The sequence below is a fragment of the Pseudomonas sp. GG8 genome, assembly GCF_052976945.1.
On the sequence record NZ_JBRIIP010000001.1, the window covers coordinates 5,285,016 to 5,340,599 of the forward strand.

The 55,584-nt window shown below is 59.1% G+C and carries 54 protein-coding genes and 1 pseudogene (1 of these 55 cut by a window edge); 27 read left to right on the forward strand and 28 right to left on the reverse strand.

Features of this window, described 5'->3' with window-relative positions; translation table 11 throughout:
* The first annotated feature begins 36 nt into the window (after positions 1–36).
* The 3 genes from ACVBEG_RS24855 to ACVBEG_RS24865 all read left to right on the forward strand — a co-directional run bounded on the left by ACVBEG_RS24855 (position 37) and on the right by ACVBEG_RS24865 (position 2,272).
* Entirely contained in the window at positions 37–1,185 is a 1,149-nt protein-coding gene (locus ACVBEG_RS24855) for an NAD(P)/FAD-dependent oxidoreductase (protein WP_447108386.1), read from the forward strand.
* A 189-nt stretch (positions 1,186–1,374) separates the two neighbouring features.
* Entirely contained in the window at positions 1,375–1,650 is a 276-nt protein-coding gene (locus ACVBEG_RS24860; RefSeq protein WP_219063073.1) for an HU family DNA-binding protein, read from the forward strand.
* A gap of 244 nt (positions 1,651–1,894) precedes the next feature.
* Positions 1,895–2,272, forward strand: coding sequence for a helicase (locus ACVBEG_RS24865; RefSeq protein WP_322177016.1), 378 nt, complete (start codon positions 1,895–1,897; stop codon positions 2,270–2,272).
* A 64-nt stretch (positions 2,273–2,336) separates the two neighbouring features.
* On the opposite strand, the gene ACVBEG_RS24870 is transcribed toward ACVBEG_RS24865, so the two are convergent.
* Positions 2,337–3,224: a LysR family transcriptional regulator gene (locus ACVBEG_RS24870; RefSeq protein ID WP_322182944.1), complete on the reverse strand. Its 888-nt coding sequence runs from the start codon at positions 3,222–3,224 to the stop codon at positions 2,337–2,339.
* 94 nt (positions 3,225–3,318) lie between these two features.
* Between ACVBEG_RS24870 and ACVBEG_RS24875 the strand changes: the two genes are divergently transcribed.
* The gene (locus ACVBEG_RS24875; protein ID WP_322177015.1) at positions 3,319–4,296 is read left to right on the forward strand and encodes an NAD-dependent epimerase/dehydratase family protein; all 978 of its coding nucleotides are present in this window, start codon (positions 3,319–3,321) and stop codon (positions 4,294–4,296) included.
* 72 nt (positions 4,297–4,368) lie between these two features.
* Here the strand turns inward: ACVBEG_RS24875 and ACVBEG_RS24880 are convergent, their stop codons facing one another.
* The 6 genes from ACVBEG_RS24880 to exbB all read right to left on the reverse strand — a co-directional run bounded on the left by ACVBEG_RS24880 (position 4,369) and on the right by exbB (position 11,072).
* On the reverse strand, positions 4,369–5,766 hold the full coding sequence (locus ACVBEG_RS24880) for an aminoacyl-tRNA deacylase and HDOD domain-containing protein (protein ID WP_322177014.1): 1,398 nt from the start codon (positions 5,764–5,766) through the stop codon (positions 4,369–4,371).
* 76 nt (positions 5,767–5,842) lie between these two features.
* The gene (gene recG, locus ACVBEG_RS24885; protein WP_447108387.1) at positions 5,843–7,918 is read right to left on the reverse strand and encodes an ATP-dependent DNA helicase RecG; all 2,076 of its coding nucleotides are present in this window, start codon (positions 7,916–7,918) and stop codon (positions 5,843–5,845) included.
* Positions 7,919–7,926: 8 nt separating this feature from the next.
* On the reverse strand, positions 7,927–8,850 hold the full coding sequence (locus ACVBEG_RS24890; protein ID WP_322177012.1) for a hydrogen peroxide-inducible genes activator: 924 nt from the start codon (positions 8,848–8,850) through the stop codon (positions 7,927–7,929).
* A gap of 93 nt (positions 8,851–8,943) precedes the next feature.
* Complete coding sequence (locus ACVBEG_RS24895) at positions 8,944–9,687, reverse strand: TonB family protein (protein WP_447108388.1); 744 nt, start codon at positions 9,685–9,687, stop codon at positions 8,944–8,946.
* The gene (exbD, locus tag ACVBEG_RS24900; protein ID WP_322177010.1) at positions 9,684–10,112 is read right to left on the reverse strand and encodes a TonB system transport protein ExbD; all 429 of its coding nucleotides are present in this window, start codon (positions 10,110–10,112) and stop codon (positions 9,684–9,686) included. Before exbD ends, ACVBEG_RS24895 begins: the two co-directional genes overlap by 4 nt.
* A 3-nt stretch (positions 10,113–10,115) precedes the next feature.
* Positions 10,116–11,072 (reverse strand): tonB-system energizer ExbB, encoded by a 957-nt coding sequence (gene exbB / locus ACVBEG_RS24905; protein ID WP_323566379.1) that lies wholly within the window; start codon positions 11,070–11,072, stop codon positions 10,116–10,118.
* A 227-nt stretch (positions 11,073–11,299) separates the two neighbouring features.
* On the opposite strand from exbB, the gene ACVBEG_RS24910 reads away from it, so the two are divergent.
* Entirely contained in the window at positions 11,300–12,157 is an 858-nt protein-coding gene (locus tag ACVBEG_RS24910) for an SDR family oxidoreductase (RefSeq protein WP_323567080.1), read from the forward strand.
* 90 nt (positions 12,158–12,247) lie between these two features.
* Here the strand turns inward: ACVBEG_RS24910 and ACVBEG_RS24915 are convergent, their stop codons facing one another.
* The 6 genes from ACVBEG_RS24915 to ACVBEG_RS24940 all read right to left on the reverse strand — a co-directional run bounded on the left by ACVBEG_RS24915 (position 12,248) and on the right by ACVBEG_RS24940 (position 17,532).
* Positions 12,248–12,985, reverse strand: a complete 738-nt coding sequence (locus tag ACVBEG_RS24915) for a hypothetical protein (protein ID WP_322177007.1) — start codon at positions 12,983–12,985, stop codon at positions 12,248–12,250.
* 56 nt (positions 12,986–13,041) lie between these two features.
* Complete coding sequence (locus ACVBEG_RS24920; protein WP_003229509.1) at positions 13,042–13,422, reverse strand: RidA family protein; 381 nt, start codon at positions 13,420–13,422, stop codon at positions 13,042–13,044.
* A gap of 25 nt (positions 13,423–13,447) precedes the next feature.
* The gene (gene spoT, locus ACVBEG_RS24925; protein WP_219063063.1) at positions 13,448–15,556 is read right to left on the reverse strand and encodes a bifunctional GTP diphosphokinase/guanosine-3',5'-bis pyrophosphate 3'-pyrophosphohydrolase; all 2,109 of its coding nucleotides are present in this window, start codon (positions 15,554–15,556) and stop codon (positions 13,448–13,450) included.
* 60 nt (positions 15,557–15,616) lie between these two features.
* Positions 15,617–15,880, reverse strand: a complete 264-nt coding sequence (gene rpoZ / locus ACVBEG_RS24930) for a DNA-directed RNA polymerase subunit omega (protein WP_322177006.1) — start codon at positions 15,878–15,880, stop codon at positions 15,617–15,619.
* A gap of 155 nt (positions 15,881–16,035) precedes the next feature.
* Positions 16,036–16,656 carry a guanylate kinase gene (gmk, locus tag ACVBEG_RS24935; RefSeq protein ID WP_322177005.1) on the reverse strand — a complete coding sequence of 207 codons (621 nt, stop codon included), beginning with the start codon at positions 16,654–16,656 and terminating at the stop codon, positions 16,036–16,038.
* A gap of 12 nt (positions 16,657–16,668) precedes the next feature.
* Complete coding sequence (locus ACVBEG_RS24940) at positions 16,669–17,532, reverse strand: YicC/YloC family endoribonuclease (protein WP_447108389.1); 864 nt, start codon at positions 17,530–17,532, stop codon at positions 16,669–16,671.
* Between the two features lie 289 nt (positions 17,533–17,821).
* Between ACVBEG_RS24940 and rph the strand changes: the two genes are divergently transcribed.
* Both rph and ACVBEG_RS24950 read left to right on the forward strand, forming a co-directional pair.
* The gene (rph, locus tag ACVBEG_RS24945; RefSeq protein WP_322177003.1) at positions 17,822–18,544 is read left to right on the forward strand and encodes a ribonuclease PH; all 723 of its coding nucleotides are present in this window, start codon (positions 17,822–17,824) and stop codon (positions 18,542–18,544) included.
* Between the two features lie 48 nt (positions 18,545–18,592).
* Positions 18,593–18,961: a DUF4870 domain-containing protein gene (locus ACVBEG_RS24950; RefSeq protein ID WP_322177002.1), complete on the forward strand. Its 369-nt coding sequence runs from the start codon at positions 18,593–18,595 to the stop codon at positions 18,959–18,961.
* Positions 18,962–19,023: 62 nt separating this feature from the next.
* Here the strand turns inward: ACVBEG_RS24950 and ACVBEG_RS24955 are convergent, their stop codons facing one another.
* Positions 19,024–19,803, reverse strand: coding sequence for an exodeoxyribonuclease III (locus ACVBEG_RS24955; RefSeq protein ID WP_322177001.1), 780 nt, complete (start codon positions 19,801–19,803; stop codon positions 19,024–19,026).
* Between the two features lie 82 nt (positions 19,804–19,885).
* Here ACVBEG_RS24955 and pyrE point away from each other — a divergent pair, with 82 nt between their 5' ends.
* Positions 19,886–20,527: an orotate phosphoribosyltransferase gene (gene pyrE / locus ACVBEG_RS24960; RefSeq protein ID WP_322177000.1), complete on the forward strand. Its 642-nt coding sequence runs from the start codon at positions 19,886–19,888 to the stop codon at positions 20,525–20,527.
* A gap of 13 nt (positions 20,528–20,540) precedes the next feature.
* Positions 20,541–21,131, forward strand: coding sequence for a DUF4124 domain-containing protein (locus ACVBEG_RS24965; RefSeq protein ID WP_322176999.1), 591 nt, complete (start codon positions 20,541–20,543; stop codon positions 21,129–21,131).
* 75 nt (positions 21,132–21,206) lie between these two features.
* Here ACVBEG_RS24965 and argB read toward each other — a convergent pair whose 3' ends face one another.
* From argB to coaBC, 4 genes are all read right to left on the reverse strand, one after another.
* Entirely contained in the window at positions 21,207–22,112 is a 906-nt protein-coding gene (argB, locus tag ACVBEG_RS24970) for an acetylglutamate kinase (protein WP_219063054.1), read from the reverse strand.
* A gap of 29 nt (positions 22,113–22,141) precedes the next feature.
* The gene (locus ACVBEG_RS24975; protein WP_447108390.1) at positions 22,142–24,733 is read right to left on the reverse strand and encodes a phosphomannomutase/phosphoglucomutase; all 2,592 of its coding nucleotides are present in this window, start codon (positions 24,731–24,733) and stop codon (positions 22,142–22,144) included.
* A 115-nt stretch (positions 24,734–24,848) separates the two neighbouring features.
* A complete protein-coding gene (gene dut, locus ACVBEG_RS24980; protein ID WP_322176998.1) occupies positions 24,849–25,304 on the reverse strand; it encodes a dUTP diphosphatase in 456 nt (151 codons plus the stop codon).
* A 6-nt stretch (positions 25,305–25,310) separates the two neighbouring features.
* Complete coding sequence (coaBC, locus tag ACVBEG_RS24985; protein ID WP_322176997.1) at positions 25,311–26,519, reverse strand: bifunctional phosphopantothenoylcysteine decarboxylase/phosphopantothenate--cysteine ligase CoaBC; 1,209 nt, start codon at positions 26,517–26,519, stop codon at positions 25,311–25,313.
* Positions 26,520–26,651: 132 nt separating this feature from the next.
* On the opposite strand from coaBC, the gene radC reads away from it, so the two are divergent.
* Entirely contained in the window at positions 26,652–27,326 is a 675-nt protein-coding gene (gene radC / locus ACVBEG_RS24990; protein ID WP_322176996.1) for a RadC family protein, read from the forward strand.
* 79 nt (positions 27,327–27,405) lie between these two features.
* Here the strand turns inward: radC and ACVBEG_RS24995 are convergent, their stop codons facing one another.
* Entirely contained in the window at positions 27,406–29,004 is a 1,599-nt protein-coding gene (locus tag ACVBEG_RS24995) for an ABC transporter substrate-binding protein (protein ID WP_322176995.1), read from the reverse strand.
* A 364-nt stretch (positions 29,005–29,368) separates the two neighbouring features.
* Here ACVBEG_RS24995 and rpmB point away from each other — a divergent pair, with 364 nt between their 5' ends.
* Positions 29,369–29,605 carry a 50S ribosomal protein L28 gene (rpmB, locus tag ACVBEG_RS25000; protein WP_219063049.1) on the forward strand — a complete coding sequence of 79 codons (237 nt, stop codon included), beginning with the start codon at positions 29,369–29,371 and terminating at the stop codon, positions 29,603–29,605.
* A gap of 11 nt (positions 29,606–29,616) precedes the next feature.
* Positions 29,617–29,772: a 50S ribosomal protein L33 gene (rpmG, locus tag ACVBEG_RS25005; RefSeq protein ID WP_219063048.1), complete on the forward strand. Its 156-nt coding sequence runs from the start codon at positions 29,617–29,619 to the stop codon at positions 29,770–29,772.
* 80 nt (positions 29,773–29,852) lie between these two features.
* Here the strand turns inward: rpmG and ACVBEG_RS25010 are convergent, their stop codons facing one another.
* Positions 29,853–30,215: a cupin domain-containing protein gene (locus tag ACVBEG_RS25010; protein WP_447108391.1), complete on the reverse strand. Its 363-nt coding sequence runs from the start codon at positions 30,213–30,215 to the stop codon at positions 29,853–29,855.
* Between the two features lie 169 nt (positions 30,216–30,384).
* Here ACVBEG_RS25010 and ACVBEG_RS25015 point away from each other — a divergent pair, with 169 nt between their 5' ends.
* A complete protein-coding gene (locus ACVBEG_RS25015; protein WP_330200923.1) occupies positions 30,385–31,878 on the forward strand; it encodes an aldehyde dehydrogenase in 1,494 nt (497 codons plus the stop codon).
* Between the two features lie 174 nt (positions 31,879–32,052).
* Entirely contained in the window at positions 32,053–33,198 is a 1,146-nt protein-coding gene (locus ACVBEG_RS25020) for an MFS transporter (RefSeq protein ID WP_219063045.1), read from the forward strand.
* Between the two features lie 38 nt (positions 33,199–33,236).
* On the opposite strand, the gene ACVBEG_RS25025 is transcribed toward ACVBEG_RS25020, so the two are convergent.
* Positions 33,237–34,670, reverse strand: coding sequence for an aminotransferase-like domain-containing protein (locus ACVBEG_RS25025; protein ID WP_322176992.1), 1,434 nt, complete (start codon positions 34,668–34,670; stop codon positions 33,237–33,239).
* 177 nt (positions 34,671–34,847) lie between these two features.
* Between ACVBEG_RS25025 and ACVBEG_RS25030 the strand changes: the two genes are divergently transcribed.
* Positions 34,848–35,081: a DUF1127 domain-containing protein gene (locus tag ACVBEG_RS25030; RefSeq protein WP_322176991.1), complete on the forward strand. Its 234-nt coding sequence runs from the start codon at positions 34,848–34,850 to the stop codon at positions 35,079–35,081.
* Between the two features lie 14 nt (positions 35,082–35,095).
* On the opposite strand, the gene ACVBEG_RS25035 is transcribed toward ACVBEG_RS25030, so the two are convergent.
* A complete protein-coding gene (locus ACVBEG_RS25035; protein ID WP_322176990.1) occupies positions 35,096–36,409 on the reverse strand; it encodes an NAD(P)/FAD-dependent oxidoreductase in 1,314 nt (437 codons plus the stop codon).
* Between the two features lie 149 nt (positions 36,410–36,558).
* Between ACVBEG_RS25035 and ACVBEG_RS25040 the strand changes: the two genes are divergently transcribed.
* Positions 36,559–36,912, forward strand: a complete 354-nt coding sequence (locus ACVBEG_RS25040; RefSeq protein WP_219063041.1) for a YkgJ family cysteine cluster protein — start codon at positions 36,559–36,561, stop codon at positions 36,910–36,912.
* Between the two features lie 3 nt (positions 36,913–36,915).
* On the opposite strand, the gene dadR is transcribed toward ACVBEG_RS25040, so the two are convergent.
* Positions 36,916–37,404: a transcriptional regulator DadR gene (dadR, locus tag ACVBEG_RS25045; RefSeq protein ID WP_219063040.1), complete on the reverse strand. Its 489-nt coding sequence runs from the start codon at positions 37,402–37,404 to the stop codon at positions 36,916–36,918.
* Between the two features lie 156 nt (positions 37,405–37,560).
* On the opposite strand from dadR, the gene dadA reads away from it, so the two are divergent.
* From dadA to ACVBEG_RS25075, 6 genes are all read left to right on the forward strand, one after another.
* Positions 37,561–38,862 (forward strand): D-amino acid dehydrogenase, encoded by a 1,302-nt coding sequence (dadA, locus tag ACVBEG_RS25050; protein WP_219063039.1) that lies wholly within the window; start codon positions 37,561–37,563, stop codon positions 38,860–38,862.
* Positions 38,834–39,187, forward strand: coding sequence for a RidA family protein (locus ACVBEG_RS25055; protein ID WP_219063038.1), 354 nt, complete (start codon positions 38,834–38,836; stop codon positions 39,185–39,187). The genes dadA and ACVBEG_RS25055 overlap by 29 nt, the downstream gene beginning before the upstream one ends.
* A 78-nt stretch (positions 39,188–39,265) precedes the next feature.
* Entirely contained in the window at positions 39,266–40,339 is a 1,074-nt protein-coding gene (gene alr, locus ACVBEG_RS25060; protein WP_447108392.1) for an alanine racemase, read from the forward strand.
* A gap of 160 nt (positions 40,340–40,499) precedes the next feature.
* Positions 40,500–41,048 (forward strand): cupin domain-containing protein, encoded by a 549-nt coding sequence (locus ACVBEG_RS25065; RefSeq protein WP_447108393.1) that lies wholly within the window; start codon positions 40,500–40,502, stop codon positions 41,046–41,048.
* Positions 41,049–41,237: 189 nt separating this feature from the next.
* Positions 41,238–41,666, forward strand: coding sequence for a c-type cytochrome (locus ACVBEG_RS25070; protein ID WP_322176988.1), 429 nt, complete (start codon positions 41,238–41,240; stop codon positions 41,664–41,666).
* Positions 41,667–41,799: 133 nt separating this feature from the next.
* Positions 41,800–43,731, forward strand: coding sequence for an acetyl-CoA hydrolase/transferase C-terminal domain-containing protein (locus ACVBEG_RS25075; RefSeq protein ID WP_330200921.1), 1,932 nt, complete (start codon positions 41,800–41,802; stop codon positions 43,729–43,731).
* A gap of 20 nt (positions 43,732–43,751) precedes the next feature.
* Here the strand turns inward: ACVBEG_RS25075 and ACVBEG_RS25080 are convergent, their stop codons facing one another.
* Positions 43,752–44,324 carry a xanthine phosphoribosyltransferase gene (locus tag ACVBEG_RS25080; protein ID WP_219063034.1) on the reverse strand — a complete coding sequence of 191 codons (573 nt, stop codon included), beginning with the start codon at positions 44,322–44,324 and terminating at the stop codon, positions 43,752–43,754.
* Between the two features lie 44 nt (positions 44,325–44,368).
* Complete coding sequence (rep, locus tag ACVBEG_RS25085) at positions 44,369–46,378, reverse strand: DNA helicase Rep (protein ID WP_322176986.1); 2,010 nt, start codon at positions 46,376–46,378, stop codon at positions 44,369–44,371.
* A 203-nt stretch (positions 46,379–46,581) separates the two neighbouring features.
* Here rep and ACVBEG_RS25090 point away from each other — a divergent pair, with 203 nt between their 5' ends.
* Entirely contained in the window at positions 46,582–48,255 is a 1,674-nt protein-coding gene (locus ACVBEG_RS25090; RefSeq protein WP_322176985.1) for a putative bifunctional diguanylate cyclase/phosphodiesterase, read from the forward strand.
* Between the two features lie 18 nt (positions 48,256–48,273).
* Here ACVBEG_RS25090 and ACVBEG_RS25095 read toward each other — a convergent pair whose 3' ends face one another.
* Complete coding sequence (locus ACVBEG_RS25095) at positions 48,274–49,656, reverse strand: NorM family multidrug efflux MATE transporter (RefSeq protein WP_322278478.1); 1,383 nt, start codon at positions 49,654–49,656, stop codon at positions 48,274–48,276.
* A 180-nt stretch (positions 49,657–49,836) separates the two neighbouring features.
* Between ACVBEG_RS25095 and ACVBEG_RS25100 the strand changes: the two genes are divergently transcribed.
* The 3 genes and pseudogenes from ACVBEG_RS25100 (at position 49,837) to ACVBEG_RS25110 (ending at position 52,925) form a co-directional block, all read left to right on the forward strand.
* Complete coding sequence (locus ACVBEG_RS25100) at positions 49,837–50,757, forward strand: LysR substrate-binding domain-containing protein (protein ID WP_322176984.1); 921 nt, start codon at positions 49,837–49,839, stop codon at positions 50,755–50,757.
* 191 nt (positions 50,758–50,948) lie between these two features.
* Positions 50,949–52,070: pseudogene (locus tag ACVBEG_RS25105) on the forward strand (Cache 3/Cache 2 fusion domain-containing protein); the annotation flags it as partial.
* A 132-nt stretch (positions 52,071–52,202) separates the two neighbouring features.
* The gene (locus ACVBEG_RS25110) at positions 52,203–52,925 is read left to right on the forward strand and encodes a methyl-accepting chemotaxis protein (protein ID WP_443691059.1); all 723 of its coding nucleotides are present in this window, start codon (positions 52,203–52,205) and stop codon (positions 52,923–52,925) included.
* Between the two features lie 188 nt (positions 52,926–53,113).
* On the opposite strand, the gene ACVBEG_RS25115 is transcribed toward ACVBEG_RS25110, so the two are convergent.
* Together ACVBEG_RS25115 and ACVBEG_RS25120 are read right to left on the reverse strand one after the other, a co-directional pair.
* Positions 53,114–54,607: a YifB family Mg chelatase-like AAA ATPase gene (locus tag ACVBEG_RS25115; protein WP_322176982.1), complete on the reverse strand. Its 1,494-nt coding sequence runs from the start codon at positions 54,605–54,607 to the stop codon at positions 53,114–53,116.
* 184 nt (positions 54,608–54,791) lie between these two features.
* Positions 54,792–55,052, reverse strand: a complete 261-nt coding sequence (locus ACVBEG_RS25120; protein ID WP_322176981.1) for an accessory factor UbiK family protein — start codon at positions 55,050–55,052, stop codon at positions 54,792–54,794.
* 419 nt (positions 55,053–55,471) lie between these two features.
* Between ACVBEG_RS25120 and glnK the strand changes: the two genes are divergently transcribed.
* Positions 55,472–55,584, forward strand: partial view of a P-II family nitrogen regulator gene (glnK, locus tag ACVBEG_RS25125; RefSeq protein WP_002555808.1) — the 5' portion only. 226 nt of this gene lie beyond the right edge of the window; 113 of the gene's 339 nt are visible here — the first part of the coding sequence; it begins with the start codon at positions 55,472–55,474; its stop codon lies off the right edge, out of view.

Consider the following 55,584-nt stretch of genomic DNA (forward strand, 5'->3'; position numbering starts at 1 on the left):
CCGTTCGACCTTTTACACCTCAATCAGGAGAACCGAATGAACGCACCTGTCGTGATCGTGGGCACTGGCCTGGCGGGCTACAATCTCGCCCGGGAATTTCGCAAGCTCGATGGCGAAACGCCGCTGCTGCTGATTACTGCGGATGACGGGCGTTCCTACTCAAAACCAATGCTCTCCACCGGTTTTGGGAAGAACAAGGAAGCCGATGGCTTGAGCATGGCCGAACCCGGCGCCATGGCTGAGCAATTGAAAGCAGAAGTGCGCACCCATACGCGTATCAGCGGCATCGATCCGGGACACAAGCGCCTGTGGATCGGCGAAGAGGTCGTGTACTACCGCGACCTGATCCTCGCCTGGGGCGCTGAAACCGTGCGTGTTCCTGTAGAAGGTGATGCCAGTGACGCGATATTTCCGATCAACGATCTTGAGGATTACGCGCGGTTTCGCGCTGCGGCCGCAGGTAAACATCGGGTATTGCTGCTGGGCGCCGGTTTGATTGGCTGTGAGTTTGCCAACGACCTGATCCTCGGTGGTTATGAAGTGGACCTGGTCGCACCTTGCGAGCAAGTCATGCCCACCTTGCTTCACCCGGTAGCCGCTGCTGCGGTGCAAGCGGGGTTGGAAGGGCTTGGGGCTCGCTTCCATCTAGGGCCGGTGATGACGCGCCTGCTACGCACCGAGCATGGGCTTGAGGCCCATCTTTCCGATGGAGAAGTGCTTTCGTGTGACGTGGTTGTGTCGGCCATTGGGTTGCGTCCACGTGTCGATCTGGCTGCTGCGGCAGGTTTGCAGACCGTTCGCGGGATTGTGGTTGATCGTCATTTGCAGACATCCCATGCCAATATTTTCGCCCTGGGCGACTGCGCGGAAGTTGATGGCTTGAATCTGCTCTACGTCATGCCGTTGATGAGCTGCGCGCGCGCACTGGCGCAAACCCTTGCCGGCAACCCGACCGCTGTCAGTTATGGCCCTATGCCGATCACCGTCAAAACGCCGGTGTGTCCGTTGGTGGTTTCGCCAGTACCGCGCGGCATGGAAGGGGTGTGGACCGTTGAAGGGCAGGGTGCCGATATCAAAGCCCTGTGTCGGGACGCCAACGGTAACCTGCTGGGTTACGCCCTGACCGGCACCGCTGTTATGGAAAAAATGGCACTGAACAAAGGCTTGCCGCCCCTCTTGGCGTAAATACAGGTCGTTCTGTCGGATAAGCCCCATTTTTGTTTCTACAAACGTCGCGCACAGGCTGGCGCGGGCCCCGATGGCATGCCATCCTCATTCTCGTCTGCCGCATAGTAGAGCTGTTGCGGCGCCTTGGTCGCTGTTCGGGAAGAACAGCACGGACATAACAACAAAAAAACGTCAAAGAGGCTTTATATGCGTAAACCAGAACTCGCAGCCGCCATTGCTGAAAAAGCGGATCTCACCAAAGAACAAGCCAACAAGGTACTCAACGCGGTGCTTGAAGAGATCACTGGCGCACTGCATCGTAAAGACAGCGTCACCCTGGTGGGATTCGGCACCTTCTTGCAGCGTCACCGCGGTGCCCGCACCGGCAAAAACCCGCAAACTGGTGAGCCAGTCAAAATCAAGGCGAGTAACACCGTAGCCTTCAAACCTGGCAAATTTTTGAAAGACAGCGTTAACCCTTAATCTGCTTGAGGTTTCAGCGGGAAGCGAACAGCAGCAAAAATGGGCATTCCAATCAGGTTGGATGCCCTTTTTTTGGCTTTGAAAAATGTGTGGTGCGCAGACGTTTAATTGTCGAACAATCCGACTTCTGTAGCGATCCTCGCCGATCAAGTAACATTTCACTACTGTTGTCGGGGCGGCAAACCGCTACACTGCACCGCTGGCCGCTTTTGACCTGAGCGGCGCCCCTGTTGAGGCTGTGTGCATGAAATTTCGTTTTCTCCTGTGGATGCTTGGCCGAATGATGGCCAAAGCCAGCCGCAACAATCCCGCTTTTCAGAATCAATTGGCCGGTAAGGAATTGACCTTCCAGCTGCAGACATTCGACGGCACGGTCGCGCGCCATTTCGTCGTGAGCGGCCAGCGTCTCACCAGCCGTCCAGGCGTGGTCGCCGAGCCAGCGTTCTCGATTTCGTTCAAGGATGCTGGGTTCGGTTTCGCCACGATGCGGGCTAAAAACAAGCAATTGGCATTTATGCAGGGGATTCAGGACAAGGACATCCAGATCACGGGTAATCCGGGCCTGGTGATCTGGTTTCAGGGCTTGACCAAGTTCCTCAAGCCGAAGAAGAAAGTGGCCTGATCAGAAAACCCCTGCAGGCAAGCGGCGGATCGTGCTGAAAGCCTGGCGCCGTATAAGGGTTTCCCTAGGACATGTGTTGCTGAAGCCCCTGCAGAAGCGCATCAAACGTAACTTTGCAGCGTGGGCTGTTGCGTAAATCCTCGTGCATGGTCAGCCATGTTTCCAGCCTGACCCCAAATTGTTGCGCAAGCACGCGGACCAATGCCGGGTCGCGCTTGGCTAGCGCTACTTGGCACACACCAATACCCGCGCCCGCGCGGATCATCGCCAGTTGCGCGAGATCGCTATCGCTTCTCAGTGTGAAGTTGTCTCGTTGCCATTCTGGTAGCGCTTGTCTAGCAGCGCGCAAAAATGGTGTTTCCTCGTCGAAACCGATCAGCGCGTGCTGCGAGAGGTCGACCAAGGTGCTGGGCGTGCCACGAGCTTGCAGATAGCGCTCATGTGCATGCAAACCGATCTCGATCTCTCCAACGCGTCGCGCAATGAGCGAGTCTTGCTTAGGCTGTGCCATACGAACTGCAATATCGGCCTCTCGATGAAGCAGGTCTTGCACCCGGTTGGTCAAAACGAGTTCGACTTTCAACGCTGGGTAATTGCTCTGCAGTCGCGCTATGACGGGTGGCAGGACTTCTGCACCGATGACTTCGCTCGCAGTGATGCGCACCGTTCCCTTGACTCCGTCCCCAAGACTTTCAGCTGCTCGTTTCAAGGCCGTGGCATGTGCCCTCATCGAATCGGCATAGGGCTTCAGCGCTAATGCTGCTTCGGTAGGCAATAGGCCTCGTTGAGAGCGGGTGAAGAGGGTCACGCCGAGCTGCTTTTCGAGCGCCGCAATGTGCCGGCCTACCGTCGGTTGCGCCACACTCATTGCACGTGCCGCACCGGACAATGATCCTTCTTGCAGCACGCTTAAATAGGAGCGGTAAAGTTCCCAGCTAATGTCGTAGTCCATACATAAATGTATAGCAGCAGCCTCATCTTGAACAATTCTATTCGGGTGTAATCCGGCCCAGACTTTCTCCATTCCAACGCAGCGGAGATTCAACATGGCGGGCAACAACACGGTGCTGGTTCTCGGCGCCACCGGTGGCATTGGTGGCGAAATGGCGCGGCAGCTGTGCGATAGCGGGTGGGATGTGCGCGCACTCCGGCGAGGAGAGCAGCACGCCGCAGGGAAACGGGACGGCATTACCTGGATCGTCGGTGATGCGATGAATCGCAACGATGTCATGGTAGCAGCACTTGGCTGCTCGGTGATTGTGCATGCAGTGAACCCGCCGGGATATCGCCGTTGGGGCGAGCTTGTGCTGCCTATGCTCGACAACACCCTTGCAGCGGCGAGCGCGCAAGGTGCCACTGTCGTACTGCCCGGCACTGTGTACAACTTTGGTCCGAGCGCCTTTCCAGTGCTTCATGAAGATTCACCGCAGCAACCGAAAACCCGCAAGGGTGCCATTCGTGTGGAACTGGAGCGTCGCCTGGCGTCTGCAACGACTCAGGGATGCCGGGTGATTATCGTACGGGCCGGCGACTTCTTCGGGCCGAAGTCTGGCAGTAGTTGGTTTTCGCAAGGTTTGGTTAAGCCGGGCCAGCCGGTGGCGACCATAAATCTTCCCAACCTGGCCGGCGTGGGTCATCAATGGTCCTATATTCCCGATGCGGCACGCACGATGGTGCAATTGCTAGAGCGTCGCGATGCCTTGGCGCCGTTTGCGGTATTTCACATGGCTGGCCATTGGGACGCCAACGGAATGCAAATGGCTGAAGCGATCTGCCGCGTCGTAACAGGGCGTGGTGGTAGGCAGCCGAAGCTACGTGCTTTTCCTTGGTGGCTGGTTAAGCTGGTTTCACCTTTTGTGGCGACGTTTCGCGAACTACTTGAGATGCGATACCTGTGGTACACGCCGGTTCGGATGAGCAGCGCGCACGTGCAAGCCACACTCGGCCAAGAACCGCACACTCCGCTGGACGAGGCGGTGGAGGCCACGCTGGAGGGCATGGGTTGTCTTCCCTCGATGACCTGAACACCGACCGGCATCACCAGTCTCCCGCTGGGCGGTGGTTGCCGCCGGGGGTTCCTATCGCAGACGCCCTCACTACGTCGCGAATTGCGACGCCAGTTCGCGCAGCAGCACTTCGGCGTCCAGTACCTTTTTCACGGACTCTTCGGCTTTTTCGCGTGGCAGGCCCAGGCGTTCGAACAGTTCATCCGGGATGTCCTCTTCCGGCCCTGAACCGATGCCGTTTTTACGCAGCAAGCGTACCGACAGGCACACCAGATTCGCGTACTCGCAATGAGCGCCAGCGTAGGACGGATCGTGCTGGAAGCGCAGCGCCGTGGCCAGCTCTTCAGGCATATCCCAGTAGCGCATCAACCAGGCACCGATCTGTTCGCGGCTGATGCCGAGCAGATGTTGCTCGACGTAGCTGTGGCACAGGTGTGGGTTGACCTCCAGATGGCGGCAGATCAGCGAGAAGTGCGGCGGGAAGACGTGGGCCAGCAGCAGGTAACCGAAGTTGTGCAGCAAACCGGCGAGGTACGTCAGACCGGCTTCCGGGCGTTGCGCGCGAGGCATGGCGCGGGTCAGGCCTTCGATCACGGCCGCAGTGTAGATCGACTGCTGCCAGTAAGGCGTGGTGTGTTGCGGATGGTCCTTGGGCAGGCTCAGGGTTTTGCCCAGTGCGAGGCCCAAGGCCAGGTTGATCACCAGGTCGAAGCCAAGCACGCGGACGATGGCATCTTCCACCGAGCGGATTTTGCCGGGCGATGCGTAGTAAGGCGAAGCAGCCCAGCTGACCACTTGTGCCGCCAACGCGGGGTCGGTCTCGACTACGCCGGTGATGTCGTCAATCGTGGCGTTGGGATCGACCCGCAACTTGATGATTTTTTGCGCGGTCTCGGCCAGCGGTGGAATTTCCAGCGTCTCTTCCAGGCGTTGCTGAATGCGACGGGCGGTGAAGGCATGCATCGCCTTGATGATTTCCTCGCGGTCATCGTCTGGCCGGTCAAGGTTGGGCCGGATCAAGCTCAGTGGTTCGCCGAAAGTTGCCGCGCTGGCTTTGCTCATCATACCTTTGAAGGCCTCGCTGGAAATTTCCAGCAACAGGCCCGGCTCGCCGGAATTGATCAGTAGCGTCGGCTCTTGTAGCAAGCGCTCTTCATACAGGCACGGTGAGCCGTTCAGCGCAGGTAAGCCAGGCAGCATGCTCTGGTTGTGTTTACCGAGCATGTGATCAAGACGTTCCTGGGGAATGGCGGTCAGCGTGCGTCCGGTCAACTCGGCGAGGCGGTTGAGGTCCAGTAAATGACTCTGCGGGAACAGAACCAGCAGCGTGCCAATGGCGTCGCCGAGGAGGATGGGCTGGACTCTCTGCGAGGCAGGAAGGCTCGTGTCATCCATGACTTCCCGGTAGCTGACGGCTAATTTGCCGAACAGCGCCCGAATGACAGACGGAGCGGGCGGGGTTGCATCGGCGAAGGCAACTTCTGTCATGACGTGTATCCAGATTGTTACAGTTTAGGGAGTATAACCAGCTTAGTTATCCGGCGTCGTTATCGACGCACTCTCTTCATACCTGTCCATATTGCTGGCCATGGCGTAACCAGCGCTCCAACAGTGGGCTTACATGTTGGGGCCAGCGTTCGAGCAAGGCTTGTGCAGCGTCTCGAACGGCCGGCAACAGGTCTGCGTCACGCATCAGGTCGGCGACCTTGAATTGCAGCAGGCCAGTCTGTCGGGTGCCGAGCATTTCGCCCGGACCGCGCAGTTCTAAATCTTTTTCAGCGATGACGAAACCATCATTGGTCTCGCGCATGATGCCCAGTCGTTGCCGCCCAATCTGCGACAGGGGGGGATGATAGAGCAATACACAATGACTCGCGGCGCTGCCCCGACCGACGCGCCCGCGTAACTGGTGCAGTTGCGCCAGGCCCAGGCGTTCGGGATTTTCGATAATCATCAGGCTGGCATTGGGCACGTCGACGCCGACTTCGATGACGGTGGTTGCCACCAACAGTTGCAGGGCGCCTTGTTTGAACTCGGCCATGACGGCCGCTTTTTCCGCAGGTTTCATGCGCCCATGGATCAAGCCCACGCGCAATTCGCCCAAGCCGCTGGTCAGCTCTTCGAATGAGGTTTCGGCGGCTTGGCAGGTGAGCTCTTCGGATTCTTCGATCAGGGTGCAGACCCAATAGGCCTGACGCCCTTCGGCGCAGGCCGCGCGAACGCGTTCGACGACTTCAACCCGGCGACTGTCGACCACCAATACGGTATTGACCGGTGTACGTCCTGGCGGCAGCTCGTCGAGGATCGAGGTGTCGAGGTCGGCATAGGCACTCATGGCCAGGGTGCGCGGGATGGGCGTCGCGGTCATGATCAGCTGATGCGGACACATCAGGCCACCGACGCCCTTTTTGCGCAGGGCCAGGCGCTGTTGCACGCCGAAGCGGTGTTGTTCATCGATGATCACCAGCGCCAGATTCTTGAACTGCACTTCATCCTGGAACAGCGCATGGGTGCCCACGACCATGGGCGTGCCGCTGGCAATCTGCTCCAGCGAGGCGGCCCGGGCTTTGCCCTTGAGCTTGCCTGCCAGCCACGCGACATCAATACCCAGGGGTTCGAGCCAGCGTTTGAAGTTGACGTAATGCTGTTCAGCCAGAATTTCGGTCGGCGCCATCAGCGCCACCTGATAACCCGCCTCCAGTGCCTGCAAGGCCGCCAGAGCAGCGACCACGGTTTTGCCCGCGCCGACGTCGCCCTGAATCAGGCGCAGCATGGGTTCTGGCTGACTCAGGTCATAAGCGACTTCGTTGCCGACCCGTTGCTGCGCGCCAGTGGGCGCAAAACCAAGGTTGGCGAGGAACTGTGGTGGCAGCTTTGTGGCTTTGGGCAATGCCGGGGCGCGCTGCGAGCGCAAGCTTTCACGCAGGCGTTGTTGCGACAGTTGATGGGTCAGTAACTCTTCGAATGCCAGGCGGTGCTGGGCCCAGTGATGGCCGAGGGCAAGCTCTTCCAGGTCGGCGTTCGCGGGTGGATGGTGCAAATAACGAATGGCTTCATCCAGCGGCGCCAGTTGATAGTCGCGCGCCAGCTCTTCAGGCAGCCAGTCGGGCAGGCTTTTGGGGCCCAGCAGCGCCAGGCTTTGCTGGCACAGCTGGCGCAAACGCTGCTGGGTCAGGCCTTCGGTGGTTGGATAAATGGGCGTGAGGGTTTGTTCAACCGGGATGTGCTCATCGTCGGTCAGTGCGCGGTATTCCGGGTGATAAATTTCCAGCCCGGACGCGCCGGGCCTGGCTTCACCGTAGCAGCGCAGGTGGGTACCGCGTTTCATGCCCTCTTTTTGCGCATTGCTGAAGTGATAAAAGCGCAGGCTGAGCGTGCCTGTACCGTCGCCCAGGCGCACCAGCAGGCTGCGGCGCTTGCCCATGACCACATCGGCGCCGCTGACCACCCCTTCTATCACCGCGTCCTGGCCCGGACGCAATGCGCCGATGGGCACGACACGGGTCCGGTCCTGATAGCGCAGGGGCAGGTGGAACAGGACGTCCTGAAGATTCTCGAGGCCTACTTTGGCCAGTTTCTCGGCCATGGCCGCGCCGACGCCTTTAAGCGCCGTGACGGAGACGTGGGACAACTCGCTCATGTTGCGACTTAGCTCGCTTCTACTTTAGGCCGGGTCACCGAGCACAGGCGCACGGAGTCGGCGAGAATCTCGATCGCCTTGGGCCGAGGGAAGCTCGCGCGCCATGCGATCGCCACGGTGCGGAACGGCGCGGGCGGGGTCAGCGGACGCACTTCGATGATGCCAGGTGCATAGTGATGGCTGTCGACGGCTGACATCGGCAGGATTGAGATGCCCAGTCCTGAGGCAACCATGTGCCGAATGGTTTCCAGCGAACTGGATTCGACGGTGGTGTGCTTGACGCCTTCGCTGCCTTTGGCCAGTGTCGGGCACGCTTCGAGCACCTGATCACGGAAACAGTGACCTTCGCCGAGCAGCAACAGGCTCTTGTCGTTCAGCGCAGCGGCATCGATGGACTCTTTCTGGGTCCATGGGTGGTCCGCAGGCATCAGTACGTAGAACGGCTCGTCGTACAGCGGCAGGGTCAGTACATCGGCTTCATTGAATGGCAGCGCAATGATAATCGCGTCCAACTCACCGTTGCGCAGTTTGTCGCGCAGGATATGGGTGAAGTTTTCTTCGATGTACAACGGCATTTGCGGGGCGACCCGGTGCAGTTGCGGGATCAGGTGCGGGAACAGGTACGGGCCAACGGTGTAGATCGCGCCGACTTTGAGCGGTGCGGTCAGCTGGTTCTTGCCAGCCTGAGCCAGTTCGCGGATGCCTTGAGCCTGTTCGAGCACTTTTTGAGCTTGAGCGACAATCCCTTCGCCGACCGGGGTCAGGCGAACGGCACTCTTGCTGCGCTCGAAAATCAGCACGCCAAGTTCATCTTCCAGCTTTTTCACGCCCACCGAGAGGGTCGGCTGGCTGACGTGGCAGCGCTCGGCGGCGTGTCCGAAATGTTGTTCCTGGGCGAGCGTAACGATGTAGCGCAATTCTGTAAGGGTCATAGCGTGCGTCCATGAGGTAGCGACCCCAGCATAGCGGCTGCAATCGATAGACGCACGTTATCAGCTGTACTCCAGTCAATCAAAATTACGATTTCAGCGTTTATCCAGGGAATAAACGAAAGGGGCGAGTATTTCCACTGCGCCATTAGTCAGTGCTTCAGCGGGCGGCTTGGGCAACGGTTGCGCACGTCGGATCATTTCAAGAGTGGCTCGATCCAACGCGGTGCTGCCGGAGTTGCCCGCCAGCGAGAAGGACAGGACCCTGCCGTCGGCATCGACGACAAAGCGCAGACTGACCGTCCCCTGGGTGCCGCGACGGCGCGCATCTTCGGGGTAGCGTTTGTACTTGGCCAGATGCTGCTGCAAATCGGATTGCCAGTTGCGCTTCGCATGACTGTCCGACGGTGTGCTGGATGGCTGCGGCGCCGCGGCGGCTTTTTCAGGCTTGGCGTCGGTCGGCGGCGTATCCACTGGTTTCTCCTCGGCCGGCTTTTCTTGCGGCGGCTCCGGTTTCTTCTGCGGTTTGGGCGGCTGTGGTTTGGCTTTTGGCTTGATAACCGGCTTTGGAATGGCAATTTCCGGCTTTAGCGCTTCAGTGAGTTTCGGCAACGGCAGGGTTTCCACCGGCGTCGGTGGTTGCGGCGGCTGCACGACCTTGGGCGGCGGTGGCGCGGGTGCTGGCAACGGCGCCAGTTCGACCATCATCGCAGCAGGAGGCAGTTCGATTGCCTGGGGTGCCGACCAGCGCATCGCGACGATAATCGCGATGGCGTGCACGGCGAGCACCAACAACAAACTACCGCTATAGCGCGTCAGTTTTTGGCGCAGAGTCGTCATTTCTTGCCAACCGTCTCGAGGCCCACGAGGCCGACTTTCAGGTAACCGGCACCGCGCAAGGCGTTCATCACCTCCATCAGGTCGCCGTAGTCCACGCCCTTGTCGGCCTGGAAGAAAATCGTCGTGTCCTTCTTGCCCCTGGTCTTGGCATCGAGCACTTGGCCAAGCTGTTCACGACTGATTTTTTCTTCGCCGAGGAATAGGCTCTGATCAGTCTTGACGCTGAGAAACAGCGGTTTCTCGGGCCGAGCAACAGGCTTGGCGGTGGAGGCGGGGAGGTCGACTTTGATATCGACCGTCGCCAACGGGGCGGCCACCATGAAAATGATCAGCAGCACCAACATGACGTCGATAAACGGCGTGACGTTGATTTCGTGGTTCTCGACGAGATCGTCGCCACTGTTTTCGTTCAGATGCAGGCCCATGGTTTACCCCACTTTAACCACGTGAGGCTGCTGGCTACGCTCGGCCGGCAGGTGATCGAGGTCACGACTGACCAGCAGCAGAACGTGTGCCGAGGCATCGGAAACCTGGGCTTTGTAACCCGCGATGGAGCGGGCGAAAACGTTGTAGATCACCACGGCCGGAATCGCGGCAACCAGCCCAAGCGCGGTAGCCAGCAAGGCTTCGGCAATACCGGGGGCCACCACGGCAAGGTTGGTGGTCTGGGTTTTGGCGATGCCGATGAAGCTGTTCATGATGCCCCATACGGTGCCAAAGAGGCCGACGAAGGGCGCGGTGGAACCGATGGTCGCGAGCACGCCGGTGCCGTTGCTCATGTTGCGGCCACAGGCTGCAACCAGACGTTCCAGGCGGAAGCTGACCCGCTCCTTGATGCCTTCGCGCTCGCGGCTGTTGGCCGACAGGCGCATTTCTTCGAGGGCGTCATGCACTAACAGGTGGCCCAGCGTCCCTTCTTTACTGGCGCTGTCGCTGGCTTCCTTGAGGGTACGGGCCTTTTTCAGGTTGACGATTTCGCCGCGCAGGCGCCGCTTGGCGCCCAACAACTCAACGCCTTTGGCGATCCAGATTGTCCAGGTGATGATCGAGGCGATGGCGAGACCAATCAGGACGACTTTCACGATGATGTCGGCATGCTGGTACATGCCCCAAGGCGACAGGTCGTTGGCCATACCGAGGCTGTTGTCATCGACAACGGCTGCGTCTTCACGTTGCTCTACAACCGGGGCGGCGGCAGGGTCGACAATGCCATTGGCGGGTGCGGCAGCGACAGCCTGGACGGAGGGCGAAGCAGCAGCGACCGGTTCATTGGCAAACGCGCTGGGAGCCAGCATCAGGCTGAGCATCAACGCAGCAATACCGCGCCATGCGCGCGGCAGGCTGGCAAGCTTGGTGGGCGAAGCGAGGGATTGGATACGTGTCATGCTGGCCTGACCTGAGAGGAAAAAGGGGGCTTCGTTCTGCCACTTCGCGCTAGGCATATGACCGGAAGGGCAGAGCAAACGGTTCCCGATTATTGCAAATAATTCTTGTTAACAACAAGTGGTGCGGTATCTTTCCCTATAAACCGTAGGTTTCTGATTAAATTCAAACGTCATTTTCGGCTGTTTACCGCGCCGTTGTCGCACGTTTTTTATTGTGGAGCTCCGACATGTCTGCCCCGTCTGTTTTGATTGCTGGTTGTGGTGATGTTGGAGGCCGTCTCGCCAGCCAACTGCTTGCTCAGGGCTGGACCGTGTCTGGTTTGCGCCGGTCTGTTGCGCGCTTGCCTGCCGGGGTAACAGGCATCGCAGGTGACCTGTTCGATGCTGACTGCCCAAGCGCCTGGCCAACCTCGCCGATTGATTACCTGGTCTACAGCGCTGCTGCGACCGATCATGACGAGGCCGGTTACCGGGCAGCGTATGTGGATGGCCTGCGCAATGTATTGAGCTGGCTCAAGCAACACGGGCAGAAGCCCAGGCGTCTGGTGTTCGTGTCCAGCAGTAGTGTGTATGGGCAACAGCAGGGAGAGTGGGTCGATGAGTCATCGGCTACCCAGGCGACGGGGTATTCCAGTCGCCTGATGCTTGAGGCCGAGCACTTGGCATTGCACAGCGGCATCCCCGCCAGCGTGGTGCGCCTGACGGGCATCTATGGGCCGGGCCGCGAGTGGTTGCTGACGCAAGTTCGTCAAGGTTATCGCGTCGTGGCCGAGCCGCCGTTATATGGCAATCGCATTCATGTCGACGATGCCGCAGGGCTATTGGCGTACCTGCTACAGGCGGATGCCCGTGGCGTTGCGCTGGATGAGTGCTATATCGGTGTCGATGATGCGCCCGCGCCCTTGGCTGAGGTGGTTGCGTGGCTGCGTGAGTATCTGGGGGTTACCGAGTGGTCGGCTGAGGCCAGCGTGCGCCGCGCCGGCAGCAAGCGCTGCAGCAATGCCCGGGCCCGGGCCTTGGGCTGGGTGCCGCGTTATGCGAGTTATCGCGAGGGCTACGCTGCGGTGCTTGAAGGGCAGAAATAGGGGTCTGAACCCTGCATCGCCGACAGGCCTGTATCGCCAATAAATTCGCTCCCACGGGGGGTGTGGGAGCGAAGGGCAGACCGTGCGGCTTCAGTTCCGCTCGAGCAACCAGTGACGTGCACCAGGACGCAGGTCCGGCATTTCGTCGGCCTTGGCCTGATTGACGGCCTGGAGTATTTCCATCTGCTTGTCTTTGCGGACAAAGATCCAGGCATTGCCTTTTTGGGCTTTTTCCAGCCAGAGGCTGTCGTGTTCGCCGCTCATGGCTGCGCAATCACCGGCCAGGCATAGGGCGTAACGATCATTGCCCGGCAAGCCGATAATGCTGCCGTCAGGCTGGAACTGAACGACGCCGCCAGCGCCTTCGCCGTCGACAATTTTCCATTGACCGCCCATATAGGCGCTATACAGGGCTTTCTCGAAACTGCTGCCCGGCGGTGCGTCGGCAGGCGCGGGATTTTCAGGCTGCACGAAGCGTTGTTCCGGGCTCGAGTCGCTGACGCCTTGAACCAGTTCGTCGCCTTTGAGGCTCAGGTCTTCGAAGAAGTTACCGTAGAAATCGACGTGCCATTTGCCATCGGCGGCACTGACGATTTTTCCTTCACTCAGCTCGAAGCCATTAGAGAAGGCGGCCTGCCTGGCTTTTGTGTCGACGTGCCATTCCAGGTTAGGCCCGTTGGCAAGCAGCGCCTGGCGCAGATTTCCACCTTTGGAGGCGGCATCGATAGCGGTCTGGTTGATCCAGATGCCGTCAGGGTTACGGTCGGCGTGGCTGGCACAGCCGCTCAATAGCGTGGCGAGCAGCGAGAGGGCAAGCGCAAAGCGCATAGCGGAGTCCTTCCTTTGCAGGGTGGGCGGAACGGCCAGCGCTCCGTCGGGGGAGGTTATTCAATAACGAGGATGGCGTCCATTTCGACCTGCGAGCCTTTTGGCAGCGCAGCAACACCAATGGCGGCGCGGGCCGGGTAAGGCTGGTCGAAGTATTTGCCCATGATCTCGTTGACCTTGGCGAAGTGGCTCAGGTCAGTCAGGAAGATGTTCAGTTTGACGATGTCCTTGAACGAACCTCCGGCTGCTTCAGCCACGGCTTTCAGGTTCTCGAACACCTGAACGGTCTGGGCTTCGAAGCCTTCGACCAGTTCCATGGTTTTCGGGTCCAGCGGGATCTGCCCGGACATGTAGACGGTATTGCCAGCTTTGATCGCCTGAGAGTAAGTGCCGATGGCTGCAGGTGCTTTGTCGCTGGTGATAACGGTCTTGGTCATGAAGAACTCCTGATGAAGTGGTTGGCTACGCGCGCATGCGGGTGATGCGAATGACCCCTGTCAGGGCGCGCAGTTTTCTGATCACGCGGGCCAGGTGCACGCGGTCGTGCACGCTGACTACCAGTTGGACCACGCTGATGCGACCATCGCGCTCGTCCATGCTGATTTTTTCGATATTGCCGTCCGCGGCATTCACGCTACTGGCCAGCAGGGCGATAAGGCCGCGCTGATGTTCCAGTTCGACGCGCAGTTCGACGTTGAATTCGCCCGTCACATCCTTGGCCCAGGACAGCTGGATGCATTTTTCCGGATTGTGGCGGATTTCACTGATGTTTCGGCAGTTGTCCAGGTGCACAACCATGCCCTTGCCTGCGGACAGATGGCCGACAATCGGGTCGCCCGGGATCGGCGTGCAGCACTTGGCGTAGCTGAGGACTAACCCTTCGGTGCCGCGAATCGCCAATGGACCTTCGGAGCTTGGCAGTTGCTCGGCTTCGCTGGTCAGCAAGCGGCGGGCGACGACATAGGCCATGCGGTTGCCCAGGCCAATGTCTTCGAGCAGGTCTTCGATGACCTCCACGCGGTACTCGGTAAGGATCATTTGCACGCGGTCGGCTGGAATCTTCTCCAGGGTGCTATTGAAGCCGTTGAGCACCTTGTTCAGCAGGCGTTCGCCCAGGCTGATGGATTCAGAGCGGCGTTGCAGCTTGAGGGCGTGGCGAATGTGCGTGCGAGCTTTACCGGTGACCACGAAATTCAGCCACGCCGGGTTCGGACGCGCACCTGGCGCGCTGACGATTTCAACCGTCGAGCCACTTTGCAGCGGCTCGGAGAGCGGTGCCAGGCGACGATTGATCCGACAGGCTATGCAGCTGTTGCCGACATCGGTGTGGACTGCGTAAGCGAAATCGACCGCCGTGGAGCCTTTGGGCAGCTCCATGATCCGGCCTTTGGGCGTGAACACGTAGACCTCGTCCGGGAACAGGTCGATCTTCACGCTTTCGATGAATTCCAGCGAGTTGCCGGCACGCTGCTGCATTTCCAGCACGCCTTTGACCCACTGACGAGCGCGGGCATGCGTGCCTTGTTGCTGCTCGTCGCCATTGGATTTGTACAGCCAATGCGCCGCGATCCCGTTGTTCGCCATCTCTTCCATTTCACGGGTGCGGATCTGGATTTCGATAGGCACGCCATGCATACCGAACAGCGTCGTATGCAGGGACTGGTAGCCGTTGGCCTTGGGAATCGCGATGTAATCCTTGAAGCGCCCGGGCAGCGGTTTGTACAAATTATGCACAGCACCCAGCACGCGGTAGCAGGTGTCGACTTTGTCGACGATGATGCGGAACGCGTAAACGTCCATGATTTCGTTGAAGGCCCGGCGTTTGCCGCGCATCTTCTTGTAGATGCCGTACAGGTGTTTCTGCCGACCGCTGACTTCGCCTTCGATACCGTCCACGGCCAGGCAATGGCTCAGGGACTCCTCGATCTTGTTGACCAGCTCTTTGCGATTGCCCCGTGCCCGTTTGACCGCTTGGCCAATACGTGAGGAGCGCATTGGGTACATGGCCTTGAACCCGAGGTCTTCGAACTCAATGCGAATGCTGTGCATGCCCAGGCGATTGGCGATGGGCGCATAGATTTCCAGGGTTTCCTTGGCGATCCGCCGGCGCTTTTCTCCGGACAGGACTTCCAGCGTGCGCATGTTGTGCAGCCGGTCAGCCAGCTTGACCAGGATCACGCGGATATCGCGCGCCATGGCCATGGCCATTTTCTGGAAGTTTTCAGCTTGCGCCTCGGCCTTGGTCTCGAAGTTCATCTGAGTCAGCTTGCTGACCCCATCGACCAATTCGGCCACGGTTTCGCCGAACTGCGCACAGAGCGCTTCCTTGGCAATTCCGGTGTCTTCAATCACGTCATGCAGCATGGCCGCCATCAGGCTTTGATGGTCCATGTGCATGTCGGCAAGGATATTCGCGACCGCTAGAGGGTGCGTGACGTAGGCTTCACCGCTACGACGGCGTTGGCCATCGTGGGCTTGTTCGGCATAGAAATACGCTCGGCGGACCAGATTGACCTGGTCTTTACCGAGGTAGGCCGACAGACGATCGGCGAGGGCGTCTATGCTCGGCAAGGTGTTACCCCCTGCCGATGGCTTTTGCCCTGTGCCGTACTACGTCGACCAGGCATAGACTTAGACGGCCTCGTTGGACTCGTCCTCGAAGTTACCGAACAACGGCTCATCTTCAACGATTTCAGCTTCTGCAATGACTGCGTAATTCATCAGGCCCGCTGCGATTTCACGCAGAGCCATAACGGTAGGCTTGTCATTTTCCCAAGGCAGTTTCGGTTCTTTACCGCCGGTCGCCAATTGACGGGCACGCTTGGTAGAGAGCATGACCAGCTCAAAGCGATTAACGACGTGGTCTAGGCAGTCTTCAACGGTCACGCGGGCCATGGGTATTCCTCGTAGCAAATGCAGTATGCGCGGTGCCCGGATGGGCGAGCGGACTGAACAGTTTAAAAAAACACCAGCGTTTAGGGAAGCGCTGATTTTTCAGGGGCACCCCAATACGTTGCTTACGCACGTTTAAAATGCCCGAAAGCGGTATTTCAAGCCAGCAGTTGACGAAGCAAATCGCTGAAACGCTGCTGTTGTGGTTTCTGCTTTAACTGGTTGGCGCGGAAGATCGCTTTAAGGTCTTCCAGGGCGGTGGCGAAGTCATCGTTGATCACAATGAAATCGTATTCCACATAATGGCTCATCTCGCTGACGGCTTCACGCATGCGTCCTTCGATGATCTCGTCGCTGTCCTGGCCGCGGTTGGTCAGGCGTTGACGCAACGCTTGCTGGGTCGGTGGCAGGATGAAAATCGAGCGTGCGTCCGGCAGCAATTTGCGGACTTGTTCAGCCCCTTGCCAGTCGATTTCCAGAATCAGGTCATGGCCTTCATCAAGCGTTTGCTGCAGGCGGCTCTGCGAGGTGCCGTACATATTGCCGAAGACTTCGGCCTGTTCGAGAAAATCGCCGTGCTCGATCATCCGCACGAACTCGGCGCGGTCGACAAAGTGATAGTTCACCCCGTCGACTTCGCCCGGACGTATGGCGCGCGTGGTGTGCGAGACCGAGACACGGATCTGCGGCTGGGCGTCGATCAGGGCCTTTACCAAGCTGGTTTTGCCCGCGCCAGAAGGTGCAGAAACGATATAAAGGGTGCCGGTACTGTGGGTCATGTTGGGGTAGCCTTACTCAATATTCTGCACTTGTTCACGCATCTGCTCGATCAACACCTTGAGGTTGACCGCCGCTTGAGTGCTGCGCGGGTCGAAGGCTTTGGAGCCCAATGTATTGGCTTCGCGGTTGAGTTCCTGCATCAGGAAGTCCAGGCGCCGACCTGCTTGTCCGCCCGTCTTGAGGACGCGACGCACCTCGGTAACGTGGGTGCTGAGACGGTCCAGTTCTTCGGCGACGTCACTTTTCTGTGCGAGCAGGACCATTTCCTGTTCCAGGCGCTGAGGATCAAGCTCGGCCTTCATGTCGGCAAAGCGATCCATTACCTTTTGGCGCTGGGTCGCAAGCATCTGCGGCACCAGCGTACGCAGGGTTGCGACTTCTTCGTTTATCGAGACTAGCCGTTCGTCTAGAAGTTTGGCCAGGTCGGCACCTTCACGGCCGCGACCGGCTTTCAGTTCGCTCAACGCCTCGCTGAACAGGGCCAGTGCATCGTTATTGAGCGCCTGCGGATCGCTGGCATCGGCCACCAATACGCCGGGCCAGGCAAGTACTTCCAGCGGATTCAGAGGGGCCGGTTGCTTGATCAGGCTGGCTACGGTCTCTGCTGCGGCGACCAATTGTGCGGCGCGCTCGAGATCAACCTGCAGCGGTTTGCCAGCGGTTTCTTCGGTGAAGCGCAACGTGCATTCCACCTTGCCGCGCGACAAGCCCTGACGCAGAGCTTCGCGGGCCGCGCCTTCCAGGTCGCGAAAGGACTCCGGCAGGCGCAGGTGCGGCTCAAGATAACGATGATTGACCGAGCGCAGTTCCCAGCTCAGCGTGCCTTGGGTGCCGGCCCGTTCTACTCGGGCGAAGGCCGTCATGCTGTGCACCATGGGAAATACCTCGTGGGTTCAGTCGGTGAGAAGACTGTCGTGGGCGCAGGACTGCCCGAATAAATGTCACAAATAGCCGACAGGCTTCGAAGGCGCAGGATTGTAGCGCAGTGCGGTGCATGCTCCCAAACTGGCGACGCCATAAGGCGTTACCGAGCGTCGCTCTTGTGCAGGCTGCAATGCTGTTGGCAGCTCCGAATCGGCCCGGCAACTTTATTAGAGGTGCCCAGCTCGGGTTGTGACCTCTATAATGCCCGGCAGTTTTCCGTCTCAGTACAGGTATTCCCAAATGAAACGTCCAAGTGGCCGCGCTGCCGATCAGCTCCGCTCGATCCGCATCACCCGCAACTACACCAAACACGCCGAGGGTTCTGTACTGGTCGAGTTTGGTGACACCAAAGTGATTTGCACGGTCAGCGTCGAGAGCGGCGTGCCGCGCTTCCTTAAAGGTCAGGGCCAAGGCTGGTTGACGGCTGAGTACGGCATGCTGCCGCGCGCCACTGGTGATCGTAACCAGCGTGAAGCGAGCCGTGGCAAGCAAGGCGGGCGTACCCTGGAGATTCAACGTTTGATCGGTCGTTCCCTGCGATCAGCGTTGGACATGTCCAAGCTGGGCGAAGTGACGCTGTATGTCGATTGCGATGTGATCCAGGCCGATGGCGGTACGCGTACCGCGTCCATTACCGGTGCCATGGTTGCGTTGGTCGATGCCTTGAAAGTCATCAAGAAGCGCGGCGGCCTCAAAGGTGGCGATCCACTCAAGCAGATGATTGCTGCGGTGTCGGTGGGTATGTATCAGGGTGAGCCAGTACTTGACCTCGACTACCTGGAAGACTCCGCTGCCGAGACCGATCTCAACGTGGTGATGACCAGTGCTGGCGGCTTTATCGAAGTCCAGGGCACCGCTGAAGGCGCGCCGTTCCAGCCAGAAGAGCTGAACGCGATGCTGGCATTGGCGAACATCGGCATGGCCGAGCTGTTCGAACTGCAGCGAGCTGCGCTGGCCGACTGATCGGCACGGGTATAGATTCAGCCATCACACCTGCTAAGGATAAGCATCATGAGTGACAGCCAGCTTCCGCTACCGACCCCCAGTGCCGAGGTTCGTCAATGGGCGATGCTCTGTCACTTTGCGGCGTTTTTCGGCCTGATCTTCCCTTTCGGCAATCTGCTGGGGCCATTGATTCTCTGGCAGATCAAGAAAGAGACCGATCCTTTCATTGATGCCCAAGGCAAGGAAGCTCTGAATTTTCAGATCACCGTGGCGATTGCCGCAATGATCTGCTTCCTGTTGATGGTCGTGATTATCGGCTTCCCGCTGTTGGTACTGGTCGGCGTCGGCGCGCTGGTGTTGACCATTATCGGCGGGGTCAAGGCCAACGACGGGATTGCCTATCGGTATCCGTTTACCTGGCGCTTGATCAAGTAACGCAAAACCAGCAGCCGCAAAAAAGCCGACACGAAGTCGGCTTTTTTGTGGGCGGCTGGACGTCAGATGGTCAACGTCCAGTCGTAATCCACAATCAATGGAGCGTGCTGCGAGAAGCGTGGCTGACGTGGCAGGCGAGCGCTGCGTACGAAGCGGCGCAGACCGGGGGTCAGCAGTTGATAGTCGAAGCGCCAACCGAGGTTGAGCATTTCGGCTTGTTCGTTATCCGGCCACCAGCTGTACTGATCGCCTTCACGGCTGACTTCACGCAGGGCGTCGACATAGCCCATGGTGCCGACAATCTCGTCCATCCATGCGCGTTCTGGCGCAAGAAAGCCTGGAGATTGCTGGCTGTCACGCCAGTTTTTGATATCTAGCTTCTGTTGCGCGACATACAGCGAGCCGCAATAGATGTATTCACGACGCTTGCGTCGTTGCTTATCCAGGTAGCGCGCGAAATCGTCCATAAGCTTGAACTTCTGGTTCAAGTCTTCGTCGCCGTTCATTCCCGAAGGAAGCAGCAAGGTCGCAATACTGACCTTGTCGAAATCCGCTTGCAGATAGCGCCCGTAACGGTCGGCTGTTTCGAAGCCAAGTCCGCTGATAACAGCCTTTGGTTGCAACCGCGAGTAGAGCGCCACACCGCCTTGGGCAGGGACTTCAGCATCGCAGGCATAAAGGAAGTAGCCATCCAGTTGGAAGGCTGGGTCGTCCAGTTCAAAGGCAGAGGCGCGGGTGTCCTGTAGGCAGATGACGTCAGCATTCTGGGCTTGTAGCCAACTGAGCAAACCACGCTCGACTGCAGCCTGAATGCCATTTACGTTCACACTGATGATCCGCATAAATGGCCCCAAAAATCACGTGCGTGTATGATACCCGAGCTCTACCTAATTAGCTAAATCCGTGGTATTTGGGGCTTTTTTCATGCAGGCATATCAGCGCGACTTCATTCGTTTTGCCATCGATCGCGGTGTTTTGCGCTTCGGTGAGTTCACTTTGAAGTCTGGACGGACCAGTCCATATTTCTTCAATGCCGGCCTGTTCAACAGCGGTTCTGCCCTGGCTCAGCTCGGTCGTTTCTACGCCCAGGCGGTGGTTGAGAGCGGCATTTCTTTCGATGTTCTGTTCGGCCCGGCCTACAAGGGCATTCCCCTGGCGGCCACGACGGCCGTGGCCTTGGCTGAACATCATCAGCTGGATCTGCCATGGTGCTTCAATCGCAAGGAAGCCAAGGCTCACGGCGAAGGCGGAAGCCTGGTCGGCGCGCCATTGCAAGGCAACGTGTTGATCATCGACGATGTGATCACTGCCGGTACGGCCATTCGTGAGGTCATGCAGATCATCAAGGACCAGGGCGCGACAGCGGCCGGTGTGTTGATCGCGCTGAATCGTCAGGAACGCGGCAATGGTGAGCTGTCGGCGATTCAGGAGGTCGAACGTGACTTCGGTATCCCGGTGATCAGCATCGTGTCCTTGAATCAGGTGCTGCAATTTTTGGCCGATGACCCACAACTCAAGCAATATTTGCCTGCGGTCGAGGCTTATCGGACGCAGTACGGAATTTGAGGATGCTGCATTTATGCTCAAGCTGAACACCGCGGGGCTGCTATTGGCGTTGAATGTGATGGCTGTACAGGCTGCTGATAAAACGCCTGTGTTGCTCTATCGCTACGTCGACAACAAGGGTGGGATCGTTCTCGACCGTCAAGGCGTGCCGCCGGAGTATGTCGGCAAAGGTTACCAGGTGCTCAATGAGCGAGGCCGAGTGATACAGGTCGTGCCGCCAGCCCCCACGGCAGAGGAAATCCAGCGTCAGCAGACCGACAAGGCCAAGGCCGACGCCAATGCTCAACTGCTGCATTTGTACAGCAGCGTGAGCGATGTCGACAGTGCCAAGACCCGCAAGCTCGCCGAGCTGGATGCCTTGATTGCCGTGGCACAGGGCAATCTGCAAGGCTTGATCTCTCAGCAGAGCACTCTTCAGGGGCAGGCTGCGGCCCAGGAACGTGCCGGTCGTGCCGTACCGCAGCCGTTACTCGATCAGATGAACAGCCTGCGTGACGACCAGCAAAGCCTCAAGGCTGAAGTCGAGCGTTATCAGGGTTCGCGCAAACAGGCTGAGGCCGATTTTGCGGTTGATCGAGTGCGGGTTCAGCAGTTACAGCATTGATAGGCTCTGAAAAAAAAGGCCCCGTCCGGTGTGAACCGGACGGGGCCTTTCAGTTGTGCGTGACGTATCGATCAATCAATGCCGCTTGCGATTGGTGATCTGGGTGCCGACGCCGCTGTCGGTGAAGATCTCCAGCAGCACGGCATTGGGCACGCGCCCGTCGATGATGTGCGAGCTGTTGACTCCGCCCTGAACCGCTTCCAGTGCGCACCGGATCTTGGGCAGCATGCCGCCGTAGATGGTGCCGTCGGCGATCAGGCCATCGACTTGTTCGGTGGTCAGTCCGGTCAGGACTTCGCCTTGTTTATTCATCAAGCCGGCGATGTTGGTCAGCAAAATCAGTTTTTCGGCCTTGAGGGCCTCGGCGACTTTGCCTGCAACCAGGTCGGCGTTGATATTGTACGACTCACCGTTAGGGCCAACGCCGATGGGCGCGATGACCGGAATAAAGTCGCCTTTGACCAACATGTTCAGCAGGTCGGTGTTAACCCCGACCACTTCACCGACCTGGCCGATATCAATGATTTCCGGCTTGGTCATGTCTGGCGTCTGCCGGGTGACCGTGAGCTTTCGCGCGCGAATCAGTTCAGCGTCTTTGCCGGTCAAGCCAATGGCGCTGCCGCCGTGGCGGTTGATCAGGTTGACGATGTCCTTGTTGACCTGGCCGCCCAGGACCATTTCCACCACGTCCATGGTTTGTGCGTCAGTGACGCGCATGCCGTCGATGAAGTGGCTTTCGATGGACAGGCGCTTGAGCAGGTCGCCGATTTGCGGGCCCCCGCCGTGAACCACTACCGGGTTGATACCGACGGCTTTCATCAGCACGATATCGCGCGCAAAGCCGGTTTTCAGCTCCTCGCTCTCCATAGCGTTGCCGCCGTATTTGATCACCAGCGTCTTGCCGACAAATCGGCGAATGTAAGGCAGCGCTTCGGACAAAACTTTGGCTACATTAGCAGCGGCATCGTGTTCGAGGGTCATTCAGGGCTCCAGTGAAAACAAGGGTTCATTCAAAACGGTAATTTGAGGTCGGGCGCAACGTTCTTGAGCTGGGCGTGGAACACGTCCTTGATGCGCTGCAATTCGGCTTCAGTATCGGCCTCGAAGCGTAATACCAAGACCGGCGTGGTGTTGGATGCACGCACCAGACCCCAGCCTTTGGGGTAGTCCACTCGCACACCATCAATGCTGGTCAACTGTGCGTCGCCCCATTGGGCATCGCGTTGCAGCGCTTCAATGATGCTGAACTTGGTCACGTCCGTCACATCGATATTGATTTCCGGTGTGGAAATATCATTCGGGAAGGTCGCGAAGACTTCTTCAGCGGTGCCTTTCTCCTGGCTGAGGATTTCCAGCAGGCGTGCCGCGCTGTAGATGCCGTCGTCGAAACCGAACCAGCGTTCCTTGAAGAAGATGTGCCCGCTCATTTCGCCTGCCAGCAGCGCACCGCTTTCGCGCATCTTCTTTTTGATCAGCGAGTGACCGGTCTTCCACATCACCGGACGACCGCCGTATTCGCGGATCAACGGGGTCAGGCGGCGGGTGCATTTGACGTCGAAAATGATATCGGCACCGGGATTGCGTGACACTACATCTTTGGCGAACAGCATCAACAGGCGATCCGGGAACACGATGTTACCGGTGTTGGTGACGACGCCTACGCGGTCACCGTCACCGTCGAAGGCCAGGCCCAGGTCGGCACCGGTTTCCTTGACCTTGGCGATCAGGTCAACGAGGTTTTCCGGTTTGCCTGGATCAGGGTGGTGGTTCGGGAAGTTGCCGTCGACGTCGCAGAACAGCGGGATGATTTCGCAGTTCAGAGCTTCAAGCAGTTGCGGAGCGATGACGCCCGCCGCGCCGTTGCCACAGTCGACCACGACCTTCATGCGTCGGGCGAGGACAACGTCTTCGGTGATTTGCTTGAAGTAGCGATCAAGAATGTCGACTTTCTCGATGCTGCCTTTGCCGGTGGTCAGATCGTTGGTTTTCAGGCGCGTGTGCAAAGCCTGGATCTGTTCATTGGCCAGGGTGTCGCCAGCAATGACGATCTTGAAGCCGTTGTAGTCTCGCGGGTTGTGGCTGCCGGTCAGCATCACACCGGTTTTACCGGCAAGCACGTTGGCGGCGTAATAGAGCGCAGGGGTCGGTACCAGGCCGACATCGCTGACGTGGCAGCCGCTGTCGTGCAGGCCCTGAATCAGTTGCTGTACCAGTTCCGGGCCGGACAGGCGGCCATCGCGGCCTACGGAGACGTTAGGTTCATTCTTGGCCAGACTCTCGGAGCCGATGGCGCGACCAATCCAGTAAGCCGTTTCTGCGAAGAGGGTGTCACCGACGACGCCACGAATATCGTAGGCGCGGAAGATGGTGTCAGGAAATTTAGGTGCCACCAATGCTGTACTGCTCATAACTGGGGGGTGCTCCAATCTCAGGAAGTCCTGGTTTTCGTCGAGGAAGTCGATATCGAGAATGTCGGTATCTTGAAACAGCGGATCGACCCACTCAGTACGCGGGGCATTGGGCTGAGTCGACGCTGGGGCACTGCTTGTCGCTAAGTCGTTATTGAAGCGGTTCTTGTCTTGGACCGTGGTCGATGGCGCATTACGCACCGAAAATCTGGCCAGGCTCTGGGCCAACCCATTCAGGGCTGGCAGGCTTAATCCGAAAGCTTTGACGGCTTTTCCGCCTGAGAGTTCTTGAAGCAGTTGGTCCAGCTGTCGGGCGTCTGCCGAAATGCGCCGCTGCAAGGCGCTGTCGTTGAGGTACAGCCCAAGCACAACACCGGCCAGCGCAACCAGCGCCGCCAGCGCCAGAAACAGCCAGGGCACTGATGAATCGAGCGCCGGGCCCGGCGTGAAGTCGAGTTTCCAGTTGGGTTGGCCGGTGTCGAACGCCTGTGACGAACCTGCTGCAGGCTGACCGCGTTGCAGCAGAACTTGCCCGGGACTGGCGCCGAACTGTTGGGTTACCTGGACCTGACCAATATCAGTGAGCAAAACCGGCAGCGCGCTCAGCACCCGTTGCAGGTCGAACGCCAGCAACAGCGTGCCGGTGATCGGTGCGCCCGGGCTCGCCCGCAGCGGCGCAACGCTATAGACCAGCCAGCGCTCGCCGACTTTGCGCGCTTCGGGGGAGGGCGTCTGGCCGAGTGCGGCTTTGTTGAGCATGTCCAGGGTGGAAAAATTCACCGGCACGGGAGCTTGTGCATCCACGTCGGTCCGGCCGAGAGGGTTGAGCCGTGCGCCCACCACGCTGTCGTGATAGCGCAGCTGATTTTCAGCCTGGCTGATCGAGGTCGGGTCTTTGCTTTGCAGTGCTTGAGCAAGTGCGCCGTCGAGCGCGGCGGTTTGCGTCTCGGCGTTCAGTTGTTTGAGTGCCAGGCCCAAGGCGCTGGCCTGGCTAGAACCCCAAGCCTGGCTGAGCCGGGTTTGCTGGTGCGGCTGGCTGAATAACGCCAGCCACAACAACACGCTGGCCGTGAGTAGCCCTGCGATAGCCGAAACAAGGCCGGGCGAAAGAATGGGCTGACGGGCAGCCGATGACGGACTGTCGGGGGGTTGCGAGTGGTTGCTTGCTGTGGCGGTGCGCTTAAAGCCTTTCACATCACCTCTCCCCGGTATTCATCCTGAATCGCAAAGGGTCTTTCCTGAGCCGTTTGGTGCCCGTTAGGGCCCAAACGGCCGGGTCAGGGTTCAAGTGGCCATTTTAGACGGTGTTTCAGTGGCTGCCTGAGTGACCAAAACCGCCAGCACCACGCTGGCTTTCGTCGAACTCTTCGACCAACTCGAAGTGCGCTTGTACGACCGGCACCAGCACCAGTTGAGCAAGGCGTTCGCCGATTGAGATTTTGAAGGCGGTCTGGCCGCGATTCCAACAGGACACCATCAACTCGCCCTGGTAATCGGAGTCGATCAAACCGACCAGATTGCCCAACACGATGCCGTGTTTATGGCCAAGGCCCGAACGCGGCAGAATCAACGCGGCGAGGCCGGGATCGCCAATGTAAATCGACAGCCCTGTGGGGATCAGCAGGGTCTGGCCCGGTTCGATGATCGTGTCTTCTTGCAGCATCGCGCGCAGGTCGAGACCGGCGGAGCCCTCGGTGGCGTAGGCCGGAAGAGGGAAGTCGCTACCAATGCGGGGGTCGAGGATCTTGGCTTGTAAAGCATGCATGCGTGATTAAACCTGGTTCAGACGGTCGGCGATAAAAGTGATCAGCTGGCGGGCAATTTTGCCTTTGCTGGTCTGGGCAAAAAAAGTTTCGTGCAGTGCCCGGTCAATCACGCTGCACGCATTCTCTTCGCTATTGAAACCGATGCTGGGGTTAGCCACATCGTTGGCGACGATCAGGTCCAGGTTCTTGTCCTTGAGCTTGCGTGCAGCATAGTCGAGCAGATGTTCGGTTTCGGCAGCGAAGCCGACACTGAATGGACGGTCCGGGCGGCCAGCAATGGTGGCAAGAATGTCCGGGTTGCGGACCATCTGCAACAGCAGGCCGTCACCGTTGCTGGGGTCTTTCTTGAGTTTGTGCGGTGCGACCACTTCGGGACGGTAATCGGCCACCGCTGCGGAGGCGATAAACAGATCGCAGGGGATCGCGGCTTCGCAGGCGGCGAGCATGTCGCGCGCACTGACCACGTCGATCCGGGTGACGCGGTCCGGGGTTGGCAGATTGACCGGGCCGGTGATCAAGGTCACCCGGGCGCCAGCTTCAACCGCCGCTTCGGCCAAGGCAAACCCCATTTTCCCCGAGCTGTGGTTGGTGATGTAGCGTACCGGGTCGATGTTTTCCTGGGTCGGGCCGGCGGTGATCAGGACGTGCCTGCCGGTCAGCGACTCGCGCCGGAAACAATCGGCGGCACGTTGCACCAGTTCGTCCGCTTCGAGCATGCGGCCAAAGCCGACATCACCGCAGGCCTGGCTGCCCGATGCAGGACCGAACATGCGCATGCCGCGCTCTTCGAGCAGGTGGGTGTTGGCCTGCGTCGCTGGATCGCGCCACATCGCCTGGTTCATGGCTGGCGCAATCGCTACAGAGGCGTCAGTGGCCAGCACGACGGTGGTCAACAGGTCATTGGCGATGCCTTGGGCCAGGCGCGCGATCAGGTCGGCGGTGGCCGGGGCGATCAGCACCAGGTCGGCCCACTTGGCCAGCTCGATATGGCCCATGGCCGCTTCTGCTGCCGGGTCGAGCAAATCCATGTGCACCGGATTACCGGACAAGGCTTGCATGGTCAGAGGCGTGATGAACTCACTGCCGCCGCGGGTCATGACAACACGCACTTCTGCGCCCTGATCGCGTAACCGACGGACCAGCTCGGCGCTCTTGTAGGCGGCGATGCCGCCGCCGACGCCGAGAACAATGCGTTTTCGATACAGCCGCTGCATAGGCGTGCCTTTTAGTCGAGTGAACGCGACGGCGATGACGCCTCCCCAGGCCAGATCGCCGCGCAAAAAAGATGGGCTAAGATAGCACAGCGACCGCACGGGAACAGCGGTCCCCACACACATGGAGGTGCTATGAGTATTCGTGATTGGCCTGCGGCCGAGCGTCCGCGGGAGAAGCTTCTTGAGCAGGGGGCGGCGAGCCTTTCCGATGCCGAACTGTTGGCGATTTTTTTGCGCACGGGTGTTACCGGAAAAAGCGCCGTGGACCTTGCGCGACATTTGCTGAAGCAATTCGGCAGCCTCAGATCGTTGCTGGAGGCTGACCTGCAAACCTTCTGTCTGGAGTTGGGGCTGGGCCCCGCAAAGTTCGCGCAGTTGCAGGCGGTGATGGAGATGTCTCGTCGGCATATGGCCGAACGTTTGAAGCGCGATTCAAGCCTGGAGAACCCGCAAGGGGTGCGCGATTACCTCAAGGCGCAGCTCAGGCACGAGCCGCACGAGGTTTTCGCCTGTCTGTTTCTGGACACCAAGCATCGGGTGTTGGCGTTCGAGGCGTTGTTTCGAGGGTCGATCAGCTGCGCCGAGGTCCATCCCCGGCAAGTGGTCAAGCGCGCCCTGGCGCACAATGCGGCGGCGTTGATCCTGTGCCACAACCATCCGTCCGGCGTGCCCGACCCCAGCGAGGATGACTGCAAGCTGACCCACCTGCTCAAGGACGCTCTGGACATGATCGACGTGAAGGTGCTCGATCACTTCATCATCGGTGATGGCGACCCGTTGTCGATGGTGGAAGCCGGCTTGATGTGAGAAGCACAGGCCGCGCACGGTGGGTGCGCGGCCTGTTGGTCGTACGAAAAGTGTACAGCGCGCTATTTTCGTTCTGTATCTACTTCAATGTGACGTGGGAAAAGTCCTGGCGACCGAATGGACTCACCTGATAACCCTGTACGTCTTTGCGCGTCAGTGCGGCAGCGGTGGGGTGTGCCAGCGGCAGCCACAAGGCCTGTTGCTGGATTTGCGTCTGAGCCTTGAGGTACAAGGCGCTGCGCTCGGCTTGATCGCTGGTGGCTTTGCCTGCGCTGATCAGTTTGTCCAGGCCCTGGTCGCAATAACGGGCGAAGTTGGTCCCTGAGGTCACGGCGGCGCAGGAGAACTGCGGTGTCAGGAAGTTATCCGGATCGCCGTTATCGCCTGCCCAGCCCATGAACAGCAGGTCATGCTCGCCAGCCTTGGCGCGACGAATCAACTCGCCCCACTCGATGATCTTGATCTCGGCTTTGATCCCGACTGCAGCCAGGTCTGCCTGCAACAATTGCGCGCCGAGACTTGGGTTAGGGTTGAGCAAACTGCCGGATGGGCGAGTCCAGATCGTGGTTTTGAAGCCATCCTTGATACCGGCTTTGGCCAGCAACTCACGGGCTTTGGCCTGATTATGCTGATAGCCGGGAAGGTCTTTGGCGTAGCTCCAGGTGTTGGGCGGATAAACCCCGGTCGCGTTTTCAGCGGTGTTTTCGAATACCGCTTTGAGGTAGCTGTTTTTATCGAAAGCGAGGTTGATCGCCTGGCGAACTTCAGGCTTGTCCAGCGGCGGGTGCTGGCTGTTGATCGCGACAAAAGCGGTCATGAACGCTGCGGCTTTTTCGATTTTCAGCTGTGGGTCTTTGCTGGCAGCCTGAATATCCAGAGGTTTGGGTGAAAGGGCGATCTGGCACTCGTTCTGGCGGATTTTCTGCAGTCGCACGTTGGCGTCCGGCGTGATCGCATACACCAGCGCGTCAACGGCAGGCTTGCCGCTGAAGTAGTCCGGGTTGGCGACATAACGCACCACAGCGTCCTTTTGGAAGCGCTTGAAGACGAATGGGCCGGTACCGATGGGTTGGCTGTTGAGCTTTTCCGGGGTGCCCGCCTTCAGTAGCTGCGCGGTGTATTCGGCGGAATAGATCGACGCAAAGCCCATGCTCAGCGTTGCCAGGAAGGTCGAATCCGGGTGGTTGAGGGTAAAGCGGACGGTGAGAGCGTCAGGTGCTTCTATATTCTTGATCAGTGTGGGTAACTGCATCGATTGTGCATGCGGAAAGCCGCTTTGGGCGACCTTATGCCACGGGTTGGCCGGGTCGAGCATGCGCTGGAAGCTGAATTGCACGTCTTCTGCGGTCAGGTCACGGGTCGGATTGAAGTAATCGGTGTGGTGAAACTTCACCCCGGCGCGTAGTTTGAAGTCGTAGGTCAGGCCATCCGCCGAGACACTCCAGCTTTCCGCCAGACTGGGCAGCAGTTTGCCGCTCTGCGCATCGAACTCCACCAAACGGTTCATGAGCACGTCGGCGGAGGCGTTGGTCGTCGTCAGCGAGTTGTACTGCACGACATCAAACCCTTCGGGGCTGGCTTCGGTGCAGACGCTGAGGGTGGTCGCAGCCTGAGCCGGCAATGTGCTGAAAAAGGGCGCGAGCAGGAGCGAAAGGGCTGCGAAACGCGTAAAACGCATGGCGATATTCCTGTCAGAGAGGGCCCCATCTGCGGGCGCAGTCTGGTGAGAGACTTACCCTAGACTATGCATCGGCGCAGGACAATCCGTCTGGTGCGACGAGCGGTATATTTCTTGCCGCGCCCGCACGGGTTGAGCCTGAAGGCAAAACACGGTCTGCCAAAACAAGGTAATGTGCATGCGCTGTTGTTGCACCTCGGTGTTTCTGGTATAAAGCAGCGCTCTTTTCTAGGGGCCCGGTTCCTTCGTTTGTAGGTGTGGCCGGTAAGACCCCTAAAGAAACGCGGCGCCTGGCGCCAAATGACTGAGAGATTAAGCGGCCAACCCATGCCGGGTTGGGCATGTGGTTTTAGAGGGCTGAGGCATGTCGAGAGTATGTCAAGTTACCGGTAAGGGTCCGGTAACCGGGAATAACATTTCCCACGCAAACAACAAAACCCGTCGTCGTTTCCTGCCGAACCTGCAGCATCACCGCTTCTGGGTCGAGTCCGAGAATCGTTTTGTGCGTCTGCGCGTATCTGCCAAAGGCATGCGTATCATCGACAAGCGTGGCATTGATGTCATTCTTCTCGAAATTCGCGCCAATGGCGCTAAGGTCTAAGGGAGATAGTCATGCGTGAATTGATCCGTTTGGTGTCGAGCGCTAACACAGGCCATTTCTACACCACCGATAAGAACAAACGCACCACTCCGGACAAAATCGAAATTAAAAAATTCGATCCGGTTGCTCGTAAGCACGTGATCTACAAAGAAGCCAAAATCAAGTAATTGATTTCGCTTCTTACAAAAAAACCCGCCTGAGAAGGCGGGTTTTTTTGTGCCTGAATTTCAGTGAAGGCAGCTGTTGCTCAGGCCTTTTGTTCGAACACCACATACACCTTGCGACAGGCTTCCAGCACTTCCCAGGTGCCTTTGAAGCCCGCAGGAATCACAAAGCGATCACTGGCACGCAGGGTTTTGGCGTTGCCATCCTCGTCGCGTAGCACCGATACGCCCTGCACGATTTCGCAATACTCATGTTCGGTGTAATTCACCGTCCATTGACCGATTGCACCTTCCCAAACGCCGGCGCTGAGTTGGCCGCAGGGGCTGTTGTAATGGTTGTAGACGGTTTGCTCCGGGTTGCCCTTGAGGATTTTTTCTGGCGCGGGCACGTAGCGTTCTGGCGTGGTGTTGGCCTGGCTGAAGTCGACAATATTTTCGATGTTCATCGTGATTCGCTCCCAGCTAACGCGTTTCATGTTGAATAAAATGAACAACAAAACGCCGTTTGGCCTGAAGTGTCAAATATATTGGAAATTTCCCAGTCACTTGGTTTAGGGTGGGGTTTGCCCTTGGCTGATGCCATCCGTATTCAAAAAACAACAGGAGGACACTCGTATGACCACCCTGACTCGTGCTGACTGGGAACAGCGTGCCAAAGATCTGAAGATCGAAGGCCGTGCTTACATCAACGGTGAATACACCGCTGCGGTTTCTGGCGCCACCTTCGAATGCATCAGCCCTGTCGATGGCCGCGTCCTGGCACAGGTTGCCAGTTGCGAGGCTGCCGATGCCCAGCGTGCTGTCGACAGTGCCCGCGCTACGTTCAACTCTGGCGTGTGGTCACGTCTGGCCCCTGTCAAACGCAAGGCGGCGATGATCCGTTTTGCCGGTCTGTTGAAACAGAACGCTGAAGAATTGGCCCTGCTCGAAACCCTCGACATGGGCAAGCCGATCAGCGACTCGTTGAGCATTGATGTCCCTGGAGCCGCCCAGGCGCTGAGCTGGAGCGGTGAAGCGATCGACAAAATTTACGACGAAGTGGCCGCCACGCCCCATGACCAACTGGGTCTGGTGACGCGCGAACCCATCGGTGTTGTGGCGGCCATCGTGCCGTGGAACTTCCCGCTGATGATGGCCTGCTGGAAACTCGGTCCAGCGCTGTCCACTGGCAACTCGGTCATCCTCAAACCGTCGGAAAAATCTCCGTTGACCGCTATTCGCATCGCCCAACTGGCGGTTGAAGCCGGTATCCCGGCGGGCGTGCTCAACGTTCTGCCTGGCTATGGTCATACCGTCGGCAAGGCGCTGGCCTTGCACATGGATGTCGATACGCTGGTCTTCACCGGCTCGACCAGAACCGCCAAGCAATTGCTGATCTATTCCGGCGAGTCGAACATGAAGCGCATCTGGCTGGAAGCCGGTGGCAAGAGCCCGAATATCGTATTTGCCGACGCACCGGATCTGCAAGCCGCCGCCGAATCGGCTGCTGGCGCTATCGCCTTCAACCAGGGCGAAGTGTGCACTGCGGGTTCGCGTCTGCTGGTCGAACGGTCGATCAAGGACACGTTCCTGCCGCTGGTGATCGAAGCACTCAAGGCCTGGAAGCCAGGTAATCCGCTGGACCCGCAAACCAATGTGGGGGCGGTGGTCGACACCCAGCAGCTGAACACGGTGTTGTCTTACATCGAGTCGGGTCATGCCGATGGCGCCACGTTGGTCGCAGGCGGCAAGCGCACGCTGCAGGAAACGGGCGGCACTTATGTTGAGCCGACGATTTTTGACGGCGTCAGCAATGCGATGAAAATCGCTCAGGAAGAAATTTTCGGCCCAGTGCTGTCGGTGATTGCCTTCGATACCGTGGAAGAAGCTATCCAGATCGCCAACGACACGGCTTATGGCCTGGCGGCGGCTGTGTGGACCGCTAACCTGTCCAAGGCTCATCTGACGGCCAAGGCGCTGCGTGCCGGTAGCGTGTGGATCAACCAGTACGATGGCGGCGACATGACCGCACCGTTTGGCGGGTTCAAGCAGTCGGGCAACGGCCGCGATAAATCGCTGCATGCGTTCGACAAGTACACCGAGCTGAAGGCGACCTGGATCAAGTTGTAATCCGGCTAGGTCGCGAATGAATTCGCTCCTTCAGGGTTTTGATCCACTGTAGGCGCGAATAAACTCGCGCAAGCGGTGTGCAAGACAACCGAAAAGCAGCCGGGCTCTCCACATCAGGAAGCCCGGCTGTTTTGTTTTGATCGTCGGTACACGTTATCCACAGGAGCGTGGGCAATGCGTTGGGGTACTTATTTCGCTGTTCTGGCCTCGGTCTTGAGTGTCGGATTGGCCTTGGGCGTGAGCATGCCGTTGGTGTCCTTGCGCCTGGAAAGCTGGGGCTACGGTTCTTTTGCCATCGGAGTGATGGCGGCGATGCCGGCGATTGGCGTGCTGGTCGGGGCGAGTTTCGCCAGCCGCCTGGCCGCGCGCTTCGGGACGCCACTGTTGATGCGTCTGTGCTTGTGGGCCGGGGCGTTGTCCATCGGTTTGCTGGCCTTGTTGCCCAACTATTGGGTCTGGGTAGGGTTGCGTCTGTTGATCGGGGTCATCCTGACCATCGTGTTCATTCTTGGCGAAAGCTGGATCAATCAACTGGTGGTCGAGCGTTGGCGCGGCCGGTTGGTGGCGCTGTATGGCAGCAGCTATGCCCTGAGCCAACTGGCCGGCCCCCTGCTGCTGGGCATTATCGGCGCCGAAGCGGATTACGGTTTTTGGGTTGGCGTCGTGCTGCTGCTCTGTTCGCCGCTGTTGCTGCTGGGGCGTACCGGCGCGCCCAGCGCTGAAGCCTGCAACGTGACCTTCAGCGATCTGTTTGGCTTTTGCCGAGGACTGCCAGCGATTGCTTGGGCGGTGGCACTGTTCGCGGCGTTCGAGGCAATGATTCTGACCTTGCTGCCGATCTACTGCCTGCGCCAGGGCTTTACCCCGGAAGTCGCATTATTCATGGTCAGCACGGTGGTGGTCGGTGATGCGCTCCTGCAATTGCCGATTGGTGCGCTGGCTGACAGGGTTTCTCGACGCACGCTGTTTTCGGGCTGTGCGCTGTTACTCATGCTGTCGAGTCTGGCGATTCCGCTGCTGCTTGATACCGTGCTGATCTGGCCAGTGTGGGTGTTGTTCGGTGCCAGCGCCGGTGGGTTGTTCACCTTGTCGTTGATTCTGATCGGCGAGCGTTATCGCGATGATTCACTGGTTCGTGCCAACGCACACATCGCTCAGCTGTGGGGGATCGGCTGCTTGCTCGGGCCACTGGCGGCAGGCGCGGGCAGCCAATGGGTCAGTGGGCATGCCCTGCCATTGCTCATGGCCGCGGGTTCCTTCGGTCTGGTGATTTTGTCCCTGCGCCGTGGTGCGTTCGGGGCGCAGCCGGTCGTGGCTTAGAGCCCTTTTTTCCCTAGCCCCGCATGGCGGGGCAAACGTCAGTGGGTGGCCGGTTCCGTCTCGGCCAGCAGGCGGGTGATGGTCGAGCCTACTTTGCGCACGGCGTCCTCGATCTGCGCCGTCGGTTTGGCGGCGTAGTTCATCCGCAGGCAATTGCGGTACTTGCCGGACGCCGAGAAAATGCTGCCCACGGCGATCTGTACGCCTTGGTCGAGCAACGCGCGATTCAGGCGCAAGGTGTCGAAATCCTCAACCAGCTCAACCCACAGCATAAAACCGCCTTGGGGCCGACTGACACGGGTGCCTGCCGGAAAGTAGCGCATGACCCAATCGGTCATCTGGTCGCGACCGCGCTGATACTGCCCGCGCATCCGCCGCAAATGCGGCTCGTAGTGCCCAGATTCTAGAAATTCGGCAATCGCCAGTTGCGGTTGAGTGGCGGTCGAGCCGGTGCTGATGTATTTCATGTGCAGCACCCGCTCCAGATAGCGCCCCGGCGCGACCCAACCAATGCGCAGTCCTGGCGCCAGGGTTTTCGAGAACGAGCTGCACAGGAGGACGCGACCGTCTTCGTCGAAGGATTTGATCGTTCGCGGTCGGGGATAGTTGTAGGCCAGATCGCCATACACATCGTCTTCGATGATCGCCACATCAAAGCGTTGAGCGAGGCTCAGCAGGGCCCGCTTGCGCGCCTCGGGCATGATGTAGCCCAGCGGGTTGTTGCAGTTGGGGGTCAGTTGAATGGCTTTGATCGGCCACTGTTCCAGCGCCAGTTCCAGCGCATCGAGGCTGATGCCGGTAATGGGGTCGGTGGGGATTTCCAGGGCCTTCATCCCCAGGCCCTTGAGGGTCTGCATGGCGCCGTGAAAGCTTGGCGAGTCCACCGCCACGATGTCGCCCGGCTCGCAAACGGCGCGGATGCTGGTGGACAACGCTTCATGGCAGCCGGTGGTGATCACCAGATCGTTGGCCGAGAGCTGACACCCAGAATCCAGCAGCAGGCGCGCGACCTGATCGCGCAGGCTTTGGGTGCCGTAGATGTTGTCGTAATACAGCCCTGGCATGTCCTGGCGCCGACTGATCTTGGCCAGCGCGCGCAGCAGGGGTTTCAGGGTCGGGCTGCTGACGTCTGGCATGCCGCGCCCGAGCTGGATCACATTGGCATTGGGCACACTGCGGATCAGCTCGAGGACTTGTTCCCATTGGGAAATTTCGACGGGCCGTTGCGCCGGTCGTCCCACCACCGGCAAGGCGGGGATCGTACGTCCGGACGGGACGAAATAACCTGATTTAGGTTTCGGCGATGCCAGCCCGTTGTCTTCCAGCAAGCGATACGCCTGTTGCACGGTGCTCAGGCTGACGCCGTGCTCCAGGCTCAGTGCGCGGACCGAGGGCAGCCGGTCTCCAGGGCGATAAAAACCGTTTTCAATGCGAGTGCCGAGCAGGGCGGCAAGATTGACGTAGAGCGTCATGGCGTACTCTCGATGGCGATCGATTCAGTTGACCAGTACAGATGCCGTCAAAATACAGGATTCAGCCTCGCGATGGGGTTGTCTGTATGGAAGTAATAAGGTTTTTTTGAATCTGTAATGGATTTGCCCGGCCCGTCATCATGAAATCACACGAACGCGTGATGGAGGGATCAGGAAATGAACGGGTTGAGCGATGTACGGCTGATGCTGCATAGCCAGGAGCTGCATGAGGGGCGAGCGCCTTGCGTGCAGACGGGCTGCCCACCGGGGCTAAGCCGGTGGGGCGTGTTCCGCCATCGCTGGGTGACCCGCAAAGCGCTGCTTGATCTGGATGCCAATCAGTTGCGCGACGTTGGCATCAGCCTGGAGCAGGCCCGAGCCGAGGGCCTGAAGCCGTTCTGGAGAGGTTGAACCAAGCCTGGCGGTCAGCGCAGCGCTTTCAGCCGATGCCAGAGCATGCCCAGCGCCAGCAGCGGGGAGCGCAGGTGTTTGCCGCCAGGGAAGGTCATGTGCGGCACCTTGGCAAACAACTCGAAGCCGCTGCTGTGTTGCCCGCTGATGGCTTCTGCCAACAGCTTGCCGGCCAGGTGCGTGGCATTCACCCCGTGCCCGGAATAGGCTTGGGCGTAAAACACGTTGGGCTGGTCCTTGAGCCTGCCGATCTGCGGCAGGCGGTTGGCACCGATGCCGATCATGCCGCCCCATTGATAGTCGATCCTGGTCCCGGCCAGTTGTGGAAAGACCTCCAGCATTTTCGGCTGCATGTAGGCCGCGATGTCCTGCGGGTCGCGCCCCGAGTAATGACACGCACCGCCGAACAACAGACGTCGGTCTGCGGAAAGCCGGTAATAATCCACCGTCACCCGTTGGTCGCAGACGGCCATGTTCTGTGGCAGCAACTCATGGGCCTGCGCCTCGCTGAGCGACTCGGTGGCGATGATGTAGCTGCCAGCGGGCAGCACTTTGCCGCTGAGTTCCGGGTTCAGATCATTCAGGTAGGCATTGCAGCCCAGCACCAGCGTATTGGCGCGCACCGAACCTTGAGTGGTGTGCACGCGCGCGCGCGGGCCGTACTCGATTCGCGTCACCGCTGAGTGCTCGAAAATCTGTACGCCCAGCGAGCGAGCGGCGGCGGCTTCGCCCAATGCCAGGTTCAGCGGGTGCAGATGGCCCGAGCCCATGTCGATCATGCCGCCGACGTAGCGGTCCGAGCCGACCACACTGTGCATCTCGTTCGCGTGCAGCAGGCGCAGTTCATGGCGATAGCCCAAGCTGCGCAATTCGTCTGCATCTTCGGCTAAGCCGTCGAGATCGCGCGGCTTGTTGGCGAGGTCGCAGTAGCCCCATGTCAGGTCGCAGTCGATCTGGTAGCGGGCGACGCGCTGGCGCACGATTTCCACCGCCTCCAGGCCCATGAGTTTCATCTGGCGCACGCCGTCGCTGCCAATCACGTTGTTGAACTGATCGAGGCCATGGCCGACGCCGCGAATAAGTTGCCCGCCATTGCGCCCGCTGGCACCCCAGCCGATTTTCCGCGCTTCCAGCAACGCCACGCTCAAGCCACGTTCTGCCAGTTCGATGGCCGTGTTCAGCCCGGAAAAGCCACCGCCGACTACGCACACATCGACGCTCAACTCGCCTGCCAGCGGCGGATGATCCGGTTGCGGATGGCTGCTGGCGGCGTAATAGGAAGCGGCATGCTGGTCGTTGGCGAGCGGTTGCTGAACGCGAGCGTTCATGAGGTTTATCCTGGTTTTTGTGTTTTGAAAATGTCATGCAGCATAGACGTGAGCTGCGCCGCCCAGCAAGGTTCGGTCGGGCGGCGCTGTCACCCGGGGCTCAAGTGAGGCAAAATTACGCCCTAGTCTTTCTTTCGGTAAACGCCTCGATGAGCTGCAACAGCCAGAAAATCCGCTTTCTTCGGCAGCAGATCCCGTCTTTCGAGTGCGTGCCCGGCTGCCACGACTGCTGCGGTCCGGTCACCACCTCATCTGAAGAGATGGCGCGCTTGCCGCGCAAAACCGCCGCAGAGCAAGAGGCGGCGATGGATGAGCTGAACTGTGTGCACCTGGGGCCAAATGGCTGCACGGTGTATGAAGAGCGTCCGCTGATCTGCCGGTTGTTCGGCACCACTCCGACCCTGCCATGCCCCAATGGCCGTCGGCCGGTCGAGATGATCCATCCCAAGGCGGAAAAGCAGATCCACGAATACATCGCGACTACGCGACAGGTGTTGGTGTAGAGGTCACTCCGGAATCGGCAAATTCAAACTCTCTTTCACTTCTTCCATGACGATGTAGCTCTTGGATTCGCGCACATGCGGCAGTTTGAGCAGGATATCGCCGAGTAGTTTGCGGTACGAAGCCATCTCTGAAATCCGCGCTTTCACCAGGTAATCGAAGTCACCGGACACTAGGTGGCACTCCAGCACGTGCGGCAGTTTGAGCACGGCGCGGCGGAACTCTTCGAAGGTGTCGCCGGACTTGTAGTCCAGGCTGATCTCGACGAACACCAGCAGGCTGGCCTTGAGGCTTTGCGGATTGAGTCGGGCGTTGTAGCCCATGATGATCCCTTCGCGCTCAAGCCTGCGGACCCTCTCAGTACAGGGCGTAGTCGACAATCCCACCCTTTCTCCCAGCTCGGTAAATGAGATCCGCCCGTCCGCCTGAAGGATGCGCAGGATGTTGCGGTCAATCTTGTCCAACTCACGTTTTGACTGGTGCTGGGTGCGCATGGGTAAACCCCCTCTACTAAAGCCATTTTTGCCGAGAATTCTCGCCAAATATAGGTGTTTATATAGTGAAAAGCACTGGTCATTGCTTTTTATACTGCGCATATCTTGGCTCTGTACAACAAACGTCAGCGGATATCCGCGATTGAGGGATTTAACATGCGAGTTCTGGTCCTTGGCAGTGGCGTGATCGGTACGGCCAGCGCCTATTATCTGGCCCGAGCTGGATTCGAGGTGACCGTGGTCGACCGTCAACCTGCGGCCGCGATGGAAACCAGTTTCGCCAACGCCGGCCAGGTTTCGCCAGGCTATGCATCGCCATGGGCCGCGCCTGGCGTCCCGCTCAAGGCGATCAAATGGTTGTTGCAGCGTCATGCCCCTTTGGCGATCAAAGCCACCGCAGACATTGATCAGTACCTGTGGATGGCGCAAATGCTGCGTAACTGCACGGCCAGCCGGTATGCGGTGAACAAAGAGCGCATGGTGCGTTTGTCCGAGTACAGCCGCGATTGCCTCGATGAGTTGCGTGCCGAAACCGGTATCGCGTACGAAGGCCGCAGCTTGGGCACCACTCAATTGTTCCGTACTCAGGAACAATTGGATAATGCCGCCAAGGACATCGCTGTTCTGCAGCAGTCTGGCGTGCCTTACGAACTGCTTGATCGCGCGGGCATCGCCCGGGTCGAGCCGGCGTTGGCCAACGTGACTAATATTTTGGCCGGTGCGTTGCGTCTGCCGAACGACCAGACGGGCGATTGCCAGTTGTTCACCACCCGCCTGGCGGAAATGGCGGTCAAGTTGGGCGTCGAGTTCCGTTTCGGTCAGTCCATCGAGCGCCTCGACTACGCAGGTGATCGCATCAATGGCGTGTGGATCGACGGCAAGCTGGAAACCGCTGATCGCTACGTGCTGGCGCTGGGTAGCTATTCACCGCAGTTGCTCAAGCCGTTGGGCATTCGCGCACCGATCTACCCACTCAAGGGTTACTCCCTGACTGTGCCAATCACCAATCCGGCCATGGCCCCGACGTCGACTATTCTCGACGAGACCTACAAGGTCGCCATTACCCGTTTCGACAACCGCATTCGTGTGGGCGGTATGGCCGAGATCGCCGGGTTCGACTTATCGCTCAATCCACGTCGGCGCGAAACACTGGAGATGATCGTCGGCGACCTTTATCCTCAGGGCGGTGATTTGACGGAGGCCACTTTCTGGACCGGCCTGCGCCCAACCACACCGGACGGCACCCCGATTGTCGGCGCCACGCCATTCCGCAACCTGTTCCTGAATACCGGTCACGGCACACTTGGCTGGACAATGGCGTGCGGTTCAGGCCGTTTGCTGGCCGACTTGATGGCCTTTAAAACACCACAGATCAGTGCCGAAGGCCTTGATATTTCTCGCTACGGTAAAACCCAGGAGATCGTAAAACATGGCAATCCTGCGCCAGCTCACCAATGATCGTATGAGTCAGCTCGTTGTCCACAACAGCACCGTGTACCTGTCCGGGCAAGTGGGTGATGACATGGCTGCCGGGATCGAGCAGCAAACCCGGGAGACGCTGGCCAACATCGAGCGTCTGCTGGACTTGGCCGGTACCGACAAGACCCGGATTCTGTCGGTGACCATCTACCTGAAAGACATCGACGCGGATTTCGCCGGCATGAACAGCGTCTGGGATAAATGGCTGCCAAAAGGCGTTGCTCCAGCCCGGGCAACGGTCGAGTCGAAGCTGTGCGAACCGGAAATCCTGGTTGAGCTGTCGGTCGTTGCGGCATTGCCTTAATCTGCAAGAACCTTCGCCTGATGCCTGTTAATGGGTGTCGGGCTTTTTTATTCTCATAACGCCTAGAAGCCTGCCGCCATGCGTCCTGCCCGCGCCTTGATCGATCTCCAAGCCCTGCGTCACAACTACCAATTGGCCCGTGAAACCGCTGGCGCCAAAGCGCTTGCGGTCGTCAAGGCCGATGCCTACGGTCATGGGGCGGTGCGGTGCGCGCAAGCTCTGGAAGCCGAGGCCGACGGGTTCGCCGTGGCCTGCATCGAAGAAGCGCTGGAACTCCGTGAGGCGGGGATTGGCGGGCCGATTTTGCTGCTTGAAGGTTTTTTCGAGGCGAGCGAGCTGGCACTGATCGTCGAGCATGACCTCTGGTTCGTGGTGCATTCGCTTTGGCAACTCGACGCCATCGAGCAAGCGAGCATCAGCAAGCCGCTGAACGTCTGGCTCAAGCTGGACTCGGGCATGCACCGTGTCGGCTTGCACCCCGCCGATTACCACGCGGCTTACAAGCGCCTGTTGAGCAGCGGAAAAGTGGCAAAAATCGTCTTGATGAGCCATTTTGCCCGCGCTGATGAATTGGATTGCTCGCGGAGTGACGAGCAGGTGGCGGTCTTCAACGCGGCCCGTCAGGGATTGTCCGCAGAGGTCAGTTTGCGCAACTCTCCTGCGGTCATGGGCTGGCCGAAGGTCCCTAGTGACTGGGTCCGCCCCGGCATCATGCTATACGGCGCCACGCCTTTTGATCAGCCACAGAGCGTGGCTGAGCGCTTGCAGCCGGTGATGACACTGGAGTCGAAAGTAATTTGCGTGCGCGAGTTGCCGGCGGGCGAACCGATTGGGTATGGCGGTGGTTTCATCACGGATCGCTCGATGCGTGTCGGAGTGGTGGCCATGGGGTACGCCGATGGTTATCCCCGTCAGGCACCCACCGGCACTCCGGTCTCGATTGACGGCCAGACGAGCCGGTTGCTGGGTCGGGTGTCGATGGACATGCTGTGCGTGGACTTGACCGATTTGCCACGCGCCGGGCTGGGTAGCCAGGTCGAGTTATGGGGCAAAAACGTGCTGGCCAGCGATGTTGCCGCGCACGCCGGTACAATCCCTTATCAGATATTTTGTAACCTGCGCCGCGTGCCAAGGCTCTATTCCGGAGTCTGACAGACGGCTGTCGGCAGCTGTCGGCAGAATTGCAGCCTCCATGAATAAGCCGCTAGTCCTTTTGCGAACACGTTACGGGTCGAAGTGTTGTAAATACTGAACGCTGTTGCCATCATACCGTTCATAACGACCATAACTGATCAATAGGAGGACTCCCGCATTGGACGTCGGTGAACGACTGCAATCCATTCGAAAGCTTAAAGGTCTCTCCCAGCGTGAACTCGCCAAGCGAGCGGGCGTGACCAACAGCACCATTTCCATGATCGAGAAAAACAGCGTCAGCCCCTCGATCAGTTCCCTGAGAAAGGTGCTCGGCGGTATTCCGATGTCCATGGTTGAGTTCTTTTCGGAAGAGTTGGAGCAAGAAAATCTGACTCAAGTGGTTTATAAAGCCAGTGAGTTGATCGACATTTCGGACGGCGCCGTCACCATGAAGCTGGTCGGTAAGGCCCATCCAGGCCGGGCGATCACATTTCTCAATGAGATCTATCCTCCGGGTTCCGATACCGGGGATGCAATGCTCATTCACGAAGGCGAAGAAACCGGAACGCTGCTCGAAGGTCGGCTGGAACTGGTGGTTGGCGTTGAGACGTTCATCCTCGAAGCCGGCGACAGTTACTACTTTGAGAGTACCAAGCCACACCGTTTTCGTAATCCGTTCGATGTGCCTGCGCGGCTGATCAGCGCGGCAACACCCGCGAATTTTTGATTGCATGCTTCATTTACAGGCGCCGCGTCTCAGAAATGAGAGCACAAGGTGCCTATTTGCAGGGCCTGACAGCTGGTAAATACCCCTGCGACTATAGGGTTGTTTCAGAGTGGCGGGCTAACCGGTATACTTCCGCCCGCCCGCAAAACCGTGGCCGCGGGCGTGACTAGCCACCATGAGGGTGTACGCGTGAACCTAATTAATAAAATGCTGGCAGTTCAAGCTGCCGTATTGGTCTTTTGGGCTGTCGGTGCTCAGGCCACGACAAGTGACGATCTGGCCAAGCGGCTTGATCCAGTGGGTCAAGTATGTGTGCAGGGTAAAGAGTGCGCCGGTATGGACGTCGCAGCTTCGGCTGGCGGCGCGGGTGGTGCCAAATCCGCTGATGAGATCATCGCAGGCCATTGCAATGCATGTCACGGCACCGGTTTGCTGGGTTCGCCGAAAATCGGTGACGCGGCTGACTGGGGCAACCGTGCCAAAACGCAGGGCGGTCTTGAAGGCATTCTTGCTAAAGCCATCACCGGGATCAACTCGATGCCGCCAAAAGGCACTTGCGCAGATTGCTCTGATGCAGAGCTGAAAAGCGCGATTCAGAAAATGTCCGGTCTGAAGTAATTCAGCCTGTGACAAAAACAGCCGACTTCGTGTCGGCTTTTTTGTGGGCGAATGATTCGAAGTCCTGTCCTTTGCAGCAAACACCCGGCAAGCTCGGTCCAACCTGAAATCAAGGATGTGCCAGGAGGGTGAGATGACGCAGTCGTGTTCCATTGAACAAGCAGTCGATCAAGTACTGGCGCAGTTGCCTGCGCACATTCACATGGGCCTGCAGCTGGGGCTGGGCAAGCCCAACCGCTTCGTTAACGCGTTGTATGCGCGGGTCAAAGGCCTGCCGCAACGACAGCTGACGATCTACACCGCCCTCTGTCTCGGGCGCCCGCCGCTGGGTGAGGGTTTGCAGGCGCGTTTTCTTGAGCCCTTCGTCGCACGGGTGTTCGGTGATTACCCCGAACTGGATTTCCTTGAGGACCTGCGGCGCGACAGCCTGCCGCCGAATATTCGTGTCGAGCAGTTCTTTATGCAGCCCGGCAGCCTGCTCAACAGCCACGCGGCGCAGCAGGATTATGTCAGCAGTAATTACAGTCATGCTGCGCGTGACATCAACGCCAATGGCCTTAATCTGGTGGCGCAGTTGATCGCTCATGATCCGCAACGTCCGGGTCGCGTGAGCCTGAGTTGCAACTCGGACATCACTCTTGATTTGCTGCCGATGATCGCCAAACGCCGTGCGGCCGGTGAAACAATCCTGTTGCTCGGCCAGATCCATGCAGACTTGCCATACATGCTCGGCGACTCGGAGCTCAGTACTGACGTCTTTGATCTGATGCTCGACGAGGAAGAACACAGCACCCTGTTCTCTACCCCGAACATGCCGGTCGGGTTTCAGGACCATTTCATTGGCCTGCACGCCAGTACCCTAGTGCGCGACGGCGGCACCTTGCAAATCGGCATTGGCTCGATGGGCGATGCGCTGACAGCGGCGCTTTTGGCGCGGCAAGCGGATAACGCCACTTACCGCGCGCTGCTCGCGGATCTGGACGCGACCACGTCTTGGCAGGCGTTGATCGAGCGCGAAGGCGGGGTGCAGCCGTTTGCTCAGGGGCTGTACGGTTGCAGCGAAATGTTCGTGAACGGTTTATTGGTGCTGGTGGACGCCGGCATCGTGCGGCGTAAGGTTTACTCCGACGCGGCCCTGCAACGGCAGGCCAACGATGGCACGCTCGACGAGTCGGCCCATGCCGAAGGCGTCGTGGTCCACGCGGGTTTTTTCCTGGGGCCTCGCAGCTTTTATCAACGCTTGCGCGAGTTTTCACTGGCTCAGCGTGAGCGCTTCAACATGACCGCCATCAGCTACATCAACGAGCTGTACGGCAATGAAGAGCTCAAGCGCTTGCAACGGCGCGACGCACGATTCATCAACAGCGCGTTTAAAGTGACGCTGATGGGCGCCGCTGTGGCCGATCAACTGGAAGACGGCCGAGTGTTGAGTGGGGTGGGCGGCCAATACAATTTTGTTGCTCAGGCGCATGCACTGGAAGGTGCTCGTTCACTGTTGATGCTGCGCAGCTGGCGTGAATCGGGCGGGGAGGTCAGTTCCAATATCGTTTGGGAGTACGGTCACGTCACGATTCCGAGGCACCTGCGGGACATTATTGTCACTGAATACGGGATTGCCGATCTGCGTGGCAAAACCGACGCCAAGGTGATCGAGGCGCTGCTGAATATCAGTGACTCACGCTTCCAGGAAGGCTTGATCGAGCAGGCGCAAAAGATCGGCAAATTGCCCCGCGACTTCCGCCTCGATCCGCGCTTTAGCGAAAACACCCCCGAACGTTTGCAGGCGTTGCAAGCGCGTTATGTGCAGTTGTTCCCGGAGTATCCGCTGGGTTGTGATTTCAGCGTGGAAGAGCGGGACCTGCTGCGAGCCTTGAACTGGCTGAAAAGCAAACTCAAGCTCACCGAGATTCTGCAATTGGGCAAAGCCACCCTCGACGCACCGGAGCCGACAGCCTTCCCGGCGCAGCTTGAACGCATGCGGCTTTTGCAGCCGCAGGGGCTGCTTGAAGAGCTGTATCAGCGGTTGGTGCTGGCCGGGTTGCAGGCGACTGCTCCCAGCGCCTGAAGCACCGCCTTCGCCAACAATCAATCGAGAAAAGTCACCACCCCACCCTCCAGCGATTTCACCCGGGCGAGGGATTCGACGCGATAGCCCTGAGCGTCGAGTTCGGCACGCCCGCCCTGGAATGATTTCTCGATCACAATGCCCAGCCCTGCAACACTGGCACCGGCTTGTTTAATGATCGAAATTAGCGCCTGCGAGGCCCTGCCGTTGGCCAAAAAATCATCAATGATCAGGACGCGGTCGCTGCTGGTCAGGTGCCGAGGCGAAATGGCGACGGTGCTTTCGACTTGCTTGGTGAACGAATACACGGTCGCCGACAGCAGGTTTTCGGTCAGGGTCAGCGATTGGTGTTTGCGCGCAAAGATCACCGGCACGCCCAGTTTCAGGCCGGTCATGATCGCGGGGGCAATGCCCGAGGCCTCGATGGTGACGATCTTGGTGATGCCCGAGTCTGCGAACAGCGTGGCGAATTCGTTGCCAATCAGCTGCATCAAGGCCGGGTCGATCTGGTGATTAAGAAACGCGTCGACCTTTAACACCTGGTCGGAAAGGACGATGCCCTCTTCGCGAATTTTCTTGTGCAGTGCTTCCACGGTGATTCCTCGGGCAGCGCACATGTGCGCAATAAATAATCAATTCAGCGTTTGAGCATGGCCCGAATATCGGCCAGTGCCGTGTTACCGCGAACGGCTTTCACTTCTACCGGTGTGTCGTCGTTGCCTTCCCAGGCGAGGTCGTCCGGCGGCAGTTCATCGAGAAAGCGGCTGGGTGCGCAATCGATGATCTCGCCATATTGCTTGCGCTTGGCGGCAAAGGTGAAGGCCAGTGTTTCCCGCGCGCGGGTAATCCCGACATACGCCAGGCGGCGCTCTTCCTCGATCGTGTCGGCTTCGATACTGGAGCGGTGCGGGAGGATTTCTTCCTCCATTCCCATGATGAACACATAGGGGAATTCCAGGCCTTTGGAGGCATGCAGGGTCATCATTTGCACGCCTTCGGCGCCGTCTTCTTCTTCCTGCTGACGCTCGAGCATGTCGCGCAAGACCAGCTTGCCGATGGCTTCTTCGATGGTCATTTTGCCGTCGTCGTCTTTCTCCAGCGTGTTCTTCAGCGCTTCGATCAAGAACCAGACGTTCGCCATCCGGTAGTCGGCGGCTTTTTCACTGGAGCTGTTCTGTCGCAGCCAGTTTTCGTAGTCGATGTCCATGACCATGCTGCGTAGCGCGGCGATGGGGTCGTTTTGCGAGCATTGCTGGCGCACGCCATCCATCCAGCGTTTGAAGCGTTGCAGGCGGTCGGTGTAACGGCTGTCCAGATGCTCGCCCAGGCCGATTTCATCGGTGGCGGCGTACATCGATATCTTGCGCTCGGTGGAGTAATTGCCGAGCTTTTCCAGGGTGGTCGAGCCTATTTCACGACGCGGCACGTTGATCACGCGCAAGAAGGCGTTGTCGTCGTCCGGGTTCACCAGCAGGCGGAAGTAGGCCATCAGGTCTTTCACTTCCTGACGGCCGAAGAAGCTATTGCCACCCGACAGGCGGTAGGGGATCTGGTGGTGTTGCAGCTTCAGCTCGATCAGCTTGGCCTGATAGTTACCGCGATAGAGAATCGCGAAGTCACTGTAGGGCCGGTCGGTGCGCAAGTGCAGGGTGAGGAGTTCCACCGCGACGCGTTCGGCTTCGGCGTCTTCGTTGCGGCAGCGGATGACACGGACTTCATCGCCGTGACCCATATCACTCCACAGCTGCTTTTCGAAGGCGTGGGGGTTGTTCGAGATCAGCACGTTGGCGCAGCGCAGGATACGGCTGGTGGAGCGATAGTTCTGCTCGAGCATCACCACTTTGAGCGACGGATAGTCATCCTTGAGCAGCATCAGGTTTTCCGGGCGCGCACCACGCCAGGCATAGATCGACTGGTCATCGTCGCCCACCACGGTGAACTGATTGCGCATACCGATCAGCAACTTTACCAGCAGGTATTGACTGGCGTTGGTGTCCTGATATTCATCCACCAACAGGTAGCGAACCTTGTTTTGCCACTTCTCCAGGATGTCGGCATGTTCCTGGAACAGCTTCACGGGCATCAGGATCAAATCGTCGAAATCCACCGCGTTGTAGGCTTTGAGCGTGCGCTGGTAGTGGGTATAGACAATGGCGGCGGTCTGTTCCTTGGGGTTGCGCGCGTTTTCCAGGGCCTCGGGCGGCAGGATCAGGTCGTTTTTCCACGAGCCGATCATGTTTTTGATTTCGTCGACGCCGTCATCGCCCGAATATTCTTTTTGCATGATGTCGGTCATCAGGGCTTTCACGTCGGTCTCGTCGAAAATCGAGAACCCTGGTTTATAGCCCAGCCGCGCATGTTCCTTGCGGATGATGTTCAGGCCCAGGTTGTGGAAGGTCGACACCGTCAAGCCACGCCCCTCGCCACCCTTGAGCAGGGTGCCTACGCGCTCTTTCATTTCCCGCGCGGCCTTGTTGGTAAAGGTCATGGCGACGATATGTTGCGCGCGAAAGCCGCAGTTCTGGATCAGGTGCGCGATCTTGCGGGTGATCACGCTGGTCTTGCCGGAGCCAGCACCGGCGAGCACCAAAAGAGGGCCGCCGACGTAGTTCACGGCTTCTTGTTGCCGAGGATTGAGTCGGGACATGACAGAAAAAGGGTCGCTTGCGAAATGGGTGGGCATTTTAACAGGCTCACGCATTTGTGCGGTCATCGTCCGACACTGTGACGTAGCACGCGATCTAAATTTGCCGGTTTTGTTACTTTCCCGCAGGATGCGCAGTGGATTACGCCAGATGTCTGAAGTAGAGCGGAACCACCAACGATTTTTTTTGCGAGTAGGGAGCTAGTTTGTCTACGCCTGTCGAACCCTTGCGTTTGTTGCTCCTGGCCCAAAAGCCGGAATGGCTGGCGTTATTGCGTGAGTGTCTGGCTCCTCTGGGAGACGCGGCCGCGCTGGTCTGTGCGCCGAGTTGGGGCGATGTCGGCAGCCTGTTCGACGACGCGCGAAATGCCGTTCTGCTGACGACGCCTGAGCTCCAGCCAGCGCCCGGGCGCTGTAAGTTGCCGGTGGTGATGCTGCTTGAGCACGAACCGCTCGAACCGCCGATTGGCGTCAGCGATTGGCTGGTGCTCGCCACGTTGAGCATTGATGCGCTACGCCGTTGCCTGCGCCATGTGCGCGAGCGCGGCGTGCTGGAAAACACTCTGCAACGTCTGGCCGAGCAAGACCCGCTAACCGGCATCGCCAACCGCCAGGGCTTCCAGACCTTATTGGCGACACGCTTGGCTGAAAACGAAGGCCGTGGACTGGCGCTCGGGCACCTGGATCTCGACAACTTCCGTCACGCCAACGACGCGCTGGGCCATCAGGCTGGCGACCGATTGATCTTGCAAGTGGTCTCGCGGCTCAAGAGCCAGTTGGAAGCAGGCGATCAACTGGCGCGGCTGGGCAGTGACGAGTTCGCGTTGTTGATCGACATCCGCCGTGCGCCGCAGCGTGCCGAATGGATGGCCGAACGCATTACCGAAGCCTTGGCCGAGCCCTATTGGGTCGATGGTGAAAGCTTGCTGATAGGCTGCAGCCTGGGGATTTCCTATGCCCGGGCCGGTGCCGGTGCCGATCCGTTGATGTGGCACGCTCATATCGCGATGCAGCAGGCCAAGGGCACTCAGGGCTGCACCTTTCATGTTTTTAACGAACGCATCAACCGCAATGCCCGTAGCCTGGCCGATCTGGAAAGCGAACTGCGCCGGGCCTTGCGTCGCGATGAGCTGGAACTGCATTACCAGCCACGCCTATCATTGAGCGACGGGCGTATCGTTGGCCTCGAAGCCCTGGTGCGCTGGCGCCACGCCGAGCGTGGGTTGCTGCCACCCAGCGAGTTTGTACCCTTGGCCGAGCAAAGCGGTTTGATCGTGCCTTTGGGTTACTGGGTCATTTCCCGCGCCCTGCGCGACATGCAGGCGCTGCGTGAACTCGGGCTGCCGGCACTGCACATGGCGGTCAACCTGTCGTTCCGCCAGTTTCAGGACAGTCAGTTGCTGTCGACCCTGAGCCGCTTGATCGCCGAGCGGGGCGTCGATGCCCGTTGGCTGGAATTCGAACTGACCGAAACCGCCGTCATGCGCCGCAGCGATCTGGTCAAACAGACGATGGATGCGTTGGGTCGGCTAGGTGTGCGTTTTTCGCTGGACGATTTTGGCACCGGCTTCTCGTCGTTCGTGCACCTCAACAGCCTGCCGATTGCCTTGCTCAAGGTCGACAAAAGCTTTGTCGGCGGCATGGAGTTGCGCGAAGAAAATCGCAAGCTGGTGCATGCCATGATCAACCTGGCGCACAACCTCAGCCTGGAAGTGGTCGCCGAAGGTGTGGAAACCCCGGAACAACTGGCGCTGTTGCGTGGTTTTGGTTGCGATCAAATTCAGGGTTACCTGATCAGCAAGCCGTTGCCATTCACGGAGTTGATTGAGTACCTGACGTATGGACAGCGCCATAACGTGGGGCAGGCGCACGTTCAGTAGACATACCTGATTCGGCCCTCAACTCATGACCGACGCAAGCACTGGCGCCTGACGCAGCAAGCGTGACGTCTTCCTTTCGAATGCCACTGTCAGTGCCAGCGCTGCACAGGCCAGCCCCAGAGCTAACCCCCACCAGACCCCCATCGCGCCGCCCTGTGCATAAAAACCGAAAGCCCAGGCCGCAGGCGCGCCGACCAGCCAATAACAGGCGAGGCCGATGACAAACGTGGTCCTGGCGTCCTTGAACCCCCTGATGGCGCCCATGGCCAGCGTCTGCGTGCCGTCGAACAGTTCGAACCACGCGGCGATCGCCAACAGTTTCACGGCTAGATCGATCACGTCGCGGTAGGCCGGATTGTCGAGGTCGAGAAACAGGCTGACGACTTGATACGGTGCCAGCCAGAACAGCAGCGCGAAACCGAGCATGATCAACGCCCCGAAGGCAATGCCGACGCGTCCGGCCAGTCGCGCCTGGAGCAGATTGCCCGCGCCGTAGTGTTGGCCGATGCGCATGGTCATCGCGTAGGAAATCCCCACGGGCACCATGAACGCCATCGACACCGACTGTAGGGCGATCTGGTGTGCGGCCATCTGCGTACTGCCCATCGCGCCCATGCAGAACGCTGCGAAGGTGAACAGGCCAACCTCGACCGCGTAGGTACCGCCAATCGGCAAGCCGAGGCGCCACAGCTCTTGCAAATAAGTCAGCGAGGGGCGCATCAGGCCCTGGCGAATGGGATAGGGCGCATAGGCTGGGTGTTGGCGGATATGCAGGGCCAGGAGCAGCGCCATGCCATTGGCAACCACCGCCGTGACCAGACCGATGCCCATCAGGCCCAGATGCGGCAGGCCAAACAGGCCATGGATGAGTGCATAGTTAAGCCCGAAGTTCACCGCCACGCCGCCCAGACTGATCACCATCACAGGGCCGGCCCGCCCCAACGCGCTGGTGAAGCCCCGCAAGGCCATAAAGGACAGAAAGCCGGGCAGGGCCAAGGGCAGGGTGATCAGGAATTGCCCGGCCATGTGCACGTTCGCCTCATTCTGGCCAAGCTTGAGCAAAACGGGCTCAAGGTTCCACAGCACCAAGGCCGCGATTAGTGCCATGCCCCACGCCAGCCAGAGTCCCGCCTGAGTCAGCCGCGTGGCGCCTACGTTGTCACCTGCACCGTGACGGATCGAAACCAGGGTGCCGACGGCAGCGATAACGCCTACGCAGAAGAACGAAATCAGGTTGTAGCTGGCCGCGCCCAGCCCGCCACCGGCCAAGGCATCGGGTCCCAGGCGACCCATCATTACGGTGTCAGTGAACACCATGAGCATATGCGCCATTTGCGAGGCGATCAGCGGTCCGGCCAAGCGCAGGATGGTCCTTAGCTCTTTGATCCAGGGTGCTTGGATGGCGACGGATTGCATAGGCGTGGCGCTCGGCTTACAGGGCTTTGTGAGCAACTGATTCTCGGCATTTCTCACGGCGGGCACAAAGGGATAAATCCGATGATTGGCATGAGTAAAACTCATCTGAATCGAGCGTAGTCGTTGGGGGTAAAGTAGCGCAACTATTGCGTAGGAATGTTGTGTATGTCCCGTAGTCTTCCTCCCCTTTATGCGCTACGCGCATTTGAAGCCGCTGCCCGACACAGCTCGTTCACCCGCGCTGCCGAGGAGCTGTCGATCACCCAAAGTGCCGTCAGCCGCCACATCCGCACGCTTGAAGATCACTTTGCCTGTCGTTTATTTCAGCGCAATGGCCGCAACCTGCAATTGACCGAGGCGGCGCGCCTGCTACTGCCGGGAGTGCGTGAAGGTTTTTCGGCGTTGGAGCGTGCGTGCAGCATCTTGCGTGCAGAGGAAGGCATTTTGCGCATGAAGGCACCCTCGACCCTGACCATGCGCTGGTTGCTGGCGCGCCTGAGCCGGTTTCGCCATCTTCAGGTTGGTAATGAAGTGCAATTGACCAGCGCCTGGATGGATGTCGACAGTGTGGATTTCACTCAGGAGCCGTTTGACTGCGCGGTGTTGCTCAGCCGTGGGCATTTTCCGCCGGATTGGGAAGCCACCTACCTGTTCCCTGAGCTGCTGATCCCTGTGGGTGCATCGACGTTGCTCCAGGACCCGCCCTGGGATGTCGCGCGGTTGGCCAGTGCCGAACTGTTGCACCCGACCCCCGACCGTCGCGATTGGCGCAACTGGCTACAGCGGATGGGCCTGTCGGAGCAGATCTCGCTCAAGGGCGGCCAGGTGTTCGACACTCTGGAGCTTGGCATGATCGCGGCTGCGCGGGGCTATGGCGTGTCCATGGGGGACTTGTTGATGGTCGCCGAGGACGTCGCGCAAGGGCGTTTAAGCTTGCCTTGGCGCACCGCCGTGGCCAGCGGCGAAAACTATTATCTGGTGTGGCCAAAGACCCGGCCAGGCGGCGAACGTCTGCGCAGGCTCAGCGAGTTTCTTCAAGGCGAGGTGTGCGCAATGGATTTGCCAAAGGTTGAGATACTGACGTGAAAACAGCTCTGGCACAGGCTTTTGAGCGGCTATTCGTCAGTATCCCCGAGTGCAGAGCTCAAGTATTGTTCACGTCGGCCGAATCCGTATAAGTCGGACTTTTAAAAAAGGTTCAACGGACCCCCATTTTTGAATTTTGCTGAGCAAGGCATCGAAATCAAAACGATGCCGCTGTTCGGCCAGGAGCTTCCATGTCTGAACCCCGTGCTCGTATCGCCTCGCAGTTGGGTCTCGCCCTGGCGGTAATTCTGGCCGTGGTCATCAGCAGCAGTACCGTATTCGCGTTGCGCTCGCTGGACGCCGCGAATCTCGCGATTCGTGAAGAACACATGGCCAGCGAAGCACGTTTGCTGGCCGATCAACTGAATACGTTTCACAGCACTCTGCGTGAAAGCACCCAGCGCTTGAGTGGGTTGTTCGAGAAACGGTTTAGCGGTGGCCTGAGCCTGCAGGCAGACAACCCCGTGACGGTTGCGGGCGTGCAGGCACCAAGCCTGTTGTTGGGGGACCACGTCCTGAATAACGACTTCACCGAGGTCGACAACTTCAAGCAAATGACGGCCGGCGTGGCGACGATTTTCGTGCGTAGCGGCGATGATTTTATTCGTGTGAGTACGTCGCTGAGCAAGCAAGATGGCTCGCGGGCCATCGGCACCTTGCTGGATCGCAAGAGCCCGGCCTATGACCGACTGATGGCAGGTCAGGAGTACGTCGGCCGGGCGCTGTTGTTCGAGCATTACTACATGACTCAGTACAGCCCGGTGCGTGACAGCAGTGGCAAAATCATTGCCGCCTTGTTCGTCGGCTTTGACTACACCGGCGCGCAAAATACCCAATTCGAGAACCTGAAGAATTTCCGCATCGGCACGACGGGTTCTCTGGCCCTGCTGGATGAGCAGAATCACTGGCTGGTGGCGCCTGCCGGGGTCAAGGCGCTGGATCAGGCAACGCAAACGTTGGCCGACTTCGTCAAGCGCCCAGGCACAGGTCATTTCTGGAATGACGGCGCGCAAGATTTCTATACCGTCGCCGTGGCCTTTGCGGGCGGCCCGTGGGCAGTGTTTGCGAGCATGCCAAAAACCGAAATCAGCGCCGTGACCTGGAGCGTCGGCACACAATTGGCAATCGGCAGCTTGCTGGCCATGCTGATCGCGGTCGGCGCGGCGATCTGGCTGTTACGCCGCAAGTTGCAACCACTGTCGGATCTGGTTCGTCAGGCTGAAGCCCTGGGCGCGGGCGACCTGAGCGCGCGTCTGAATGTTTCCAGTCACGATGAAATCGGTCAATTGGCGCGCAGCTTCAATCAGATGGGTGAAGCCTTGTCGAACATGGTCGCGCACATCCGCAGCGCGGCACAGGAAGTCAGTGGCCGCGCTCAGACGCTGTCCGGCTTGTCAGGGGGGGCCTACGAAGGCATGGAGCAGCAGTCCGGGGAGATCACCAGCATGGCTGGCGCCGTGGAAGAGTTCAGCGCCACCTCATTGAACATCGCCGACAACATGGGCAGCACCGAGCGCCTGGCGCAGGAGAACGCTCAGCAGACCCGCATTGGCCGCACCTCAATGGATGAAGCCTCGGCATCTCTTGAGCAGATCGCGTCCTCGCTCAAAGGCACGGCCACGGTGATTGACACCTTGGGCCAGCGCTCTCAGGAAATCGGCGGGATCGTCGGCGTCATCACCTCGATTGCCGAGCAGACCAACCTGCTGGCTCTCAACGCCGCGATTGAAGCTGCCCGTGCCGGCGAACAAGGCCGTGGTTTCGCGGTGGTAGCGGATGAGGTGCGTAATCTGGCCTTGCGCACCCGTCAGGCGACCGACCAGATTTCAGGCATGATCGTGAGCATTCAGCAAGAAACCGGAAACGCGATCAGCACCATGGAACAGGGCAACGCGCTCATGCAAGAAGGCCTTTCACTCAACGCAAAAGTCGCAGCCGCCCTGACCCAGATCGACGAAAAAAGCCGCTCCGCAGGCGAACAATTCGCTGCCATCACCACCGCCACCCAAGAACAAAGCAGCACCGCTACCTTGCTTAGCAGCAACCTGCAGAGCATCGCCATGGCCAACAGCGAGCAGCGCGAAGTCGTCTCCCACCTGGCTATCACCGCGAAAGAACTGGACGAACTGGCAGCGGATTTGCGCAAAGAGGTCAATCGGTTTCGGTGATACAAGGTTTGCGTTCACCGAAAACCTCTTTTAGATACGCTGCTGCCGATCAAGCTTTTGTGAAGTGTTTCTCGCTAAAAAGCTTGGCCGCGTAATCGACTGTGCACTGGTCGTGAAAAGGGTTGGCCTCACAAGCCCCTGAGGGCTGTGCCGGCCTTTTCGCGGCTCTTATTCTGCGTGTGACCCCATCAATTACTCGACGGCCGATACTGCAACGCCTCGGCCAGATGGCTGCGCCCAATCGCATCGACCTGTTCCAGATCAGCCAGCGTTCTTGCCACTTTCAACAAGCGGTGTGCGGCCCTGAGTGACAGGGTCAAACGCTCGCAGGCGGTTTCCAGCCAGTTTTCGTCGGCGCTGGACAGCGAGCAGTGTTTGCGCAGGCCCGGTAGGTCGAGAAAGGCGTTGGCGCAGCCTTGGCGCCGTTGTTGCCGCTCGCGGGCCTGGGCCACGAGGGCGGCGGCGCTGGCGGTGTCGTCGCCGGTTTGCGGGGTGGGGTTGAGTGCCGTGGCTTCGCGGGCTACGGTCAGGTGCAGGTCGATGCGATCCAGCAGCGGGCCGGAAAGCTTGTTGCGGTAGCGCTGAATCTGCTCGGTGGAACAACGACAGCGACCGCTGGGCTCGCCCAGATAGCCGCAAGGGCAGGGGTTCATCGCGGCCACCAACTGAAAGCGCGCCGGGAAGCGTACCCGGTCGCGGGCTCTGGCAATGACGATGTGCCCGGACTCCAGTGGCTCACGCAGCACCTCCAGCACTTTGCGATCAAACTCGGGCAGCTCATCGAGAAACAGCACGCCATGGTGGGCAAGGGTGATTTCGCCGGGTTGCGGACGACTGCCGCCACCCACCAGCGCGGCACCTGAGGCGGAATGGTGGGGCTGCCGAAAGGGTCGCTGTGGCCAACTGGTCAGAGGACTCTGGCTGGCGACCGACTGAATTGCGGCGACCTCCAGGGCTTCATGTTCATCCAGTGGCGGCAACAGGCCTGGCAGACGACTGGCAAGGAGCGTCTTGCCGGTGCCGGGAGGCCCACTGAAAAGCAGATTGTGCGCGCCCGCCGCCGCCACCAGCAATGCGCGTTTGGCGGCGGTCTGGCCTTGCACCTCGCTCAAGTCTGGATAGGGTTTGCTCAGGTGCAGCAGGCCGCTGGATTCGTAGGGGACAATCGGGGCCCGGCCATTGAAGTGCGCCACCAGCTCCAGCAGATGATTGACTGCAATCACCCGCAACCCGGACGCCAGACACGCCTCTTCGGCATTGGCCGCGGGCACGATCAACGTATGGCCCTCGGCACGAGCAGCCAGTGCGGCAGGCAAGACGCCCTGTATCGGCCTTATAGCGCCCGAGAGCGCCAATTCACCCAGGCATTCGACATCCTGTAACGCGTGAGCAGGCAGTTGCCCACTGGCGGCGAGCAAACCCAGGGCAATCGCCAGATCGAAACGCCCACCGTCTTTGGGCAGGTCGGCTGGCGCGAGGTTGAGGGTAATTCTGCGGGCAGGGTATTCGAGGCCGGAATTGAGGATGGCACTGCGGACCCGATCCTTGCTTTCCCTGACTGCGCCTTCAGGCAAGCCCACCAGCGTCAGCGCGGGAAGCCCGTTGGCCAGATGGCACTCGACAGTGACGGCTGGCGCTTCCACACCCACCTGAGCGCGACTGAGCACGATGGCGAGAGACATGATCATTCCTTGATGTCTGAAGAACCGCATCCTGCGGGAATTCGGGGGGAAGCTGGGGCGAGGAATCGATACAGGGTGTGAATGGATAGCCCTGTATGGGAGCAATCGGGACGCGTAGTTTTTTTCGCGAATGAATTCGCTCCCACCGGGATTGGACGGTGAGCGTCCAGAAGTCGCGCGGTTGTTACTCTGCCGGTGGCGTCAGTTTCGCTTCCATCTCGGTCACTTTGGCTTCCAGCGCTTCAAGGCGGGCACGGGTGCGGGCGAGGACGGTCATCTGGCTGTCGAACTCTTCGCGGCTCACTAAATCAAGCTTGCTGAAGCCGCTTTGCAGCAGGGCTTTGAACTGGGTTTCGAATTCGTTGCGCGGGACAGGCGTTTCGCCGTTGAACAAGCGAGAGGCGTGGCCACTCAGGGCGTCGAGGAAGGCTTTGGGCGCGAGCATGGTCAGAGTTCCGGAAACAGATGGGCGGCAGTATATCACGCAGCATCTATAGTCAATTCAGATCGCCCCTTCTGCACGCTTTTCGCGCATGGGGACGGGCGCATGCGCACTGTTGTTGTGCGTCCTGATCACCGCAATCGGTGGCTGGGAAAGTGATTGTTGGCCAAGGCCCTGTATTCAATGAGAATTCACGAGATGGCAAGCTTTCTGCTTAGTGGCATATGACCCATGCACTGATGCAGTCGCTGTGACGATTGCAGTGCGGCAGGCGAAGCGGGGAAGTGTTTCGTCAGAAGCGGTTTTCTGGGGTTGATCGGGGCTGTTAAGGCGACCGACACGTTACAAAGCCAGGCACTGCGCTTAGACTTGAGTCGGGTTTGTTTTCCTGGGGCAAGTCCACCAATTCGGGAGAAAGTTTCATGAAGCTAGTCACTGCCATCATCAAGCCGTTTAAATTGGATGACGTGCGCGAGTCACTGTCGGAGATCGGCGTGCAGGGCATCACCGTCACTGAAGTCAAAGGCTTCGGTCG

Bases quoted from the DNA above. Each gene is read 5' to 3' on its own strand.
- ACVBEG_RS25025 (WP_322176992.1), bottom strand. From the start codon at position 34,670: ATGACGCTCTACGTCAATCTTGCCGCCCTGCTCGGCACTCGCATTGAA.
- ACVBEG_RS25035 (WP_322176990.1), bottom strand. From the start codon at position 36,409: ATGAACGCTCGCGTTCAGCAACCGCTCGCCAACGACCAGCATGCCGCT.
- ACVBEG_RS24870 (WP_322182944.1), bottom strand. From the start codon at position 3,224: ATGGACTACGACATTAGCTGGGAACTTTACCGCTCCTATTTAAGCGTG.
- recG (WP_447108387.1), bottom strand. From the start codon at position 7,918: ATGAGCGAGTTGTCCCACGTCTCCGTCACGGCGCTTAAAGGCGTCGGC.
- ACVBEG_RS24955 (WP_322177001.1), bottom strand. From the start codon at position 19,803: ATGCGGATCATCAGTGTGAACGTAAATGGCATTCAGGCTGCAGTCGAG.
- radC (WP_322176996.1), top strand. From the start codon at position 26,652: ATGAGTATTCGTGATTGGCCTGCGGCCGAGCGTCCGCGGGAGAAGCTT.
- exbB (WP_323566379.1), bottom strand. From the start codon at position 11,072: ATGACACGTATCCAATCCCTCGCTTCGCCCACCAAGCTTGCCAGCCTG.
- dadA (WP_219063039.1), top strand. From the start codon at position 37,561: ATGCGAGTTCTGGTCCTTGGCAGTGGCGTGATCGGTACGGCCAGCGCC.
- ACVBEG_RS25120 (WP_322176981.1), bottom strand. From the start codon at position 55,052: ATGCTCGCGCCCAAAGCCTTCCTCGACGCCCTGAGTGGCCACGCCTCT.
- gmk (WP_322177005.1), bottom strand. From the start codon at position 16,656: ATGACCCACAGTACCGGCACCCTTTATATCGTTTCTGCACCTTCTGGC.
- ACVBEG_RS24965 (WP_322176999.1), top strand. From the start codon at position 20,541: ATGCTCAAGCTGAACACCGCGGGGCTGCTATTGGCGTTGAATGTGATG.
- ACVBEG_RS25015 (WP_330200923.1), top strand. From the start codon at position 30,385: ATGACCACCCTGACTCGTGCTGACTGGGAACAGCGTGCCAAAGATCTG.
- exbD (WP_322177010.1), bottom strand. From the start codon at position 10,112: ATGGGCCTGCATCTGAACGAAAACAGTGGCGACGATCTCGTCGAGAAC.
- ACVBEG_RS25020 (WP_219063045.1), top strand. From the start codon at position 32,053: ATGCGTTGGGGTACTTATTTCGCTGTTCTGGCCTCGGTCTTGAGTGTC.
- ACVBEG_RS25040 (WP_219063041.1), top strand. From the start codon at position 36,559: ATGAGCTGCAACAGCCAGAAAATCCGCTTTCTTCGGCAGCAGATCCCG.
- ACVBEG_RS24920 (WP_003229509.1), bottom strand. From the start codon at position 13,422: ATGACCAAGACCGTTATCACCAGCGACAAAGCACCTGCAGCCATCGGC.
- rpmG (WP_219063048.1), top strand. From the start codon at position 29,617: ATGCGTGAATTGATCCGTTTGGTGTCGAGCGCTAACACAGGCCATTTC.
- ACVBEG_RS24995 (WP_322176995.1), bottom strand. From the start codon at position 29,004: ATGCGTTTTACGCGTTTCGCAGCCCTTTCGCTCCTGCTCGCGCCCTTT.
- ACVBEG_RS25110 (WP_443691059.1), top strand. From the start codon at position 52,203: ATGGCTGGCGCCGTGGAAGAGTTCAGCGCCACCTCATTGAACATCGCC.
- rpmB (WP_219063049.1), top strand. From the start codon at position 29,369: ATGTCGAGAGTATGTCAAGTTACCGGTAAGGGTCCGGTAACCGGGAAT.
- dadR (WP_219063040.1), bottom strand. From the start codon at position 37,404: ATGCGCACCCAGCACCAGTCAAAACGTGAGTTGGACAAGATTGACCGC.
- ACVBEG_RS24895 (WP_447108388.1), bottom strand. From the start codon at position 9,687: ATGACGACTCTGCGCCAAAAACTGACGCGCTATAGCGGTAGTTTGTTG.
- rpoZ (WP_322177006.1), bottom strand. From the start codon at position 15,880: ATGGCCCGCGTGACCGTTGAAGACTGCCTAGACCACGTCGTTAATCGC.
- argB (WP_219063054.1), bottom strand. From the start codon at position 22,112: ATGACCCTCGAACACGATGCCGCTGCTAATGTAGCCAAAGTTTTGTCC.
- rep (WP_322176986.1), bottom strand. From the start codon at position 46,378: ATGTCCCGACTCAATCCTCGGCAACAAGAAGCCGTGAACTACGTCGGC.
- pyrE (WP_322177000.1), top strand. From the start codon at position 19,886: ATGCAGGCATATCAGCGCGACTTCATTCGTTTTGCCATCGATCGCGGT.
- alr (WP_447108392.1), top strand. From the start codon at position 39,266: ATGCGTCCTGCCCGCGCCTTGATCGATCTCCAAGCCCTGCGTCACAAC.
- ACVBEG_RS25010 (WP_447108391.1), bottom strand. From the start codon at position 30,215: ATGAACATCGAAAATATTGTCGACTTCAGCCAGGCCAACACCACGCCA.
- ACVBEG_RS24855 (WP_447108386.1), top strand. From the start codon at position 37: ATGAACGCACCTGTCGTGATCGTGGGCACTGGCCTGGCGGGCTACAAT.
- ACVBEG_RS24875 (WP_322177015.1), top strand. From the start codon at position 3,319: ATGGCGGGCAACAACACGGTGCTGGTTCTCGGCGCCACCGGTGGCATT.
- ACVBEG_RS24915 (WP_322177007.1), bottom strand. From the start codon at position 12,985: ATGCGCTTTGCGCTTGCCCTCTCGCTGCTCGCCACGCTATTGAGCGGC.
- ACVBEG_RS24910 (WP_323567080.1), top strand. From the start codon at position 11,300: ATGTCTGCCCCGTCTGTTTTGATTGCTGGTTGTGGTGATGTTGGAGGC.
- ACVBEG_RS24865 (WP_322177016.1), top strand. From the start codon at position 1,895: ATGAAATTTCGTTTTCTCCTGTGGATGCTTGGCCGAATGATGGCCAAA.
- ACVBEG_RS24880 (WP_322177014.1), bottom strand. From the start codon at position 5,766: ATGACAGAAGTTGCCTTCGCCGATGCAACCCCGCCCGCTCCGTCTGTC.
- ACVBEG_RS24890 (WP_322177012.1), bottom strand. From the start codon at position 8,850: ATGACCCTTACAGAATTGCGCTACATCGTTACGCTCGCCCAGGAACAA.
- ACVBEG_RS25055 (WP_219063038.1), top strand. From the start codon at position 38,834: ATGGCAATCCTGCGCCAGCTCACCAATGATCGTATGAGTCAGCTCGTT.
- ACVBEG_RS25030 (WP_322176991.1), top strand. From the start codon at position 34,848: ATGAACGGGTTGAGCGATGTACGGCTGATGCTGCATAGCCAGGAGCTG.
- ACVBEG_RS24860 (WP_219063073.1), top strand. From the start codon at position 1,375: ATGCGTAAACCAGAACTCGCAGCCGCCATTGCTGAAAAAGCGGATCTC.
- ACVBEG_RS25100 (WP_322176984.1), top strand. From the start codon at position 49,837: ATGTCCCGTAGTCTTCCTCCCCTTTATGCGCTACGCGCATTTGAAGCC.
- dut (WP_322176998.1), bottom strand. From the start codon at position 25,304: ATGCATGCTTTACAAGCCAAGATCCTCGACCCCCGCATTGGTAGCGAC.
- ACVBEG_RS24950 (WP_322177002.1), top strand. From the start codon at position 18,593: ATGAGTGACAGCCAGCTTCCGCTACCGACCCCCAGTGCCGAGGTTCGT.
- coaBC (WP_322176997.1), bottom strand. From the start codon at position 26,519: ATGCAGCGGCTGTATCGAAAACGCATTGTTCTCGGCGTCGGCGGCGGC.
- ACVBEG_RS25075 (WP_330200921.1), top strand. From the start codon at position 41,800: ATGACGCAGTCGTGTTCCATTGAACAAGCAGTCGATCAAGTACTGGCG.
- ACVBEG_RS24940 (WP_447108389.1), bottom strand. From the start codon at position 17,532: ATGGTGCACAGCATGACGGCCTTCGCCCGAGTAGAACGGGCCGGCACC.
- rph (WP_322177003.1), top strand. From the start codon at position 17,822: ATGAAACGTCCAAGTGGCCGCGCTGCCGATCAGCTCCGCTCGATCCGC.
- ACVBEG_RS25115 (WP_322176982.1), bottom strand. From the start codon at position 54,607: ATGTCTCTCGCCATCGTGCTCAGTCGCGCTCAGGTGGGTGTGGAAGCG.